The sequence below is a fragment of the Luteibacter sp. RCC_6_2 genome, from assembly GCF_041360655.1.
GTDB lineage: Bacteria > Pseudomonadota > Gammaproteobacteria > Xanthomonadales > Rhodanobacteraceae > Luteibacter.
Map to the genome: position 1 here is coordinate 1 of NZ_JBFUPQ010000017.1, position 57475 is coordinate 57475.

Annotated in this window: 47 protein-coding genes and 1 pseudogene; 22 read left to right on the top strand and 26 right to left on the bottom strand. The window is 66.2% G+C overall.

Annotated features, from left to right (window positions below):
- The first annotated feature begins 101 nt into the window (after positions 1-101).
- Positions 102-1232 carry a glutamate 5-kinase gene (gene proB / locus AB6730_RS16580; RefSeq protein ID WP_371024709.1) on the top strand — a complete coding sequence of 377 codons (1131 nt, stop codon included), beginning with the start codon at positions 102-104 and terminating at the stop codon, positions 1230-1232.
- Positions 1233-1243: 11 nt separating this feature from the next.
- Positions 1244-2509, top strand: coding sequence for a glutamate-5-semialdehyde dehydrogenase (locus AB6730_RS16585; RefSeq protein ID WP_371024710.1), 1266 nt, complete (start codon positions 1244-1246; stop codon positions 2507-2509).
- Between the two features lie 121 nt (positions 2510-2630).
- On the opposite strand, the gene AB6730_RS16590 is transcribed toward AB6730_RS16585, so the two are convergent.
- The 10 genes and pseudogenes from AB6730_RS16590 to AB6730_RS16635 all read right to left on the bottom strand — a co-directional run.
- Positions 2631-3332: a hypothetical protein gene (locus AB6730_RS16590; RefSeq protein ID WP_371024711.1), complete on the bottom strand. Its 702-nt coding sequence runs from the start codon at positions 3330-3332 to the stop codon at positions 2631-2633.
- Positions 3329-4606, bottom strand: a complete 1278-nt coding sequence (kynU, locus tag AB6730_RS16595) for a kynureninase (RefSeq protein WP_371024712.1) — start codon at positions 4604-4606, stop codon at positions 3329-3331. Before kynU ends, AB6730_RS16590 begins: the two co-directional genes overlap by 4 nt.
- A gap of 16 nt (positions 4607-4622) precedes the next feature.
- Entirely contained in the window at positions 4623-5120 is a 498-nt protein-coding gene (locus tag AB6730_RS16600) for a hypothetical protein (protein ID WP_371024713.1), read from the bottom strand.
- A gap of 96 nt (positions 5121-5216) precedes the next feature.
- The gene (locus tag AB6730_RS16605) at positions 5217-6242 is read right to left on the bottom strand and encodes an amidohydrolase family protein (RefSeq protein ID WP_371024714.1); all 1026 of its coding nucleotides are present in this window, start codon (positions 6240-6242) and stop codon (positions 5217-5219) included.
- A 111-nt stretch (positions 6243-6353) separates the two neighbouring features.
- Complete coding sequence (locus AB6730_RS16610; protein ID WP_371024715.1) at positions 6354-8423, bottom strand: FUSC family protein; 2070 nt, start codon at positions 8421-8423, stop codon at positions 6354-6356.
- A gap of 67 nt (positions 8424-8490) precedes the next feature.
- Positions 8491-9057 (bottom strand): elongation factor P-like protein YeiP, encoded by a 567-nt coding sequence (gene yeiP, locus AB6730_RS16615; RefSeq protein WP_371024716.1) that lies wholly within the window; start codon positions 9055-9057, stop codon positions 8491-8493.
- Positions 9058-9077: 20 nt separating this feature from the next.
- On the bottom strand, positions 9078-9845 hold the full coding sequence (locus AB6730_RS16620) for an SDR family NAD(P)-dependent oxidoreductase (RefSeq protein WP_371024717.1): 768 nt from the start codon (positions 9843-9845) through the stop codon (positions 9078-9080).
- A 93-nt stretch (positions 9846-9938) separates the two neighbouring features.
- A complete protein-coding gene (locus AB6730_RS16625; RefSeq protein WP_371024718.1) occupies positions 9939-10508 on the bottom strand; it encodes an N-acetyltransferase family protein in 570 nt (189 codons plus the stop codon).
- Positions 10505-11002, bottom strand: a complete 498-nt coding sequence (locus AB6730_RS16630) for a GNAT family N-acetyltransferase (protein ID WP_371024780.1) — start codon at positions 11000-11002, stop codon at positions 10505-10507. The genes AB6730_RS16625 and AB6730_RS16630 overlap by 4 nt, the downstream gene beginning before the upstream one ends.
- Positions 10991-11476, bottom strand: a pseudogene (locus AB6730_RS16635) (GNAT family N-acetyltransferase); the annotation flags it as partial. The gene AB6730_RS16630 and the pseudogene AB6730_RS16635, both read right to left, overlap by 12 nt.
- A gap of 193 nt (positions 11477-11669) precedes the next feature.
- On the opposite strand from AB6730_RS16635, the gene AB6730_RS16640 reads away from it, so the two are divergent.
- From AB6730_RS16640 to AB6730_RS16650, 3 genes are read left to right on the top strand one after another with little or no spacing between them, the layout of a single operon-like run.
- Positions 11670-12845 (top strand): hypothetical protein, encoded by a 1176-nt coding sequence (locus tag AB6730_RS16640; RefSeq protein ID WP_371024719.1) that lies wholly within the window; start codon positions 11670-11672, stop codon positions 12843-12845.
- Between the two features lie 52 nt (positions 12846-12897).
- Complete coding sequence (locus AB6730_RS16645; RefSeq protein ID WP_371024720.1) at positions 12898-13998, top strand: hypothetical protein; 1101 nt, start codon at positions 12898-12900, stop codon at positions 13996-13998.
- A 50-nt stretch (positions 13999-14048) separates the two neighbouring features.
- On the top strand, positions 14049-19247 hold the full coding sequence (locus tag AB6730_RS16650) for an RHS repeat domain-containing protein (RefSeq protein WP_371024721.1): 5199 nt from the start codon (positions 14049-14051) through the stop codon (positions 19245-19247).
- On the opposite strand, the gene AB6730_RS16655 is transcribed toward AB6730_RS16650, so the two are convergent.
- Entirely contained in the window at positions 19248-20156 is a 909-nt protein-coding gene (locus tag AB6730_RS16655; protein ID WP_371024722.1) for a hydroxymethylglutaryl-CoA lyase, read from the bottom strand. It lies immediately after the preceding gene.
- An 11-nt stretch (positions 20157-20167) separates the two neighbouring features.
- On the bottom strand, positions 20168-22162 hold the full coding sequence (locus tag AB6730_RS16660) for a biotin carboxylase N-terminal domain-containing protein (RefSeq protein ID WP_371024723.1): 1995 nt from the start codon (positions 22160-22162) through the stop codon (positions 20168-20170).
- A 188-nt stretch (positions 22163-22350) separates the two neighbouring features.
- Here AB6730_RS16660 and AB6730_RS16665 point away from each other — a divergent pair, with 188 nt between their 5' ends.
- Positions 22351-22833 (top strand): peptidylprolyl isomerase, encoded by a 483-nt coding sequence (locus tag AB6730_RS16665; RefSeq protein WP_371024724.1) that lies wholly within the window; start codon positions 22351-22353, stop codon positions 22831-22833.
- Between the two features lie 44 nt (positions 22834-22877).
- Here AB6730_RS16665 and AB6730_RS16670 read toward each other — a convergent pair whose 3' ends face one another.
- Both AB6730_RS16670 and AB6730_RS16675 read right to left on the bottom strand, forming a co-directional pair.
- Entirely contained in the window at positions 22878-23945 is a 1068-nt protein-coding gene (locus tag AB6730_RS16670; RefSeq protein WP_371024725.1) for a phospholipase A, read from the bottom strand.
- 139 nt (positions 23946-24084) lie between these two features.
- Positions 24085-24636 (bottom strand): EF-hand domain-containing protein, encoded by a 552-nt coding sequence (locus AB6730_RS16675; RefSeq protein WP_371024726.1) that lies wholly within the window; start codon positions 24634-24636, stop codon positions 24085-24087.
- A 120-nt stretch (positions 24637-24756) separates the two neighbouring features.
- Here AB6730_RS16675 and AB6730_RS16680 point away from each other — a divergent pair, with 120 nt between their 5' ends.
- A complete protein-coding gene (locus AB6730_RS16680) occupies positions 24757-26025 on the top strand; it encodes a winged helix-turn-helix domain-containing protein (protein ID WP_371024727.1) in 1269 nt (422 codons plus the stop codon).
- Here AB6730_RS16680 and AB6730_RS16685 read toward each other — a convergent pair whose 3' ends face one another.
- Entirely contained in the window at positions 26026-26496 is a 471-nt protein-coding gene (locus AB6730_RS16685) for a hypothetical protein (protein ID WP_371024728.1), read from the bottom strand.
- A gap of 338 nt (positions 26497-26834) precedes the next feature.
- Here AB6730_RS16685 and AB6730_RS16690 point away from each other — a divergent pair, with 338 nt between their 5' ends.
- The 4 genes from AB6730_RS16690 to AB6730_RS16705 all read left to right on the top strand — a co-directional run bounded on the left by AB6730_RS16690 (position 26835) and on the right by AB6730_RS16705 (position 29645).
- The gene (locus tag AB6730_RS16690) at positions 26835-27044 is read left to right on the top strand and encodes a cold-shock protein (RefSeq protein WP_371024729.1); all 210 of its coding nucleotides are present in this window, start codon (positions 26835-26837) and stop codon (positions 27042-27044) included.
- Between the two features lie 1111 nt (positions 27045-28155).
- The gene (locus AB6730_RS16695; protein ID WP_089973954.1) at positions 28156-28359 is read left to right on the top strand and encodes a cold-shock protein; all 204 of its coding nucleotides are present in this window, start codon (positions 28156-28158) and stop codon (positions 28357-28359) included.
- Between the two features lie 99 nt (positions 28360-28458).
- The gene (locus AB6730_RS16700) at positions 28459-29325 is read left to right on the top strand and encodes a pirin family protein (RefSeq protein ID WP_371024730.1); all 867 of its coding nucleotides are present in this window, start codon (positions 28459-28461) and stop codon (positions 29323-29325) included.
- Between the two features lie 14 nt (positions 29326-29339).
- Entirely contained in the window at positions 29340-29645 is a 306-nt protein-coding gene (locus AB6730_RS16705) for an Mpo1-like protein (protein WP_371024731.1), read from the top strand.
- Positions 29646-29672: 27 nt separating this feature from the next.
- Here AB6730_RS16705 and cqsA read toward each other — a convergent pair whose 3' ends face one another.
- From cqsA to AB6730_RS16725, 4 genes are all read right to left on the bottom strand, one after another.
- On the bottom strand, positions 29673-30938 hold the full coding sequence (gene cqsA / locus AB6730_RS16710; RefSeq protein WP_371024732.1) for an alpha-hydroxyketone-type quorum-sensing autoinducer synthase: 1266 nt from the start codon (positions 30936-30938) through the stop codon (positions 29673-29675).
- A gap of 270 nt (positions 30939-31208) precedes the next feature.
- Positions 31209-32246 (bottom strand): response regulator, encoded by a 1038-nt coding sequence (locus tag AB6730_RS16715; protein WP_371024733.1) that lies wholly within the window; start codon positions 32244-32246, stop codon positions 31209-31211.
- Positions 32246-33622, bottom strand: coding sequence for a sensor histidine kinase (locus AB6730_RS16720; RefSeq protein ID WP_371024734.1), 1377 nt, complete (start codon positions 33620-33622; stop codon positions 32246-32248). Before AB6730_RS16720 ends, AB6730_RS16715 begins: the two co-directional genes overlap by 1 nt.
- A 46-nt stretch (positions 33623-33668) precedes the next feature.
- Entirely contained in the window at positions 33669-34058 is a 390-nt protein-coding gene (locus AB6730_RS16725) for a cytochrome C (RefSeq protein ID WP_371024735.1), read from the bottom strand.
- Positions 34059-34123: 65 nt separating this feature from the next.
- On the opposite strand from AB6730_RS16725, the gene AB6730_RS16730 reads away from it, so the two are divergent.
- Positions 34124-34939 carry a ThiF family adenylyltransferase gene (locus AB6730_RS16730; protein ID WP_371024736.1) on the top strand — a complete coding sequence of 272 codons (816 nt, stop codon included), beginning with the start codon at positions 34124-34126 and terminating at the stop codon, positions 34937-34939.
- A gap of 4 nt (positions 34940-34943) precedes the next feature.
- Here the strand turns inward: AB6730_RS16730 and AB6730_RS16735 are convergent, their stop codons facing one another.
- Complete coding sequence (locus AB6730_RS16735) at positions 34944-36062, bottom strand: PLP-dependent aminotransferase family protein (protein ID WP_371024737.1); 1119 nt, start codon at positions 36060-36062, stop codon at positions 34944-34946.
- Here AB6730_RS16735 and AB6730_RS16740 point away from each other — a divergent pair.
- The 4 genes from AB6730_RS16740 to AB6730_RS16755 all read left to right on the top strand — a co-directional run bounded on the left by AB6730_RS16740 (position 36061) and on the right by AB6730_RS16755 (position 40503).
- On the top strand, positions 36061-36312 hold the full coding sequence (locus AB6730_RS16740; RefSeq protein ID WP_371024738.1) for a GIY-YIG nuclease family protein: 252 nt from the start codon (positions 36061-36063) through the stop codon (positions 36310-36312). The genes AB6730_RS16735 and AB6730_RS16740 overlap by 2 nt on opposite strands.
- A gap of 95 nt (positions 36313-36407) precedes the next feature.
- The gene (locus AB6730_RS16745) at positions 36408-37268 is read left to right on the top strand and encodes a 2OG-Fe(II) oxygenase (RefSeq protein ID WP_371024739.1); all 861 of its coding nucleotides are present in this window, start codon (positions 36408-36410) and stop codon (positions 37266-37268) included.
- Between the two features lie 74 nt (positions 37269-37342).
- On the top strand, positions 37343-39595 hold the full coding sequence (locus tag AB6730_RS16750) for a M1 family metallopeptidase (RefSeq protein WP_371024740.1): 2253 nt from the start codon (positions 37343-37345) through the stop codon (positions 39593-39595).
- Positions 39592-40503 carry a hypothetical protein gene (locus AB6730_RS16755; protein WP_371024741.1) on the top strand — a complete coding sequence of 304 codons (912 nt, stop codon included), beginning with the start codon at positions 39592-39594 and terminating at the stop codon, positions 40501-40503. Before AB6730_RS16750 ends, AB6730_RS16755 begins: the two co-directional genes overlap by 4 nt.
- An 8-nt stretch (positions 40504-40511) precedes the next feature.
- On the opposite strand, the gene AB6730_RS16760 is transcribed toward AB6730_RS16755, so the two are convergent.
- The 3 genes from AB6730_RS16760 to AB6730_RS16770 all read right to left on the bottom strand — a co-directional run bounded on the left by AB6730_RS16760 (position 40512) and on the right by AB6730_RS16770 (position 41972).
- Positions 40512-41048, bottom strand: a complete 537-nt coding sequence (locus AB6730_RS16760) for a GNAT family N-acetyltransferase (protein WP_306847975.1) — start codon at positions 41046-41048, stop codon at positions 40512-40514.
- Positions 41049-41069: 21 nt separating this feature from the next.
- Positions 41070-41531 (bottom strand): SET domain-containing protein-lysine N-methyltransferase, encoded by a 462-nt coding sequence (locus AB6730_RS16765; protein WP_371024742.1) that lies wholly within the window; start codon positions 41529-41531, stop codon positions 41070-41072.
- Positions 41532-41636: 105 nt separating this feature from the next.
- Positions 41637-41972, bottom strand: a complete 336-nt coding sequence (locus AB6730_RS16770; RefSeq protein WP_371024743.1) for a ComEA family DNA-binding protein — start codon at positions 41970-41972, stop codon at positions 41637-41639.
- A 195-nt stretch (positions 41973-42167) separates the two neighbouring features.
- Between AB6730_RS16770 and AB6730_RS16775 the strand changes: the two genes are divergently transcribed.
- The 4 genes from AB6730_RS16775 (at position 42168) to AB6730_RS16790 (ending at position 46672) form a co-directional block, all read left to right on the top strand.
- On the top strand, positions 42168-43610 hold the full coding sequence (locus tag AB6730_RS16775; protein WP_371024744.1) for a M20 family metallopeptidase: 1443 nt from the start codon (positions 42168-42170) through the stop codon (positions 43608-43610).
- Positions 43607-44323, top strand: a complete 717-nt coding sequence (locus AB6730_RS16780; protein ID WP_371024745.1) for a YggS family pyridoxal phosphate-dependent enzyme — start codon at positions 43607-43609, stop codon at positions 44321-44323. The genes AB6730_RS16775 and AB6730_RS16780 overlap by 4 nt, the downstream gene beginning before the upstream one ends.
- Positions 44324-44580: 257 nt before the next feature.
- On the top strand, positions 44581-45282 hold the full coding sequence (locus AB6730_RS16785) for a C40 family peptidase (RefSeq protein ID WP_371024746.1): 702 nt from the start codon (positions 44581-44583) through the stop codon (positions 45280-45282).
- A gap of 646 nt (positions 45283-45928) precedes the next feature.
- The gene (locus AB6730_RS16790) at positions 45929-46672 is read left to right on the top strand and encodes a pseudouridine synthase (RefSeq protein ID WP_371024747.1); all 744 of its coding nucleotides are present in this window, start codon (positions 45929-45931) and stop codon (positions 46670-46672) included.
- Positions 46673-46820: 148 nt separating this feature from the next.
- Here the strand turns inward: AB6730_RS16790 and kbl are convergent, their stop codons facing one another.
- The 3 genes from kbl to tdh form a co-directional block, all read right to left on the bottom strand.
- Positions 46821-48020: a glycine C-acetyltransferase gene (kbl, locus tag AB6730_RS16795; RefSeq protein WP_371024748.1), complete on the bottom strand. Its 1200-nt coding sequence runs from the start codon at positions 48018-48020 to the stop codon at positions 46821-46823.
- An 80-nt stretch (positions 48021-48100) separates the two neighbouring features.
- Positions 48101-51688, bottom strand: a complete 3588-nt coding sequence (locus AB6730_RS16800) for a DUF748 domain-containing protein (protein WP_371024749.1) — start codon at positions 51686-51688, stop codon at positions 48101-48103.
- 82 nt (positions 51689-51770) lie between these two features.
- A complete protein-coding gene (tdh, locus tag AB6730_RS16805; protein ID WP_371024781.1) occupies positions 51771-52793 on the bottom strand; it encodes an L-threonine 3-dehydrogenase in 1023 nt (340 codons plus the stop codon).
- Between the two features lie 174 nt (positions 52794-52967).
- Between tdh and AB6730_RS16810 the strand changes: the two genes are divergently transcribed.
- Positions 52968-55121 carry a S46 family peptidase gene (locus AB6730_RS16810; protein ID WP_371024750.1) on the top strand — a complete coding sequence of 718 codons (2154 nt, stop codon included), beginning with the start codon at positions 52968-52970 and terminating at the stop codon, positions 55119-55121.
- Between the two features lie 177 nt (positions 55122-55298).
- Positions 55299-57461 carry a S46 family peptidase gene (locus AB6730_RS16815; RefSeq protein WP_371024751.1) on the top strand — a complete coding sequence of 721 codons (2163 nt, stop codon included), beginning with the start codon at positions 55299-55301 and terminating at the stop codon, positions 57459-57461.
- Positions 57462-57475: the final 14 nt, after the last annotated feature.

The following is a 57475-nucleotide window of genomic DNA, read 5'->3' on the forward strand; positions in this document are numbered from 1 at the left end:
CGGCACTGCCGTCCATCGGCTTGCCGCACTCCGCTCTCACCTCCAAGCCTAGCCCTTCGGAAAGACACAAGCCGACCCTGTCGGCGATAACAAGGGTGCGAATGATGACCAGGTCGACCGGCTTCACCGAACAAGCGCTGCCTGCCTGGCGCCGTGCCGTCCTCAAGGTCGGCAGCAGCCTTTTGACCGCGCCGGGTGGCGCGCTCACCGGTACCCATGCCGAGGCACTGGCGGCCTTCGTCGCCCGCAGCCGCGAAGCCGGCCGTGAAGTCGTCATCGTCTCCTCGGGTGCGGTGGCGGCGGGACGCGGCCTCGCCACGCCCGAGCGCGGTGCGGGACTGGCCGGAAGGCAGGCGTTGGCCGCACTGGGCCAGACGCGGCTGATCGCGCTCTGGCAAGGATTCTTCGCCGACCCCGTCGCCCAGGTCCTGCTCACCCACGACGACCTGCGCAACCGCCGTCGCTACCTCAACGCACGCTCCACGTTGCGGGAGCTCCTCGCCCTCGGCACGATCCCGGTCATCAACGAGAACGACACCGTCGCCGTCGACGAACTCAAGCTCGGCGACAACGACAACCTCGCCGCCATCGTCGCCGCGCTCGTCGACGCCGACCTCTTGCTGGTCGCTTCCGACATCGGCGGCTTGTACACGGCCAATCCCCGCACCGATCCGGACGCGCGGGCTGTCGACGACGTCGCCGAGGTCACGCCCGGCCACATGGCCAGCGCGGGTGGCGCGGGCAGTGCGGCGGGTACCGGGGGCATGCGGACGAAGCTGGAGGCGGCGATCAAGGCCGCGGCGGCCGGTATCGAGACCATCCTGTTCGATGGCCGCGATGCCGCCTGCGTGGGCCGCCTGGCCTCGGGCGTGCTCACGGGGACCCGCCTGCGCGCCCCACGGAGCCGCCTTGCCGCGCGCAAATACTGGTTGCGGCATACCCCCGCCGGAGGCCGCATCGTCGTGGATGAGGGGGCGGCGAATGCGCTTCGCTCGCGTGGTGCGTCGTTGTTGCCGGGCGGTGTCGTCGGCGCCGAAGGTGAGTTCGCGCGAGGCGACGTCGTCGAGATCGGTGACGGCCACACCGTGTTCGCGCGAGGCGTCTCGCAATATGCCGCCGGCGATGTCCGCCGCATCGCCCGGCGCCATACGCGGGAGATCGATGGCGTGCTCGGCTACAGTTACGGCGAGAGCGTCGTGCACCGCGACGATCTCGTCGTCTTTCCCGAATGAGCGAGGTCGCCATGCCATCCTCCCTGCGTGAACGCGCCATCGCCTGCCGGGACGCCGCCGCCGTGGTGGCCGGCCTGGACACGGTGGCGAAGCGGCGCCTGCTCCACCGCATGGCCGATGCGTTGGCCGCCGACGCGGCCGTCGTCATCGCGGCGAATCGGTGTGACATGGACGCGGCGCTGGCGAACGCGACGAGCGGCGCGATGCTCGATCGCCTGCGCCTGGACGAAGACCGTGTCGACGTCATCGTCGGGGCCATCCGCGAGGTGGCCACGTTGCCCGATCCCGTCGGGGTGATCACCCGTCGCGAAACGCGGCCCAACGGTATCGTCGTCGAACGCGAGCGCATCCCGTTGGGCGTGATCGCCATGATCTACGAAGCCCGCCCCAACGTCACCGCCGATGCCGCCGCCCTGTGCCTCATGGCGGGCAACGCGGTGATCCTGCGTGGCGGATCGGATGCCATGCACTCGAACGTGGCGATCGCCAACGCCTTGTGCCGCGCATTGCGCGAGGAGGGCATACCCGAGTCCGCATTGACCCTGCTGGACGATCCACGCCGCGAAACGATGGTGGAACTCCTCCAACTCACCGACATCGTCGACCTGGCCATTCCGCGTGGTGGCGAAGGGCTGATCCGCTTCGTCGCCGAGCATGCCCGCGTACCCGTCATCAAGCACTACAAGGGTGTCTGCCATCTCTACGTCGACGTGGATGCCGACCAGGAGCTCGCGTTGCACCTGCTCCTGGATGGAAAGACGACCCGTCCGGGCGTATGCAACGCGCTGGAGACGATGCTGGTTCATCGCGATGTCGCCGCGACCTTCCTGCCGCGCGCCATCGCACGCTTGCGTGAGCGCGGTGTCGACGTACGGGGCGACGACGGTGTCCGTGCCGTGGTGGCCGATGTCGCCACCGCCAGCGAAGACGACTACGCCGCCGAATTCCTCGACCTGATCATCGCGGTCCGTGTCGTCGACGACATCGAGCAGGCGATCGCCCATATCCGTCGCTACGGCTCCGACCACACCGAGGTGATCGCGACACGCGACCAGACCACTGCGGAACGCTTCGTGCATTCGCTCCGCTCGGCGGTCGTCATGGTCAACGCGTCTTCGCGCTTCAGTGACGGTGGCGAACTCGGTCTCGGGACGGAGATCGGTATCTCCACCACGCGTTTGCACGCCTATGGCCCGATGGGCGCCGAGTCGCTTACCGTCGAACGATTCGTGGTGCGCGGGGAAGGGCAGGTCAGGCACCACTCGTCGTTGCAGTGATGGCCGGCGCTTGGTGCCCTGGTGGGAGCCGACCCTGCCGGCGATGGGTGCTTGCCGCAACCTGGCCCGCTTCCGCGGGATCGCCGACAAGGTCGGCTCCCACCAACGCCCCTCGACGCGATCACCGCGGTCGGCCAAGCTCCGCGCCGATGCGCTCCGACACATCCATCATCGCGTACCACGCGCGCTCGATCGCGTCCGCCAGCGCATCGCGGTCCAATGCCACCGTTTCCGCGCGCCCACCTTCATCGGGCGTGTATTCGATCAGTACGCGCTGGCCGTCGATCCATGCCTGTTCCCCCGCGAGGAACAAGGGGTCCTCGAAGCTGCCCATGCCGGCCTCCAACGGCATGGCGAACGCCGTGCGCGTATCGCGCGGAGCGCCGCGCAGGAGTGCCATGGCGCGTGGGAATGAGCCATCCTCATCGTCCAGTTCCAGATTGACACGGTCGAGCCGTGGGCCTGCGAACAGCTCCACCGATCCCATGAAGATGGCATGCGTGGCATAGCCGTCCAGCCGGACGCGCGGCTGCTTCAGGACCTCGCGAAGCGCGGTGACATAGCGATCGCAGGTTTCCGGATGTTCGCTCAGCCATCGGCTGCTGACGTCGTCGATAGCTGTTTCATAGCCATTGGCCTTCGCCTTGATGCCGGGGTGGCTGAGACCGGCCGGGCGTTCCGGCAGGGACACGGGAAGGCCGCCGGCCTTCAGTCCGAGCAGGACCCGGCCCGGCACGACACGCAGCCAGTGCGTGACGCCCTGTACAGCGAAACCAGGGCCGCGTTCGCTGTACGGCGAAGGATAGACATCGCGTTCGCTCATGCCTGAGACCGCCATGCTTCGATGGCTTCCACGGCCCCGAGGCAATCGCTGTAGCGGTTGTAGAGTGGGGTGGGCGAGAGGCGGATGACGTCGGGCTCGCGCCAGTCGCCGATGACGCCCTGCCGCTCGAGATACTCGAACAACGAACGTCCGGCATCGCGTCCGGCGCGCACGCGCACCGACAACTGCGCACCACGTTGCGCCGGATCGTTCGGGGTGACGATGTCCAACGCGTCGTCGAGGCGTGCGCGGATCAGCCAGTCGAGGTAGGCGGTGAGCCGGCGGCTTTTCTCGACCAGGCGCGGCATGCCCGCACGGCCGAACACCTCCAGCGAGGCGCGCAGCGGCGCGAGCGCCAGGATCGGCGGATTGGACAGTTGCCAGCCGTCCGCACCCGGGGTGGGAATGAATTGCGGGCCCATCTTGAACCGCGTGTGCTTGTCGTGTCCCCACCAGCCCGCGAAGCGCGGCACGTCGGCATGGGCATGCCGATCGTGGACGAAACAGCCGGCGACCCCACCGGGGCCTGCGTTGAGGTACTTGTACGTGCACCACACCGCGAAGTCCGCGCCGCTGTCGTGCAGCGCCAATGGCAGGTTGCCGGCGGCGTGGGCGAGATCGAATCCGACCACGCAGCCTTGCGCGTGACCGAGGCGCACGATGCGCGCGAGGTCGAAGACCTGCCCGGTGCGGTACTGCACGCCGGGCAACACGATCAAGGCGATCCGATGGCCATGTTCGGCGATGGCTCGTTCGATCGCGGCCATCGACAGCGTGCCGCCGGCGCCATCGGCCTCGAGTTCGATCAGGTCGGTGGACGGATCGAAACCGTGGAAGCGCACCTGTGACTCCAGGGCGTAACGGTCGGTGGGGAAGGCCCCGGCTTCCATCAGGATCGCCGGGCGCTCGGCCGTGGGACGGTAGAAGCTGACCAGCATGAGATGCAGGTTCACGCCCAGGGAATTCATCGCGACCACTTCATGTGGTTGCGCACCGACCACCTCGGCCATCGCGTCACGCACGTACTCGTGGTAGTGCATCCACGGCGAACGCCCACGAAAATGAGCCTCGACCGCAAGCTCCGACCAGTCCGCCAATTCCGCTTCGATCGCGGCGCGCACGCCCTTCGGTTGCAAGCCGAGGGAATTGCCGCAGAAATACAGCGTGTCGCGTCCGTCGTGCCGCGGAATGTGGAAGTCGGCGCGGAAGTCGCGCAGCGGGTCGGCGGCGTCCTGGGCTTCGGCCCACGCGCGCGTCGCTTCGAAATCGATCATGGAAGGAATCCTGGGGTCAGGAAGGCATGCGGGCGGCCACGTCGGCGCAGCCCTTGTCGAATGCCGCGTTGAATTTCGCATCGCCGGCAGGGCGGACGCAGCGCAACTGGATCGCGTAGCCCTTGCTGTAGAAGTAGCGTTCGAAGTAGTCGAGCTTCACCGTTCCTTCCTTCGCCGTGTAGACGTTCTCGGTCGGTGAGCTCGCCTTGCCCGGCGCGTACTCGGGCAACGCCGTGGCATGGCTGCGCAGGTTGCCGGAGAACTGCTGGAAACCGTTGAGGTTGGGTACCTTCTGCACGGCGATCGAGACGCGGGCGAGGGTCGCGTCGGCGGCGCTCGAACCAGGCACCTGGAATACCTGGGTTTCCTTCTCGCCTTCGGACTGCATGATCGGGACCCAGCCATCGGGCACGGGGAAGCGGATGTCGCCGCCGGCCATGGAAACGTCGGTCGCGCCGAGGGCGGGGCTCGCCAGCATGGCGACGATCAGGAGGGCACGCAAAGGGCGGTTCACGATGAGGGGTCCCTGGAGATGGCGGCGCGGCCGCGTTAACAGCGGCATTCTGGCACAGCGGGCGTGGACGGATGGCGTACGCGGCTGTGCGCCAGGTCACGCCACGGCGGCTATCGCCTGGAAGCGTGTCTTGGGCACGCCGAGCCATTCCAGCGCGGTGCCGTGGAACAGGCGGGCGCGTGCGGCATCGTCGAGGCCCAGGGCTTCGATTCCGCTGCCGGGCTCCTGTTCGCCCAGCGGGAAGGGATAGTCCGTGCCGAGCATCACCCGGTCCGTGCCGGCGGTCTGCAGCAGGTAGCGCAGCGCGGCGTCGTCGTGCACGCAGGAGTCGAAGTAGAGGCGCGACATGTACTCGCGCGGGTTGCGTGCGTTGTCGGTGGCGACGAGGTCCGGCCGCATGCGGAAACCGTGCTCGATGCGGCCGATGGAATACGGGAAACTGCCACCACCGTGGGCCAGCATGATCTTCAGCTCGGGCAAGCGCTCCAGTACGCCGCCGAAGATCAGCGCACAGGCTGCCCGCGATTGCTCGGCGGGCATGCCGACGAGCCATGGCAGCCAGTACTTGGGCATCGAATCGGTGCCCATCATGTCCCAGGGATGGACCAGGATCGCCGCGCCCAGGTCGGCCGCCGCTTCGAAGAAGGGAAAGAGCTCGGGCGCATCGAGGTTCCACTCGTTGCAGTGCGAGCCGATCTGCACGCCTTGCAGGCCCAGTTCGTCGATACAGCGTTCCAGTTCGCGGATGGCCAGGGCGGGAGACTGCAAGGGCACCGTGCCGATGCCGGCGTAGTGGCGGGGATGCGCCTCGCACACGGCGGCCATGGCATCGTTGAGATGCGTATGCAGTTCGAGTGCCTGGTGACCCTTGGCCCAGTAGCAGAACATCACCGGCACGGTGGAGACGACCTGCACGCCCACGCCGAAGCGTGCGTAGTCGGCGATGCGGTGCTCCGGGTCGAACGCCGAATCCCACACTTCACGGAAAAACTTGCCGTCCTTGTAGATCCGGTGGTGGCCCCCGGAATGGGTCATCACCGGAAAGCGGTCGTCCCCGTGGCGGGCGGCCAGATCGGGCCAGTCGCGGGGCAGGATGTGCGCGTGGGTATCGATCTTGAGCATGGCCCGAGTGTAGCGCCGGGGGCGTTACAGGGCCTCTCGCGGTGCAGCAAGCGACGCCGGCGGACGATGCCCGATGGACGTTGGCCTTTGTGGGAGCCGCCTCAGCGGCGATCAGGCCGGAGCGGTACTCCGCCGGTTGACCACGTGCGCGATCGTGTCGACGTTGTCCGTCAGTCGATCGGTCAGACGCGCCACGGCATCGGCCAGTTCGCGTTCCGTCACCCGCGACAGCGCCTCCACCAGCCTGCGCTGGTGCTCGCGCAGGCCCGGCGGCATGGCGATGGCTTCCACCCGGGTCAGCGCCTCCGCCTGCGCGCGCAGGGCCACGGAGGCTTCGTGGATGAAGGGGCCGACATGGGCCCACGCCTCCGGTACCTCGTCGGCGTCGATCAACGCCTCGAGGCTCATCGCCGTGCGGGCGAGGCGGTTCCCGTTGGCGTAGAGCGTTTCCGCCAGTTCCAGCAGTACCGCGGGCGTGCCGGGTTCGGCGCGCATGCGGTCCAGCGATGCCTGGGCGTTGGTGCGCGCGGTGCGCGTGCCCATGCGCACTTCGTGACGGGCGCCGCGGCCGGCGGGCCCGACCAGCGCGTCGAGGTAATCCGCGTAGGCGCAGAGCATTTCCGAAAGGGCGCTTCGCGCGCGATGCCGTTCCCACGAAGGCCAGAGTACGTAGGCGATCAGGGCCAGGCCGCTGCCCAACGCCGTGTTGAGCACGCGGTCGGACATCGCCGAGAACGGGTCCACTCCCTCGAAGGAGAGGAGCACGACCACCGTACCCGTGAGCGCCGCGACGGCGATGCCGTAATGGGCGCCGGCGAGATAACGGAAGGCCACGCAAAGCACGCCCATCACCGCGATGTGGGCCCAGGCCACGTCGGGGGTGAGGCGGAGCACGAACGTGGTCAGCATGAGGCCGAGTACCGTGCCCACCACGCGCAGCAGACCGAAATTGAAGGTGGCGGCGAAGTCCGGACGGAGCACGATGGCGGCCGTCATCGGCAGCCAGTAACCGTGCGGCAAGGCGTAATAGCGCGATACCGCGAAGGCCAGGGTGAGCACGACGGCGCAGCGCACGGCATGGCGGAAGGCCACGGACCCGCGGGTCAGGTTGGCACGCAGGGTGGATAGCGCCGAGGCACTGCGCAAGGTGTCCGGCAGCGCCGTTTCGGCGCGTTGGGCACGTTCCTCACCGCGCGATCCGGCCCAGTTCGTGTTACGGACCACGGCGGCGAGCTGGCCCGAGAGTGCCTGGATATGGACACCGAGGCCCATGCCGGTGGAACCGGCGAGCAAGGCCCGTTCACTCGCCTGCAGGGTGGCCAGCGCGCGTTCCGCGCGTTGCGGGGGCTCGGCGGCGTCCAGCGCGTCGGCGGTCGCGAGCAGCACCCGCGCCGTGTCGTTGCGGAACATTTCCCCCATGCCGTCGCGGCGTGTTTCCAGTTCCGCCATGGCGATCAGTTCCAGGCGGATGCGCTCGGCCAGTTCCAGCAGCACGCGGAAGGCTTCCATCGCGCGGCCGCGCGCATGGTGACGGCCGAGCAGGGTGCTCTGCAATGCGTTCATGGCGTCGGTCAGTCCCGGTGCCTCGCCGTCCTTCTGCGGTTTGCGGGCGAGGTCGGCGAGACCGCGGTAGACGGTGGCCAGGGCGAGCCGTTCGGGACGGTAGCGTTGCAACGGCCAGGCCGCGATCGAGAACACGGCCAGCAGCATGCCGCCGGCGAAGATGAGGCTGCCGCCGGCCATCGATCCGGCGAGATCCTTGGGCGTGGCCGCGGTGATCACGAGCAGCAGCATGCTGGTCATGCCCACGCGGGCGATGTCCGGACCGAACACGACGAGCATGCCGCCAAAGAACCCGCACACCGCGCAGGCGACGCACATCGGCAGGACCCAGTCGCCGATGAGGAATCCGACCAGGGAGGCGGCACCAGCCGCCAGCGCGGCGAGGAAAAGGCGGCTCAGGCGTTGCTGGTACGGGCCGGGCTGGTCCGAGAACATCGTGTCGAGGGCGCCGGCCGCGATGCCGATGCCGACCTGTGGATAGCCCAGCCACATGCCGAGGGCCAGCGGCAACACCACCGCGGCGGTGTTGCGCAGGGCGACCCGCAGGGGAACGTCGGGCCGTTTCGTGCGGATCAGCGTGTCGATGACGCTGGCACGAAGCGAGTAGCCGTTGCTCATGGCGTCTCTTGCTGGCGGGCGGCGTCGCGGGACGGCATCGCGACGTCGCGATGCCGTCCCGCGACGATCACGAGGCGCGGCCCGCGAACTCGCCAGTGAGCGTGTTCACCGTGACCTTCTCGCCGGTGGTGATGTATTCCGGCACCTGCACCTCGATGCCGGTCTGCAGCGTGGCCGGTTTGGTGCGCTTGGTGGCGCTGGCACCCTTCAGTTCCGGCGCGGTATCGGTGACGGTGAGCACGACGGAGGTGGGCACCTGGAGGCCGACCGGCGCATCGTCGATCACCTGCACGAAGTATCCTTCCAGGTCCTCGACGACGTAGCCCGCGTTGTCGCCGACCACCTCGGCCCCGAGGACGTATTGCGTATAGTCTTCGTCGTCCATGAAGACGAACGCATCGCCGTCCATGTACGAGAACTTCGCCTGACGCCGGCTGAGCTCGACTTCCTTGAGGTCGTCGTCGGCCCGCAGGCTGAGGTCGAACTTGCGGTTGCCCGGGATCGAATAGAGGGTGAAGCGGAACGTGACGTTCCCGCCCCGCGCGGTGGGCGCGCTGCGTTCGATATCACGTACCTGGTAGACGGTGCCGTCATTCTCGACGACGTTACCTTTCTTTACTTCGGATGCTTTCATGTCGTTCGACTTGGCGTGGGTTATTTCGGGGCGAGGCGCACGGCGCCGTCGAGGCGGATCGTCTCGCCGTTGAGGTAACGGCTGGTGAGGATGAAGGCGACGGTGTCGGCGAACTCTTCCGGCCTGCCCAGGCGCGAGGGGAAGGGGATCGACGCGGACAGCGATTCCTGCACCTGCGGCGGCATGCCGTCGACCATCGGCGTCCAGAAGATGCCGGGTGCGATCGTGTTGACGCGGATGCCGAAGCGCGCCAGTTCGCGTGCCATCGGCAGGGTCATGCCCACCACGCCGCCCTTGGAGGCGGAGTAGGCGGCCTGGCCGATCTGTCCTTCGTACGCCGCGACCGAGGCCGTGTTGACGATCACGCCGCGCTCGCCATCTTCGCCGGCCGCATTGGCCTGCATGAGTTGCGCGGCGGCCTTGGCGACGTTGAAGCTGCCGACGAGATTGACCATCACGGTGCCACTGAACGTGGACAGCGGCATGGGGCCTTCCTTGCCGAGGACGCGTCCGGCGCCGAGGATGCCCGCGCAGTTCACGACCACGTTCAGCCCTCCCATCGCTTCGCGGGCCGCGCCGACGTTCGTCGCCACGCCTTCCTCGGAAGTGACGTCGGTGCGCTGGAACGTGGCGAGAGGGCCCAGGGCGGAGGCCGCGGCCTGACCCTTTTCCTCGTTGACGTCGAATAACGCCACCTTCGCGCCGGCGGCGACGAGACGTCGGGCGACGGCGTGACCCAGACCGGATGCGCCGCCGGTGATGACGGCCCTGACCTGTTCGAGCTGCATGAAGACTCCGCTGGTGCGACTGGCAAAGAGGCACATCTTAGCCGAGGGGGAGGCCGATGGCTTTGTGCGGAGGCACACGAACCCGCGACGCGGTCAGGACCCGGCAAGGAACGCATGCAGTGCGTTCGATTCCGCCAGTTCGGCGAAGGGAACGACAGGGGGTGGGGGCGTGGCCGGTTCGGCCAGGAACAGGCTCCATACGCCCACATCCCACCACCGGCCGAGTTTGTAGCCGGCTTTGGGCCAGACGCCGGCCGACGCGAAGCCCATGGATTCATGCATCGCCACGCTGGGGTCGCCGGGAAGCGTGATCACCCCCACCGCCTGATTGATGCCTTGCAGGCGCATGGTCCCGAGCAACGCGCCGTAGAGACGGCGGGCGATGCCACGGCGGCGGGCTTTCTCGTGCACGTAGATGGACGTCTCGGCGATCCAGTCGTAGGCGGCGCGTTCACGGAAGCGGCCCGCATAGGCATAGGCGATCACGTCGCCGTGTTCTTCCCAGACCAGCCAGGGATGATTCACCAGCTTGCCGCGGATGCGCCCGCGCATGGCTTCTTCACCGGGAAGTTCGGTCTCGAACGTGATCGCGCTGTTCTCCACGACAGGCGCGTAGATGGCGTGGCAGGCGGCGGCGTCGGCCTCGGTGGCGATGCGGATCACAGCGGTTTTTCCATGAAGATGCTGGCGGGATGGGCGTGATGATCGCCGAAAGGCGGGCAGCGCCGGTAGCCGGAACGTTCGTAAAGCTCGATCGATTCGGTCTGCGCCGTGCCGGTCTCCAGTTTCACCTTCCTGCCGCCGGCCGCGCGTACCTGGGCCTCGAGGGCTTCCAGCATCTGCTTGCCGAGTCCCATGCCACGGCAGGCGGGTACGACGTACATGTACTTCAGTTCGACGTAGTCGCCATGGTCCACGCCGGCGCCGCAGGCCAGGGGGATGCCATCGACGCGCGCCGTCATGAAGGTCACGTGGGGCTGCCGCAGGCTTTCCACACCCACGTGCTGGGGCAGCGGCTGCTGGTAGAGGTCGGAGAGGTAGCCGTGCAGTTGTTCGATCAGGGGCAATACGTCGGCGCGGCCCGGATCGTCGATCGCGAACAGCAGGACAGGCGGCTCGGGCGCGACGATGAGGTCTCCGTCGTTGAGGTGGCGCATGAAAAAACGGTCGCAGCTGAAATGCCCGGTGCCGCCCATGGGCGCGTCGATCCGTGCGAACCCGTGGCGCAGGTAAAGCGCCTGCGCGGCATCCATGCCGGTCAACGTTTCCAGGTAGATGCGTTGGAAACCGGCTCGGCGGGCGGCATCGAGGCAGCGGCGCATGAGTCGTGATGCCGCCCCGATACCGCGTGCCGCCGGCAGGAAGTACATCTTGCGCAGTTCGCAGGTGTTTTCGTCGCCACCTTCCAGCGGGGCGATACCCGCTCCGCCAATGGCCCGGCCGTCCTTCTCGACGACGAAATAGGCGTGGCGCGGTCGCGCGTAGGCGGCGGACAGGCCGTCCACTTCGGGATCGTGGATGGCGAAACCGGGGCCATCGGCACCGAATTCCGGCATGACGTGGCGAATCACGGCGGCCATATCGGCATCGTCGCGGGGCTCGATGGGACGAATGAGGTAGTCGGTGCGCATGCCCCGATCCTGCCACGGAAAGCCCCGTTGCGGAATCAGGGAAAATTCATCGCCGGCACGGAGGACACGGTTTCCCTTGCCGATACGAACTAGCGAATTATCGCCGTGGTTATCCATGGCCTATTGCCGATCCCATCCGGGCCAAGGGAGACTCGGTTGGGCCATCACACACTCGCACGCCAGGAGGCTCAGAGTGAACAACATCAAGCGTACGACAAGGACCGAGACTACGCATACCGAATCCACGGTGGTCGAAACGGTGGATGAGGACGAATCGGGAACGTTGCGCCAGGAACCGGTACCCCATAAACGCATCCACCCCGCGACGGCCTGGCACCATCTTCAGACCTTCTTCATCGAATACCCGCCTGCCGCCGGCACCGCGATTCCGCAGGTGAAGGTATTCGCCAATGACCGGCAACAGGTACGGATTCGGATGGTCCTGTCGCCGCGGGATGCCAACGGTGCCTATGTCGCCGTTCCTGTCGATGAGTTGCGCGGCATGCTGAGACTGGTGGACTACAACACCGGCCTGCCGCTTCCTTCGGGATGGACCGTCGAAAGAGCCGCCAACGGCTACACGCACGACACGTCGGTCATTTCGAGTGCGGATGGGAAATCCGATGCGGATTACCCGCCCCACGATAACCGGGCGCAATCGGGTGCACTGGCGAACGACCAGGTCGCCGTCGATCTCTTCGTCCGCACGAAGGTGGCCAATTCAGCCGTGAGGATCGCCGCATCCATTCTTCCTCCGGGAGGCTCCCAGCCCATCCAGACCCGGCCCGGCGCCGCAGGCAATCAGTTCGACAGTTCGGTGAACGTCGATGCGCGTCCGCCCCTGTATCTGTCCCTGGACAATTTCCGGGTGCGCGAGGGTTATTACAACCACGACCATCTCAGCTGGTTCACCGTGACCAATCGATTCATCACCGTCGAATATCAAAGCAGAAGAATCAGGTTGCTCAGGGTCGAAAACGCCGCCGGGGTTGCATGGGGTGCGGGTATCAACATATACGGCGATAACGGCGACTTCGATGCGAATGGTTGGGAATACGAAGGCATGTTCACCATTTGCGCCAAGTCGCCCACGCTGACCTACTATTTCGACATTCCAAATTACTTCGATAACCACGCGTACGTTTACGACAAGCTGGGTGGAGTCCAGGACTATGAAGCCGGGGCCATCCTCTTCCTTCTGCATTACTTCGATGAAAACCAACATTTCCGCTGGTCCACGAACTGGGGCGACCCATCGGACGTGCTCAGCCGGAACGTCATTTTTGTCGACGAGTACGGGAATAATCACAAGATGCGGATAGGCGTGCCGAGGCTGGGCCTGCAATTCCAGGTGCTCGGAACATGGTAGTCGGGTTATCCGCTGTTACAACGGCTCACTCTCGCATGCCAGGAGGTTCAGGGTGAACAACAAGATAATCACGGAACGCACCGAAACCCCACATTCGGAAACGCATGTCGAAACGACGGAGCCGGTCTGGGAAATCACGACGTTCAAGCTCGTCCGTGTCTCGGCCAGTGACAAGGCGTATACGAACGGTGTCCAGCAGATCAAGTTCAAGATCGAGCTCGCATTCAACGACAAGCTGACGGGCAAGCCGGGTGTGCCGACCGAAACGGAACTGGCCAGCCTGACCATCGCGTTCACCGATGAAAGTCGTCGCCTGCCTCCCGATACGGGCACGGCGACGGGATGGATGACGAGCCCGGGCGTGGCCAGCGCGGAGGACACGACCTATGACAAGGGTTACCTTGCTCATCCCGCTGGGACGGGCCACCTGAAAGCCGCCTATCCCGGACCGGCATCCTCGCCGCACGCCAGCGTGTTCCGTTATTTCCATGTCGCCAATCGGGGAGGCGCCGCCCAGCGAATGTCATTGTGTGCATACGTCGAATGTGACGATGGCTGGAAGTACCTGACAAACGGCAAGCGCTTCGACGATGAAGGTGTCGAGCATGTCGCGGACCATGATTCAAGGGAGGATGTCGAGGGCGTGACGCCGGAGACCTGGGCGATCGATAGCTATCCGTGGGAGCGCGATATTCTCTCCGGCGACGAAGGGGGCAGCGAGTCCCGAAGCCAGCCCGACTACAACCCCGACTCCGTCCATCGTTATACGTTGTCGTTCAGGGACCCGCGCGGGATCGTGATCGGTATCCGGTCGATGGTGGTGTCGCCCGGGGGCATGATCCAGTGGCATGACAAGGTGCAGGGCGAGCACCGTGCGTGTTTCACGGGGTATGCGCAGCCGGGAAGCACCAGGTTGATCTGGGATGGCGCCGTACCCGTGGGGATGACGGCGTTGCCCACGCTACCGTCCGCGGACGAGAAACAAGGCGTCATCGTCCTTGTCGGGCGACAGGACATAGCCTACGAAAGCGGCAAGCCGAATGGCCCCCTCACCTTGACCACGACCGATTGGTACGGCAATACGAATACCTTGAAGGTGCGGTTCAAGGGCACGCTCGGTGAGGGACGATGGACCTTGGTCCTTTATCGATAAATCGCTTGCTGGGACCAGCAAGTATCGATGTGCAGCGCATGGAGGCGTGTATGACGGACGACAGCAAGGCGCTAATCCCGCAAGCGGCGCCGCCGCCAGGCCCCGGCGTGCAGGGGTTTCATCCTGCCGAAACCGGCGGCATCCACTCGAACGCCTACAACTTCCTGAGCGCGGTGAACACGGGTGTCGATCCGCGCACGGGGATGTACTCGTGCACGGTCAGCCTGCCGGGTGTGGCGGCGAACAAGCTCTGCGGCCCGACGGTAGGGCTGGGCCTGGGCTTCAGTGCGCTCGATGCGGTGGACGCGGGTTTCGGCATCGGTTGGTCACTGGCGAGCACACGCTACGACACGCGGCGCAAGCGGCTGTCACTGTCCAGTGGCGAGTCGTTCCGGGTGGATACCTTCGTCAACGACAGGGCGACGTTCAAGGACCGCAAGCTGCGCGCGTTCGACCTGATCCGGGAAGGCTTCGACGGCGACTACCGGATCGTGCACAAGTCGGGGATGTCGGAGCGTCTGCGCACCGACGCGGGAAGCGACGGCGTGGCCGTGCTGCGCGAAGTACGTTCACCGGAAGGCCATGCCGTGACGTTGGAGCAGGGCGCGACGAACGGGATCGTAAAACTGCGCAAGGTGATCGATGGCGCCGGGCGGGTGCTCCTGGCCGTGGATTACGACCAGGACGGTGCCACGGTGGTGCGCCTCCATCCGGAGACGGCGCAGGCCGCGGCCTTCAGCTTTCGCTTCACCAACGGCCGGCTGTCGGAACTGGCCTTGCCGGACGGTTATGGCGATGGCTGGTTGTTCGGCTACGAAGCGACGGCCACGGGCCTGCTTCTGCTCTCGCACACCATGCCGCCCACGGGCGGCCGGGAAGAGGTCGTCTACCAACAGGACGGCCATGCGCTACCGGGCAACGGTAACCAGCCCCTGAGCCACATGCCGGTGGTCGTGGCATGGCGTCGCGACCCGGGCCACGGGCAGCCGGTGATGGAAACACGCTATACGTACTCGACCCGCAACTATTTCGGCCATGGGGCGCTGGCGAACTGGCTGGACGACGAGGACAACCTGTACCGGTTGGTGATGCCGGAGGGGCAGCGTTACGAATACAGCTCCACGGAAACGCAGTACGACGGCATCCAGGCCGTGCGCACGGTGGAACGGACCTTCAACCGGTTCCACCTGCTGACGCGGGAACGTGCCTCGCAGGCCGGTTGCGTGACCGAGACGGTGACGGTGTACGACGAGGACCCGACCATCTCGTTCGCCAGCCAGGTGCCATGGTGCCAGCTGCCGGTCGAGGTGAGGACGCGGTACTACCGCGAAGACGAGCCCGGACGGGTTCGCGAGGATGTGGAAGCGCGCGGTTACGATGACGACGGAAATTGCATCGTCCATACCGACCCGATGGGTGCGCGTGAATACTTCTCTTATTACCCCGCCAGCGGTGACGGAGATGATTGTCCCGCCGACCCATTGGGTTTCGTGCGTTGCCTCAAGGAGAAACGCCTGCAACCGCCGGCCGGCACCGAGGGCGGCATCAAGGTAACCCGGTATGCCTATGAGGTAATCCCCGCCCTGGACGGTCAGGGGCAAGGACACTTGCTATCCGTCTACGAGGGCATCCATCGGGAAGTCGACGGGCGCGTCCTCGCCGAACCGCTGAGCGAGACCCGGCAGGCGTTCGTCGCCGATGGTGGCGCGCACCATGGAAGGCTTCTGCGGGTGGTGTCGACCGTGCATGGCGTGGACGCTGCGACCGATTACGCCTATGTCAGCGGAAGCGCGAAAAATGCCGATGCGAACGCCGTCGATGAGGCGGTGCTGTTCATGACGACGACCGTGACCGCCGGCACGGGCAACGACGATGCACTTTCCTTGACGACCCGTAGCGCGCGATCGCTGCTCAGTGGCACGATCGTGATGGAGGAAAGCCCGGACGGTTCCGTGATGCGCCATGCGCACGATGCGCTCGGTCGAAAGATCAGGCAAACGGTGGCGGAAGGCACGGCGTTCGCGGCGGCGAGCGAGGTTCGTTACGCGCTCTCGCATGCCGGAAGCTGGCACGAGGAAACGAGCGTGACGGGCGTGCGCACGCGTACCGAGCTGGATGGCTTCGGTCGTGCGATCCGCCGGGTGGCGATGAACTGGCTGGACGACGGTATCGCGCGGGAGATCTCGCGTACGAGCTTCAATGCGTTCGGACAAACGCTATCCGAGACCACGACGGACCACGCGGTGCCGTTGGCTTCCGGTGCATCGGGCGAGTTGTCCCTGACGACGCGCCACGCCTACGACGCGTGGGGAAATCTCGAGATGTCGATCGCACCGGATGGCGTCGTCGCCCATGTCCGGGTGGACCCCATCGGGCGAACCGAAGACCGCTGGAGCGAAGCGGCAGGCTCCGGCACGCGTGAATCGAGCGAGCACTCGCACGTGGCATTCGGCATCCATGGCCGGCCCTTGCGGACCGAGAGGCGGGACACGCAAGGCGCACCCCGCTCGTGGCGAAGCTACACGTACGACGGATGGGGACATTGCCTTTCCGACACGGAATCCGCGCCTGGCCTGCCGGACAAGGTGACCCGTTATCGCTACGACGACTTCGACAGGACAACGGAGATCACCTCGCCCGACGGTTCGGTCGTGTATCGGACGTACGTCGCACACACCGACGACGAGCTCGTCGAAGCGACAGGCGTTCGCCATATACCGGCTGGCGAGGCGACGGAAGTGACAGTCGAGCTCGGCCGGCAGGCATTCGACGGTCTCGACAGGCGCACGCTGTTTCGCAGCGGCTCGCGCGAAACAAGGTACGTCTACCGGACGACCCGCTCGGGCGAACCGGATGAGATCCACCTGCCTTCGGAGGACATACTCTTCTGCACCTATGAAAAGCACTTGGGTCACCGCCTGACGGCGATGACGGATCGGGCGAGGACGGTGGAATGCCTTTTCGACTACCACCCTGTGCTGGGTCAGCTGCAGTGCGCGGAAAATACGCTTGGCCAGCACGACATCGAGTACCTGCCCAGCGGACGTGTGCGGGCCGAGCGCTTTCGCTTCGGCACGCACGATAAATACGCCACCTATGCCTATACCCTGCTTGGCCTGCCAGCGACGTATACCTTTGTCGACGGCGAGACGAGCAGCCTCCGGTATGACGAACATGGGCGGTTGGCGAGGGTCGAGAACGACACGCTGGAAATTGAGTTCGCTTACGACGCCTTCTCGCGCACGCGAAGAATCAAGACCGAATCCACCGATGGCGGGCGTTCCATGGACATGTCGCTGACCTACGACGACGGTGGCCGTGAAATCGAGCGTGTGCTTGTCTCGTGGAGTGGCGTGGCCACGCGAACACAGACGCTGGCCCAAACGTATTGGGCCGATGGGAAACTCCGTACGCGGACATGGCTTGCGGACGAGGATTCGCGCACGGAATCGTATGACTACGACATTCGTGGGCGTCTGCGGGAATATGCCTGCACGGGTAGCCATGCGCCCCTCGATCCATGGGGTCTGGCGATCGCCGGGCAGCGGTTCACGTTCGATGCGTTGGACAACATGCTCACGCTGGAGACGTCGTACGCGGATGTGAACACCCTGCCCAGGAAAAGCAGTTTCCACTATGCGCCGAACGATCCCACCCAACTCATCCGGATCGAACGCGTGCAAGGCGCCAGCGAAGAGATCGTTCCGTTGGAATACGACGCTTGCGGGAACCTGAAGTACGACGACGCCCAGCGACGGATGGAATACGATGCGATGGGACGGCTGGTCCGCTGGACGCGTGGGAGCGCTTGGCAGGATTATCGTTACGACCCGCTGGACCGTGTGGGCGCGGTCGGCGGATCGGACCCGACACGGTTTCGTTATTACCGGGGCGGGCAGGTGGCCTGGGAGAGCGACGGCGTGACGTCGTCATCGTTCCACACCTTCGGCGGCGCGTGCCTGGCGCAATCCACGTCCGATTCCGTGGGGACGCATACGGTCCTGCTGGGTAGCGATGCGCAGGGCTCGGTCGTCAGTGAAGCAGGGGCCACGCTGGCGTCACCCGCCTACGGTGTCTACGGGTACCGCCCGGAAGAGGCGGGAAGCAGCGATATCGCCTACGCGGGTGAGTTGAAGGAACGTGACGTGGGCTGGTACCTGCTGGGTAGCTACCGGGTCTACGACCCCCGCCTGATGCGCTTCCACAGTCCCGATGCGGCCAGTCCGTTCGGGCACGGTGGACTCAATGCCTATGCCTATGTGTCCGGCGATCCGGTCAACCGCGTCGATCCGAGCGGCGAGGGCTGGCTGGACTGGGTGCTCGTCGGCATCGGCGCGATCGCCACGGCGGTCGGCGTGGTCGCCTCGATGGGTACGCTCGCTCCCGCCGCGGCCGCGTTATGGGCCGGCGCGGCGGTGACCTTCACCCAGGCGGCGGTCGTGGTTTCGACCGGCGTCGGCGTGTTGTCGGTCGCGACGGGTGCCGCGTCCGTCGCGCTCAATGAAACCGGACACGAATCCGAAGGCAGCGTGCTGGGTTGGATGTCCATGGGCTATGGCATCGGTTCTGCGGCCGTGGGCGCCGCGCCGGCGGTTGCCGCGTCGCGTGTCGGCCGTGCGGTGGCTTCCGGAGCCGGCAGGGTACGCGGTGGTTACAAGGCGGTCAGCGAACTGCCCTGGCGGTTACGCAATGCGGGAGGGAGCCCCAGCAAGGTGAGCAAGATCGGGTCGCGAGGGAATCCCGCCGCACCGAGGGGGCGGGTCAATCCCGCCTTTGCCGGGGAGGCTGCAGAGGACGCCGTACCACCATCGAACCGCTGGGCCGGGATGACGGGTACGGACAGGGTGAATCAGGCCGCGCAGGGGTTGAGCCGGGGCCAACCCGTGCCCGAGGGCCTCGTTACCCAACGCATGGGGGAAGTATTTCCGGATGGCATCGGCAATCGTTGGAGCCATGTGCAGACATTGCTCGATGCCAGGGGAACACCTCCGCCGGCTCGGTTCAACCGGCTCACGCAAGCCGACCTCGCGGGAAGCGGGTTCACGGATGACGAGCTCGCCGGCGCGATCGAAGGCATGCGTATTCCCGCGAACAATGCGTTCGCACAAGGGCAACTGGCGGAGTCAGTCGGGCTGTTTCGACGATTCATGCTGACCGGAGAGATGAGTGCCCTCCACCAGTCGAGCGAGGCCCTTCGCCTGGCTCGTGATGGAACGCGAACGCATATGACCCTGCCGCCGCGTCGTTGACTATCCTTCCGCACCCGCATGGCGCGCCCGCGTCACCCTGCTGGCCGTCGCCTTGCCCAGCCGTGCGGCGAGCCACGCACCGGTTTCGACGAGCTTGTCCAGGTCGACACCCGTCGTCATGCCCATGCCGTGGAGCATGTACACGACATCCTCGCTGGCGACGTTGCCCGTGGCGCCCTTGGCGTACGGGCAACCGCCCGTGCCGGAGACCGCACTGTCGATCACGCGTACCCCTTCTTCCAGGCACGACAGGATGTTCGCCAACGCTTGCCCGTAGGTGTCGTGAAAATGGACGGCCAGGGCATTCATCGGCACCTCGCCGGCCACGGCGCGCAGCATGTCGCGTGCCTTCGTGGGCGTGCCGACGCCGATGGTGTCGCCCAGTGAAATCTCATGGCAGCCCAACTCGTGCAGGCGGCGCGAGACGCGCACGACGTCGGCCATGGGTACCTCGCCCTGGTAAGGGCAGCCGAGCACGGTCGACACGTAGCCACGCACCGCCACGCCATCGGCACGCGCGCGTTCGAGCACAGGCATGAAGCGGTCGATGGACTCGTCGATCGAAACATTGATGTTGGCGCGGTTGAACGCTTCCGACGCGGCGGTGAACACGGCCACCTCGGTAGCCCCGACCTCGCGGGCGCGCTCGTAGCCTTGCAGGTTCGGCACGAGCACGGGATAGACCACGCCGGACGCCTTGCGGATGCCAAGGAACACCTCCGCTGCATCGGCCAGTTGCGGCACCCATTTCGGGCTGACGAAGCTGGTCGCCTCGATCGTGCCGAGGCCGGTGGCCGAAAGGCGATCGATCAGTTCGATCTTCATGGCGGCGGACAGCATCGCCTTTTCGTTCTGCAAGCCGTCGCGCGGGCCGACTTCGACGATGCGGACGTGGTTCGATGCGTTCATGGGGCTTTCCATCAGGCCGTTTCGGTGAAGCGGACGAGGACCGCGTCGGCGTCGACGAAGTCGCCTTGCGCGGCGGAGACGGACTCGATCGTGCCGGCACGGGGCGACTTCAAGGCCAGCTCCATCTTCATCGCTTCCATCACCAGCAACTCCTGGCCTTCCTCGACCACGTCGCCCGCCGTGGCGCGGACCAGCACGATGCGTCCTGGCATCGGGGCGACGAGGTGGCGAGCGCCCGCGGAAGCCTCGCCAGCCCACGCGTAGGCGGGGGCGCGTTCGAACGTCCAGCGACGGCCCTCGTCGTCGTGCAGGCGGATGCGTGTCCCTTCCATCGACAGCGGGACACGCCGTGACTGGTCGTCGAACCGCGCGGACAAGACGCCATTGCCCAGGCGCGCGCCTGCCACGATGCACGAACGATCCCCTTGGTGGAGGACGTAGTGGCCGTCGTGTCCATGCGCGTCGATCTCGTGGCGGCATTCGCCTTCCATCAGGGCGACCACGCGTTTTCCGGGATGGCCCAGGCGCCATGCATCGGCGTTGGCCCAGGGCGAATGCGGGTCGCCCGCGGCAGCGGCCGGCGCGGCCTCGTCGGCGAGCAGGATGGCCGTGGCGGCGGCGAAACGATCGAGGTCGCCCGCCTGCGTGGCGCCGGTCAGGAATTCGTCGAGATGGCGGTCGAGGTAGCCGGTGTCGATGCGGCCTTCCACTACCACGGGGTGCCGGGCAAGGCGCTCGAGGAAGGCCACGTTCGATTTCGGCCCGGTGATGTCGGTCTGGGCGAGCGCGTCGCGCAGGCGTTCGAGCGCCTTCGTACGATCGCTGTCGTGGACGATGAGCTTGGCGATCATCGGGTCGTAGAAAATCGTCACCGTGTCGCCGGCGACCACGCCGGCATCCAGGCGCACATGTCTCGATGGCTGGGGCAATGTCAGCGCGGCAAGGCGACCGGAGCCCGGCAGGAAGTTCGCTTCGGGGTCCTCGGCGTACAGGCGCACCTCGATCGCGTGGCCGCTGGCCCTGACGTCCTCCTGGCGGAGTGGCAGTCGTTCGCCATGCGCCACGCGCAGCTGCCATTCGACGAGGTCGAGGCCGAGGGTCTCCTCGGTGACCGGATGCTCGACTTGAAGGCGCGTGTTCATCTCCATGAAGAAGAATTCGCCATCCTGGCCGACGATGAATTCGACGGTGCCCGCGCCCACGTAATCCACCGCCCGCGCCGCGGCGACCGCCGCCGCGCCCATCCGTGCACGGCGCACCTCGTCGAGGAAGGGCGAAGGCGTCTCTTCGAGCACCTTCTGGTAGCGTCGTTGCGCGGAGCACTCGCGTTCGTTGAGGTGGATGATGTTGCCGTGCGTGTCGCCGAACACCTGGAACTCGATGTGCCGCGGATGCTCGACATACCGTTCGAGGATCACGCGCGTATCGCCGAAGGCATTCGCCGCTTCGCGCTGCGCCGAGGCGAGCGCCTCCGCGAAGCCGGCCGCGTCGCGCACGATGCGCATGCCCTTGCCGCCGCCGCCCGCGGCGGCCTTGATCATGAGCGGAAACCCGGTCCTGGCGGCCTCCGCGGCCAAGTGCGCCGGCTCCTGGTCTTCCCCGTGGTAACCCGGCACCAGCGGCACGGCGTGTTTCTCCATCAGCGCCTTCGCGGCGGCCTTGGAGCCCATCGCATCGATGCTTTCGGGGCGAGGACCGATGAAGACGATGCCGGCGGCGGCGCAGGCCCTGGCGAAATCCGTGTTCTCGGAAAGGAAGCCGTAGCCGGGATGGATGGCCTGGGCGCCGCTACGCCGCGCCACCTCCAGGATGGCTTCGCCGCGCAGGTAGGATTCCGCCGGCCGGGGTCCGCCGATCGGCCAGGCTTCGTCCGCCAGGCGCACGTGCTGGGCATCGGCGTCAGCCGTGGAATACACGGCCACGGTCCGGATGCCCAGGCGGCGGCAGGTCCGGATCACGCGGCAGGCGATCTCGCCACGATTGGCGATCAGAATGCAGTCGAACATGCGGCTCCCGTCGGGGTTCGGAGGGGGATGGGAAAGGCGGGAAAGCTAGCAGATCGCGGTGTCGTGGCGGGTTGCGCCGCAGCATCCGGGGCGCCGCGGATTTGCAGTACGCGGACGGGTCGCCTAGCCTTGGAGGTCCCGGAGGGCATCCACGTCTTCCCTCATCCCCTCCAGAGCGAGAATTTTTCATGCAGATCGCCAATCGACACGCCGTTTCCTTCCATTACACGTTGACCGACGACCAGGGTAACGTCATCGACAGCTCGGACGGTCGTGAGCCGCTGGCCTACATCCATGGCGAAGGCCATATCGTGCCGGGCCTGGAGAAGGCACTGGAAGGCCGCTCGGCCGGCGACCAGTTCAAGGTCGACGTGGCCCCGGAAGAGGGCTACGGCGTGCGCCACGCGGAACTGATCCAGGTGGTGCCGCGCGCGGCGTTCCAGGGCGTGGAAGACCTCCAGCCGGGCATGCAGTTCCAGGGCCGCAACGACCAGGGCAGCATCAACGTGACCGTGAGCAAGATCGAGGGCGACAACGTCACCGTCGACGGTAACCACCCGCTTGCCGGCCAGACGCTGCACTTCGCCGTCGAGATCACCAACGTCCGCGAGGCCAGCGAGGAAGAGTTGTCGCACGGCCACGTCCACGGCGAAGGTGGCCACCACCACTGATCGTCCGTCGAGCAGCCTGTGGGGTTGCCCCCACAGGCGCCGGATCAATACCAGTCGAGCAACGACACGCCGAGGCCCAGGTAAGTGGCCCGGTGGTTGTAGTCGATCAGGCTCTCGCCGTAGCCGTTGAATATCTCGAGGTAGCCGCGCAGGTTGCCCGCCACCGGGAAGCTCCACGTCCCACGCAGCGACCCGTGTGAGCGGTCGCCGCCACGGAACGAATGACGCGCGGTCAGGCCGAATTCCTGTCGGCCCACCTCATGCACCACCTGGATCTCGCCCCGGCCCATGTAGTCCTGGATGTCGGGGTTGTCGTCGTCCTTGCGATCTTCCGGAATGCGCCACCAGGGGCGCAGCATGATCGTCCAGCCCTCGCGCTCCAGGCCGATGTCCGCGACCACGCGATTCCAGCTGCGCGAGAGCGGATCGGCACGCCCGTTGGACTGGTGGTTGATGCCGATGCCGGCAAGGCGGCCGGTCCAGCCCAGCACCTGGTAGTTCGTATTGAAGACCAGCAGGGCTTCCGGCTCGTAGTTCGTCTCGCGGAAGGGCCGCGAATTGTCGGAGTTGTAGACCTGCCACCGCGACGACTGCGTATAACCGACCCAGACATCGCCGTTGTCGTCGAAGAGGTTTTCCGCGACCTTGGTCTTCAGGCTGATCTGGAACTTGGCCTCGACGCTCTGCAGGTCCTGCGGTGTCGTGACCGTGTGGTCCGGCGCGGGGCTGTGAGGCGTGGTGTTCTGCTTCGTGGTACCGAAGAACGGCAGCGCGTAGGTAGGCTTGTAGCCGCGCAGGTTGAAGGTGCCGAGCTTGGATTCGGGTGAGAGTTCCCAGCGGCTGTCGAGCAGCGAAAGCGGTCTGGCGAGGTTGCCCGAATTACGCGTGGCCAGGTCGACGCTGACCGATTCCCCGCTGCGGTCTTCCTTCTTGACCGCCTGTGGCAGCTGGTCGCGACCCACGGCCTTGTCGTAGCAGAGCAGGCGCTGCGAATCGGTTTCGATGCCGGCGCAGGCGCGGATGTCGATGGGGCTCGGGTTCTGTGCGAGCGCGAGGCCCGTGTGCAGGCACGCGTAGGCGCCGATGGCGCCGGCGGCGCGGAATGGCTTCATGTTGGTGTGACTCCCTGCAAGCCGGGCTAGCACCGGCGAGGGAGGAGTGTAGCGGGCGTGGCCGTGTGAAGAACGTGCAGCGTTACTCGTCGCGGGAGCCGGCTCCGGGTTTCCAGCCCGGAGCCGGATGCGAGAGGGTTCACTGCCCGCTGGCTCCCGACTTGCTCACCCAGCGTTGGTACTCGGCCTTTGAGATTTTTCCATCGCGGTTGCTATCCGCGTACTGGAAATCATTGGCCAGAAGGGGATAGGCGGACGCCTGCTCCGCGCTGATCGAGCCCTTGCCACCGGCGAGCGTGGCGAAATCCGGCGCGGGTCCCGCCGGCTTCGCCGGCGCGGGGCCGCTGTTCACGGTGACCTGCCCCTGCGGAGTGGGCATGGTCGTGCCGGACGTGGTCCCTTCGGCGCCCGGAGCGGGTGGCGGTAATGGCGCGTTCGCAGGAGGGGGCGGCGGCGGTGCGCTGGTCGCCTGCGGGGGCATGCCCGGATCGGGCGGTGCCTGTGTCGTCGGCGGCATGTTATCGGCCGGTGGCGCGGGCGGTACCGCTCCCGGCGGTGGGGGTGGCGGAGGCGTGGCTTCGCCCGGCGGCGGAGGCGGGACCCGTCCCGACGGTGGGGCGTCCTGGGCGAACGCCGCGCCTGCCAGCAGCAGCGATGCGCCGAAGGCGACGGCGCGAACTTGCTTCTTCATCGAAAGCCTCCTTTCGTCAGCGTGGTGGGGACACACCGAGACGCGTCAGCGCACGGCTATCGTTGCCCACGCTAGCAAGGGGCGATTTAATGGCGACCCAATTGCGATAAGGCCTCCACCGTGTCGTCACGCGTATCCGACGGCGCCTCCACGGGCGACGTGCTCCGCCTTTCATCCCGCTCCGCCCAACTCCTGCACCTCGCCGCGCAAGGCTTGCTGAAGCGGGGTACCCGCAAGGCACGCAAGCCGGACATCGCGGCGATCATCGCGCGGATGGGACTGTTGCAGATCGACACGATCAACGTCGTCGCACGTAGCCCTTACATGGTCCTGTTCTCGCGCCTCGGTGGCTACCGCAACGAATGGCTCGACGAAACTTTGGCCGAAGGCCTCATCGCCGAATGCTGGGCCCACGAGGCGTGTTTCGTGCCCTCCGGCGAATTCCGCTACCACCGCGACTACCGCTCGGGGCGCGCGGGCCACTGGGCGCACAAGAGCGCCGAGCGTACCCGTGCCGAGGCGCGCACCGACATGGATGCGCTGCTGGAGCGGATTCGCCGGGAGGGTCCCCTGCGTGCCGCGGATTTCGAACGTGACGGTCCGGCGAGCAAGGGTTGGTGGGGCTGGAAACCGGAGAAACGCTGGCTGGAGGCATGGTTCGCCCTGGGCCGGCTCATGGTGACGCGGAGGGAGCGCTTCCAGCGGGTCTACGACCTCGCCGAGCGGGTGACCGCGCGCTGGCCCGAGCCTCCGCCCCCCGGCATCCTGGATGAGCCGGCCGTGCGCCGGCATTTCATCGTCGAAAGCGTGCGTGCGCTCGGCATCGCGAAGGCACGCTGGATAGCGGATTACTTCCGTCTGCGTCCGCGCGTGACGGACGAGGAACTGCTGCCGATGCTGGCCGACGGATCACTGATACGGATAGATGTCGACGGCTGGGACGAGCCGGCCTACGTGCATCGCACGCATGCGTCGTTGCTCGACGAGGCGGCACGGGGAAGCCTGCGGGCGACGCGGACCACGTTGCTGTCCCCGTTCGATCCCGTCGTATGGGACCGTGCGCGTGCGCTGGACCTGTTCGGTTTCGAATACACGATCGAGTGCTATACGCCCGCGCCGAAGCGCAAATACGGCTATTACGTACTTCCCATCCTGCATCGTGGCCGGCTGGTCGGGCGCGTGGATGCGAAAGCCCACCGCCAGGGCGGCTTGTTCCAGGTCCTGGGCATGTGGCTGGAGCCAGATGTGGCTCTGTCGCCGGCGCTCGTGGACGGGCTGGCGTCGGCGATCGGCGAATGCGCCGCCTGGCACGGCACGCCCCGCGTCGTGGTGGAGCGAAGCCAGCCCCGGGGACTGGCCTCGCTCATCGGCAAGGCCTTGTCCGGCTGATCAGCGGGTGGAGGCGGGGGCGGGCACGTCCGTGCACGACTTGCCGTGCAGCGCTTCCTTGAGCTGGTTGGCCAGCGACGTGCAGCGGTTCGACAGCTGGTCGCGCATGTCGGCGTCCTGCGACTGGCGCAGCAGGCTGGTCCGCATGAGCTCGTAGCGGCTTTCGATCTGGTCGCGAGCATAGATGCCGGCGGCCAGGTGGCAGCTCTTGTAGCTGGCCAGGTACTCGTCGCAGGACGCGATGCCGGTGTTGTCGGGCAGGGGAGCCTGCTTGCTGCTGGTACCCGCGCGGCTGCCGCCACTCTTGGGGGCGGCGCTCGTGGAGGTGGTGGAGGTGGTGGTCTTCGTGCTGCCACCGGTCGTCGTGGTCGAGCTCACGGTGCGGGTGCTGGTGGGCTCCGGCTTGGTCTTGTGGTCCGAACAGGCGGCCAGCGCGAGGGCGCCTATCAGGAGCGGGGCAATACGGATCATGGAGCGGTTCATGGGTAGTCGGTCCCCTTGGCGAGCGTGGACGGATGGTAGCCAAAGTCGCACCGCTAGTGCGACGCGGGGCAAGGATGTCCCCAACCGGGGTGAAATCCACGTCAGCGATGGGCAGCCTGGGACAAATCCAGGGTGATCGCTATTTCCTTCAGGGACGAGTATAGTCGGCGGACTGTGTTTGCCGGGGTCATAGAGTTATGTTGACCCGATGCAGCTGATCACGTATCCGCAACATCGCTTCGCTCCTCGCGTTTCCTTGCACACCAGTAATGCAGCTACTTAAACAAGTGGCTGGTTTCATTCGTAAATCGTATTGGAGTGTTTCTATGTCGGATCGTGAGATCGGCACCGTAAAGTGGTTCAACGACGCCAAGGGCTTCGGCTTCATTTCCCGTGAGGCTGGTCCGGACGTGTTCGTCCACTTCCGCGCTATCCAGGGCAATGGCTTCAAGTCCCTTGCCGAAGGCCAGAAGGTCTCCTTCAAGGTCGTGAATGGCCAGAAGGGCCTGCAGGCTGAGGAAGTCCAGGCCGCTTAATCGGCCGGGGCAACCCAAGTTTTGCGAAAAGCCGGGCGGCAACGCCCGGCTTTTTTTGTGCCCGATGGAACCGACCCCGGTGGGAGCCGCTCCTTGTGGGAGCCGCTTCAGCGGCGATCCCGCGGCAGCGGGCCGGTTTCTTCTGCACGGCTCGGCTTCGCCCTCGCGTTGGGTTGGTGGGGCAGAGCCGTCGGCCGCCACCCTCGTCGCTCCGGTTGCACCGTCGCTCGGGAAAGGGTGCCGCTGCGCGGCCATGTTCTATGGCTGGCGCCCCGTTCAAGCCGCCTCCGGCGAGTCTCCCTCAACCGGGTGGGAAGCGGGCTGGCCCGCGATTCGCCACCCTGTTTCGAGCGAATGAGGCTGTGCACTGCCACCGAGCGAGCGGTGACAAGCCTCGCCCGATCACCGCAAGGCTTCCTTCACCAGCGAGAAGATCGAGGAATCGCGGGCCAGCCCGCTTCCCACCCGGGTGCGGCACCGGCAACCGGCAAATGGCTGGTGACTAGCGGCACGTGGCGCGGCGGGCTTTGCTCTTCCCACCCACCCGCCGCAGTGTCGAGAGAGCTGCCGGGCGCCACCCTTGGCGCGACATGAGGAGCCGAGGACGGACGGGCGGAAAAGGCCCGAAGGGGATCGGCCAGGACGGCCGATCGTTTTCGCTGAGGCAGGAGCCGAATCGAAAACCCCCGCCCGACCGTCCGAGCCCGAAGGGGCGCCAGCCATCGAACACGGCCGCGCAGCGGCTTTCCTTTCCCAAGGGACGGCGCCGCCTGTCGCGCCGAGGGTGGCGCCCGGCAGCTCCCCTCGCCGCACATAACGAATGCGAGGGCGAAGCCGAGCCCTGACACCGATCGATGGAAGCGAGAGCCCCAATCCCTGCTTCTTCACGCTTTTCTACGTGACCGACGTCAAAAAATCGTCCTCTGTAGGGGTTCCCCTACAGAACTTCTGAAAAATGTGGTTATTATCGGAGCCACTGTGTCTGCGCGGTCACGAGAGTGACCCGATGTAAGCGAGCAGTCCGACGCTCCATCGCTTCACCCGGTCCTGCATTCCCAGTAAGTCGCCGGCTCGCGAGCCGGTTTTCGAGTGTTGGATAGAGGTGTGTGTGATGGCAACAGGTACTGTGAAGTGGTTCAACGACGCCAAGGGCTTTGGCTTCATCACTCAGGATGAAGGTGGTCCGGATGTGTTCGTGCATTTCCGTTCCATCCAGGGCAACGGCTTCAAGTCGCTGCAGGAAGGCCAGAAGGTGGAATACACCGTGACCCAGGGCCAGAAGGGCCCGCAGGCGGATAACGTCGTCCCGAAGTGATTCGTTCGGGTTGGCATTGAGCCACCCGTCCTTGCATGACTTCCGCTCCTTCGGCGCAGCCGCGCCGGAGGAGCTTTTGCGTGCCCTGCGGAGCCACCCATGACCACCATTCCCATTGACGGCAAGCCGCGCGATCTCGGCGGCGGATTCGTCGTGCGGCGCATGCTTCCCCACCTGAAGGCGCGGCACGTCGGCCCCTTCGTATTCTTCGACCAGATGGGTCCCGTGGCGTTCGGCGACGACGCGGGACTCGATGTGCGCCCGCATCCGCATATCGGCCTCGCCACCGTCACCTGGTTGTTCGATGGCGTGATCCGCCATCGCGACAGCCTCGGCAGTGCCGTGGACATCCATCCCGGCGATGTGAACTGGATGACCGCCGGCCGCGGCATCGTGCATTCCGAGCGCACGCCACCGGACGCGCGGCATGGCGGCAACCTGCATGGCATCCAGGTATGGGTGGCCTTGCCGAAGTCGCATGAAGGGATCGATCCGGAATTTCATCACCACGCCGCGGCCGAGTTGCCGAAAGTGGAGCGTGACGGAGCCCGGCTCGTGGTCATTGCAGGCGATGCCTTCGGCGAGACGTCCCCGGTACGCGTGTTCGCTCCCATGTTCTTCGTCGAGGCGCGCCTCGAGAAGGGCGCCCGCCTGCGGATGCCGGAGCAGCATGCCGAATGGGGCGCCTACGTGGTCGAGGGTGCCGCCCGCTTCGGCGAAACCGACCTCGCCGCGCTGGACATGGCCGTGGCGTACGAGGGCGAGCCGCCGGTGCTGGAGGCGAAGGAGCGGTCGCTGGTGATGTTGTTCGGCGGCGCGCCACTCGATGGCGAGCGGCACCTGTGGTGGAATTTCGTGGCCAGTTCGAATGAACTGATCGAGGCGGCCAAGGCCGATTGGTCCGCGGGCCGCTTCCCGGTCGTGCCCGGCGACGAGTACGAACGGATTCCCCTGCCCACCTATTGAGCGGAGTACGGGACATGGCCAGGTTCACCAGTTTCCGTGAGTTCTACCCCTATTACCTCGGCGAGCACACCGACGTGCGTTGCCGCCGCCTGCATTTCGCCGGCAGTTGGGTCGTACTGGCGGCGCTGGTCATGCTCGTCGCCACCGGCCAGCTCCGCTGGCTGTTGCTGGCGCTGGTCGGTGGCTACGGTTTCGCCTGGATCGGGCACTTCGTGTTCGAGAAAAACCGGCCGGCGACCTTTCGCCATCCGTTCTACAGCCTCATGGGCGACTGGGTGATGTTCGTCGACATCTTGCGCGGGCGCGTATCGTTGCGCTGAGCTGGCCGGAGCCGGGCAGGGCGTCCATCAAGCGACCTCGGCGGGGGCTTCCTGCCGATGGCATTCACGCTGCGCGCGCCGCGCCGCGCTCCACGAATCGATCGCCATCTCGCCGCGGGCCGACCGGCACGCCTCGACCAGTCTTTCCACGTCCGTGTCGCTCATGCCCGCGTTGAGGGTCAAGCGCAGCAGCGAACGGCTGACCGTCGTCGCCGGCGCGCTGAACACCGAGCCGAACACGCCATGACGCTCCATGATGTCGCGCACGCGCCCGGTCAGGATTTCCTGCCCCGCCTCGAACGCGACGATCTGCTCGGTGCCGTCTCCGATGGGGTAGCCCAGGGCGGTCAGTTCATGGCGCACATGACGGGTGATCCCGCGCAGCCGGCGCCTGCGCCAGCCTTCGGCCTGGATGACCCGGTGCGCGGCCGAAAGGCCGGCCAGTTCATGGGGCAGCAGGGAGGAACTGAAAATCGCGGGTAGCGCCTCGCAGCCGAAATAGTCCTTGAAACGCGTCGTGCAGGCGATGAAACCCGCGCGCGAGCAGTAGGCCTTGGCCAGGCTCGCCGTGATGAAGTGCACGCGGTCGTTGAGGCCAAGGCTGGCCACGAGACCTTCACCGCGACGCCCGTGCGTGCCGAGCGAATGGGACTCGTCCACGACGAGGACGCAACCGTGCTCCCTGGCCACGCGCGCGATCTCGACCAGCGGGGCCACGCTTCCGTTGGTGCTGTAGACCGCATCGACGACGATCACGCCCTGGCCGTTACGCAATACCTGCCGTTCGAGGTGGGCGACGTCGTTGTGCAGCACGGACACCGCCTTGGCGCCCGCGCTGCGGACGCCTTCCCACAGCGACGCGTGGGCCAGCATGTCGACGTACACCGGCACGCGTTCCGTGGCGATGGACTGGATGAGGCCCACGTTGGCCGCGAAACCGGATTGGGCCAGGATGCCGTCCTCGCTGCCGACGGCTCGCGCCAACTCGGCCTCCACGCGGTGCAACGGCTGTCCGGCATCCTGCTGGAACAGGGCCGACATCATCATTCCCAGGCCTCCTTCGGCCAGGGACGTACGCTGTGCTTCGATGATCGTGGGGTGCCCGGCGATGGCGAGATAGTCGTTGCTCTGGAGCATGAGGTCACCGTCGTGCGGCTGTCGGCCCCTCAAAATGTGACGGCCACCCCAATCGACCGCCACGCGTTCGTTGTGAAATCGATCGACCCTTCGCTCGACGAAATCGGGAAGCGCGGGTGCCTTGGCAAGGCGGTGCAGGACGGAAACATTTTCCATGGTTCATCTCTCTCTAGGTGATGGATGGGCGAATTCCGGACCGCCCGGGAGGGCGGCATGCGTCGGCCTCGCCCGGGCAGACGCGAATTCGTTAGAGAGAGGCGTCCCACCGGGGCACCGCCGCGCGGCGCCCCTGCCTCATGCCATTACCAGAGAGACGTCGTTGGGACCGGGTGGTCCGAACGTGACGACGGATTTTCGGACCAAACGGCTACCGCGCGCCGGAAGCTCCGCCACGGGAAGGTGAACTCGTTTGGATTCAGGGCCCGGCTAGATGAAGCGCGGCCTGCTGTCGGCGGCCAGGCTCAGGTCCTGCTCGCGTAGCCATGTGCGGTATGACTTCACATGCTGCAGGCGGAATCGCTCCACGTCGTCGATGAGAGCGTAGTAGTACCACTGTTCGCCGGAAATGGCCGTTGCCGGGTACAGGTGCGCTTCGGGGTGGCTGACACCCTTGTGGTAGAAGCCGTCCCGTGAATTGAACCAGGGCAGGGCCTCGCCACTGCGCAGGGCTTCCAGGACCGTGGCCGGCGCCCCCAGATCTGCCGCAATTTCATAGTGCGTACGCAGGTCCTCGTCCGTCTGGACGAGGAGGAAACGGCCGATGCCCCACGCGTCGACCAGGAGCAGCCCGGTGGGATTGCAGTGCACGTAGCATTCCACCGGCTGGAACGTGGCCGTGACGCTCTGCAGGACTTCGCGGAAGGCCGGGTCGCGCAGGAAGCGGAAATTGCCCAGGGCCAGGGTCTCGGCGACGAAGGCGCTGGCGCGTTCGAAGTAGCGGTGCTGCAGTTCGGTGATGGCGGTCTGCAGTTTTTCGATCGCGAGGGGGTCGTTCTTCCGGATGAAGCGGTCGATCACCCCGGAGTTGAAGGCGTCGATGGCCGTCGCATCGTCGGCGCGGCCGGTTAGCAGGATCTTGCCGATATGCGGATTCGGCAAGCGCTTGCAGAAGGTGATGCCATCCATCTCGGGCATGGCCTGGTCGACCACCACCACGGAGATCTCGGCGAACCGCTCGGGGTCGTAGACCACCCGGTGGATCGAGTCGATGTCCAGGGCGACCAGTTCCTGCGTTTCCGAGGGACGGTCTTTCCAGCGGTACAGCCAGCCGCCGCCAGGCACGGGGCGGCTGCCGTTGTTGCCGAGCGTGGCCAGGGCGCTACGCGGGGAACTGAACGTGCGCACCCGCACCATCGGATCGAGCAGCAACGGGACGACGTCGAGGTATTCCTCGTGGTCGTCCACGAGCACCGTCGTGGTCGGAAAATGGAAGGGCTGGATATCGCCCTGTGAGTTCAGCGTCATCACTGCCGGTCCCCGGTCTCCGGATGCGGGAAGGTAAGGGTGAATTCAGTGAATTCACCCAGGTTGGTACGGCATGCGATGCCACCGCCCATATGCTCCATCGCCGCGCGACAAAAAGCGAGGCCTATGCCCAGCCCGGTGATGGTTCCGCTCCCGGCGCTGTCGCTCGAATAGGAATAGAAACGGTTGAAGATGCGGGGAAGCACGTCCGGCGGGATGCCGGGGCCGGTGTCCAGGACCCGGATCCGGTTGGCCTGTTCGTCCGGTTCGATAGTCACCGCGATCTCCCCCTTGCCGGCCCGGTCGATATGGAACAGCGCGTTACGCAGCAGATTGAAGAGCACATGGACCACCAGGGCTTCCTCCCCGAGCAGGCGAAAGTCGCCCGTGGGTGACAGGGTGATCCTTTCGCGCTCCGCGCGCGAGCCATAGGGAAATCGGCGCAGGGCCTGCTCCACGCATTCGCGTGCCCCCAGCGGGGTGAGCGGTACCTCGCCGATCGGCCGGGCGGAGAGCAGCAGCATGTCGATGATGGTGTTCGCGTAGGTGACCTCGCGCTCCATGACGCCGATGCTGCGCTCCAGCGCGTGCAGGTTCTGTGCGCGCACGTCGGGTACGGGCAGCCCCTGGCTCTCGGCCAGACGGTGGCTGCGGAGGAGGTCGGGCATGAAGCGGGCGACGGCGCGCGCGGCGATGCGCAGCGAACCCAGGGGGGTGCGCAGCTCATGGGCGATGTTGTTGGAGGCCGCCGTCAAGGCGTCGATTCTCGATTGTTCGGCCATGTTGGACGACACGGTACACGTGGCGCCGCCGACCATGCCGAACAGCAGGAGCGGGATGTACTCGAGCATGGTCTGGGTGTGCAGGTGCGCCTCCGGCGAGAGCGCGAACACCAGGGCGGCGATCAGGCTGCCCAGGGTGAAGACCACGAGGAAACTGGCGATGTCGAACAGCATCATCAGCAGCATCACGCAGGCGAGGTGGGTCATGAGCCATGCGGGCGTGGCGTTGCGCAAGGTCATGTAGCCGACGAAGAACGGCATCGCCACGGTCATCGCGAAGTACCAGTACGTCGGCAGGTGCGTGCGCAGGCGACGCGGCCACCATGGCAACAGGGCCAGCGGGATGAAGGTGGCGCTGCAAAGCAGCCGCATGGGCAGGTTTTCGTACGGCTGCGGGAACAGGTACGCCCATACCGGGTAGTACACGGCGAGGGAAAAACTGCCGACCACGCCGATCGCGACCATCTTCGGCTGCGAATAACGCGTGCGCAGGAACATCGTCGTTTCGAACCGGGCCATCGCGCGCAGCAGCAGCCACAACTGCATGCGGAAGAACTGCCGCGGGCGGGTCGAGTTGTCCGGGGGCGTGGACATGGGGGGCATGGCGTCCGTCAGTGGCTCGAGGGGCAAGCGAACGCGTTCATCGGTACTGCTGGTGGCAGGCCTGGCAGGCCTCGCCGATGGGAGCCAGCGCCCCGGCAAGGGCCTCACAGCTGTCAGGGGCATGGGCGAGGGCGCCGTCGAGCGCCGTGAGGAGCTTGTCCCCTCCGCCGTAGAAGGGTGCGTCCATGCCGGGGAAGGCCTCGCGAATGTCCCTGGCGCTTTCCCGCATGCGCGACAGGTGGGCCAGCGAGCCCTTGGCATCGCACTGTTTCGCCCGCACGTTGGCGCGCAGGACGCCCATGTGGTGCTGCATGACCGCCATCACCCCGAGATGGAACGGCGTTCCCTGGCGCAGCGCGGACAAGGCGAAGGTGGCACCCATCGCGCCGACCACGAGTCCGAGGATGACGAGTAGCAACGGGCGCATCGGTGATCCATGGCAGCACGAGGCCGCCAGCATAGCCGACGGTCCCATTCTTTCGATATGAGACAATGAACACGGATTTCCCGATCGAGACCCACGTGAGCACGGCCCAGGCAGAACGTTTCGCCGGCATCGAGCGCCTGTATGGCCGCGGCAGCCTCGACCGCCTCGCGCATGCGCATGTCTGCGTGATCGGCGTGGGTGGGGTGGGCTCATGGGCGGCCGAGGCCCTGGCCCGAAGCGGCATCGGCCGGCTCACCCTGATCGATGGCGACGACGTCTGCCTCTCGAACACGAACCGCCAACTGCATGCGCTGGACGGCCAGTATGGAAAACCCAAGGTGGGCGTCGTCGCCGAACGCGCGCATGCGATCAGCCCGACCATCCGTCTGGAAGCGGTGGAGCGTTTTCTCACCCCGTCGACCCTCGACGACCTGCTGGACCGCAATTACGACGTGGTGATCGACGCCTGCGACGCGCTGAAGGTCAAGCTCGAGACCATCGTCTGGTGTCGCCGGCGCAAGGTCCCGCTGGTCACCGTGGGCGCGGCGGGCGGACGTACCGATCCCACCCAGGTTCGCGTGCGCGATCTTTCGCGGACCGAGCACGACGCCATGCTCAGCATGATCCGGAAGAAGCTTCGCCAGGAATACGGATTCCCCCGCAACCCGGACCGCTTCTTCGGTGTTTCCGCAGTCTACTCGTTGCAGAACGTACGCTATCCGCAGCCCGACGGCAGTGTCTGTGGCGTGCGCCCGCCGGGTGGCGACGCGCTCAAGCTCGACTGCGGCGGCGGGCTGGGCGCGGCCACGCATGTGACCGGGGCGTTCGCTTTCGCGGCGGTAGGCAAGGCGCTCGAAAAACTGACCTCGGTGCGGGGCTGACCTTTCAGCGCCCGGCGGCGACGATCCGTAGTGCCTCTTCGAGCCGGTCCGGATCTTCCTCGGCGCCCATGGCGAGGCGGATGCCGGCAGCCCGCCGTCCCGTGTCGACGAAGTGTTCCGACGCGGCGACGTGGACGCCATGTGCGAGGAGGCGTTTCTCCATGGCGGGCGCGTCAGGCAGCGGAAGCCACGCGTGCAGGCCGGTCCCCGATGTGACCAGGTCGTCGCCGATGATCCGCCGGGCCATCCCGGCGCGTGACGCCATGGCGGCGGTCAGTTCGTCGAGCAGCGCCTCCGCCGTGCCGTCATCCATCCAGCGGGCGACGATGGAGGGCGTGAGCGCCGGCAGGCCGTCCTGTTCGAGCTGGATGCTGGCCGATGTAGCCGCCTGTGTCGCCGCGTCGGCGTGCAGCATCCAACCGACGCGCAGGCCCGGTCCGAGGATCTTGCCGATGCCACCGCAGTGCACCGTTCGATGGGGGGCGAGGCGGGCCAGTGGCGGCAGGTCCTCGCGCGCCGGCCGATGCAGCGGTGAGTAGACGTCGCCCTCGACGATGGTCAGGCCGAGGCGCTCCGCGACCTCCACGATATCCAGGCGCCGTTCCAGCGGCATCGTCGCCGTCGTCGGGTTCTGCAACGTGGGCTGGACATAAAGGGCACGCGCACCGGATCGCCTGGCCGCTTGTTCCACGGCGTCGGGCCTCATGCCATGCCGGTCCATCGCCACGTCGACGCAACGCGAACCGAGGTGCCGCGCCACGCGGCGGACGCCATGGTAGGTGTGCTCCTCGACGAGGAGGGCGGAATGCCTTCCGGCGGTGGATGCGGCCAGGGCGAGGGCGAGCGCATGCCGCGCACCGATCGTCAAGACGATGAGCCGGGGATCGACCGGACCGTGCCCTCCCACGCGCTCGAGCCAGCCTGCGATCGCTTTCCTGATCCACAGGGCACCGGCGGGATCGGGATATGCGAGCGACCCGGCATCCACCGGCGTGGTGGCCAGCGCGGCGCGAAGGCGGGTCACGACGCTTCCGCGAAGGGGAAGGTTCACGGCCAGGTTGTAACTGGGTTCCATGGTCGCATTGTAGGGCTGCCCGCCAGGGCTGCTAGGCTTCGCCGCCATGTGGTGTGTCTATCTGATCGAATGCCGGAACGGTGCGTGGTATGCGGGGATCACCAACGACCTCGACGCGCGCTATGCCGCCCATGTGGCGGGCAAGGGAGCGCGTTACACGCGGGCCAATCCGCCGGTCCGGCTGCTGGGCTTTCGTCCCTTCGCCGACCGCTCGGCCGCGTCGAAGGCCGAGTACGAGGTGAAGCGCCTGCCCAAGGCGAGGAAGCTGGCGTGGCTGAACGCCCGCGACGGCGCGTAGCTCCCCGGCGGGACACGGGGTACCCGTCGATGTGGGACTGGCATAGGATGGGCGTGACGAGAAACGGAATTCCACAGACGTAAGGAGGCCATGCCATGGAAGCTCGCCTGCACACGAAAATCACCCCCGATTGGCACCGATGGATCGGCGAGTCGCTCGCCGCCGGCCACGCTCCCGCCGACCTCCTCGGGATCATGAAACAGAACCGCTTCGACGAATGGGCGGCACGCGACGCGATCGCCGAAGCGCTGTTCGGCAACGCGGCGCCGCGACAGCCGGCGCAGGCCCCCGAGCCCGCCGCGTTCAGCAGCCGCCTCGACGATGGTCATGTCCTCTACGTGGGCGACCGCGGCATACGCGTGCTCGTGCGGGTGTCCCGCCCGACGATCGCCGTGCTCGATGGCGTGCTGGACCCGGTCGAATGCGACCAGCTGCGCAGCCTGGCCGCCACGCGCCTGGCGCGTTCGGAGGTGGTCAGCCCGGGCACGGGTATCGGCGTCGTGCAGGATATCCGGACGAGCGAAGGCGCCAACTTCGGGCGTTCGGAGAACGAGCTGATCGCTCGCGTGGATGCGCGCGCCGCCGCGATCATGCGAATGACCGAGGATCACGGCGAGGGACTGCAGGCCATGCGTTATGGCGTCGGCGCCCAATACGTGCCCCATTTCGATTTCTTCCCGCCGGACGATCCGGGCAGCCAGTCGCACCTGAAGAACGGCGGCCAGCGCGTATCGACCCTGATCATGTACCTCAACGACGTCGAGGCCGGTGGCGAAACCGTCTTCCCCCGGATCGACTTCAGCTACGTGCCGCGCAAGGGGCAGGCGCTGTATTTCGAGTACACGGCGCCCGACGGATCGCTCGATCCGTTGTCGCTGCACGGCGGGGCACCCGTGGTCCGCGGCGAGAAGTGGATCCTCACCAAGTGGATGCGTGAGCGGTCGTTTCCTGGTTGAACCGTGACCTCTGGCCTATATCCGGCCCACGCCATAGCCCGCAATCTCATCGGCTTAAAGGGGAGGGTCGATCGATGCGCCGACAGGCAGCCAGAGTCGTTCGTTTTGTCGCGCTTGGCGCACTCGCATGCGTTCCGGGCGCATGGGCACAGGAGCCTGCGCAAGCCCGGCCCGCCACGCCGGGCCCCGCCGCCGGCTCGACGGTCGCCGCACCGGCGGCCGTGGCGATCGAGCCGGCCGAGATTCCTTTCGCCTCGGCACATGCCGGTTTCGTGCGCACGCCCAGCGCACCCACGGCCTGGGGCGGGCCGCGCACCGGCAGCGAAGCGACGCTGTCCGACCGCGTCGTGTCCTACCGGATACAGGCTCGCCTCGATCCCGCGAAACACACCGTGGACGGCCAGCAGCAGCTGACCTGGCGCAATCGGAGCGACCGGCCCGTCGGCGCGGTGTTCCTGCACCTCTATCTCAACGCCTTCGAGGGCGAGGGAAGCACCTTCTTCACCGAACGGCGCGTACTCGCGGCCCACGGTGGATCGCGTGGCGTCGCCGACGTGAAAAAGGGCGAGTGGGGCTACATTGACCTGGGCAATGTGGAACAGGATGGCGCGGCGTTGAAGTGGCGCTACGTCCATCCGGATGGCGGCCCCGACACCGACCATACCGTGGTTCGCGTCGACCTGGCGCGGCCGGTCCCGGCGGGCGGAAGCGTCACGCTGGACATGAACTTCCATAGCCAGTTGCCACGCGTGATCGAGCGGACCGGCTACGTCGGCAAGTTCCACCTCGTCGGCCAGTGGTTTCCCAAGATCGGCGTGCTGGAACTGCCTGGTGAGCGAGGTGCCACCGAGCCGCGCTGGAACGTGCACGAATTCCATTTCAACAGCGAGTTCTACGCGGACTTCGGCGAATACGACGTTCGCATGACCGTGCCCCGCGATTACGTGGTGGCGGCCGTCGGCGAACAGCAGGGCGATCCCACGCCCGAAGGCAACGAACTGACCTGGCATTTCGCCCAGGCCGACGTCCATGATTTCGCCTGGATGGCCGCGCCCGGCTACAAGACGCTCGACGGTGAGTACACCGGTCCGGGCAGCCCGCGGGTGAAGGTCAAGGTGGTCTATCCACCCGAGTACGAGGCGAGCGCGAAGCCGGTGCTGAAGGCGACCATCGATTCGCTCGCTTATTTTTCGTCGACGCTGGGTCCTTATCCCTACAAGACGGTGACCGCCGTGGTGCCGCCGTTCAATGCGTCCGAAGCGGGTGGCATGGAGTACCCCACGTTCTTCACCGCGGATAGCTTCACCGAGGTGAAGCCGAAGACGCTCGATGAATACATCCTCGATTTCGTGACCATCCACGAGTTCGGCCATGGCTATTTCTATGGCTTGCTCGCCTCGAACGAATTCGAGGAGCCGATGCTCGACGAAGGCCTCAACGAATACTGGGACGACCGCATGCTGCGCGAACGCAAGCAGCGGGTGTACCTGACCAAGCCGTTCTGGCAGTTCTTCGGCGTGGAAGCGCCGATGGACGTGTTCGCGCTCGAACGGATGGTCGCGGCGCTGCCGCGTCCATCCGACCCGCTCGGGCAGAACGCGTGGGACCGTCTGTCCAGCGCCGACTACGGCACGGTGTATTCGCGCACCGCCACGGCCATGCACGATCTCGAGGAGCGCCTCGGCAAGGACGTGACGGAGAAGGCGTATCGCCAGTACTACGCGACATGGCATTTCCGTCACCCGTCGATCGCCGACCTCCAGGCGTCGATCGCCGAGGTTTCGGGGAAGCCCGACGTCGTCGCGCAGGTGTTCGACCAGTACGTCTATGGCACCGCGCGGATCGACGACCGCGTGAAAGAGATCGTCAGCGAGGAAGTGTTGCCGCTCGCGGGAACCACGATCAAGGACGGCCATCGGGTCGAACTGTCGTCCGAGCAGAACGACGAGGCGGTGTCGAAGCAGCGTGAGGCATGGAAAGACGCGCATCCCGATGCGGCCGAGGGTACCGGGCCGTTCCCGTGGAAGACGACGGTCACGGTGTGGCGGGACGGCGCGCGCGTTCCGCAAACGCTCAAGGTGTCGTTCGCGGACGGATCGGTCGAGACCGTGCACTGGGACGACGACCGTCGCTGGGCCCGTTTCGTCTTCACCAAGCCGGTGAAGGGCACGTCCGCCGAACTCGACCCCGACAGGAAGATCTACCTGGACGCGAACAAGCTCGACGACAGCCGTACCGTGGACGCCAACCACGCCGCCTCGAATCGTTGGGGCGCCGATTTCGCGGCCCTGCTGCAGGGCCTCTACGCTTTCCTGGTGACGCTATGAACGACCGTCAGAAACGCTCGGCCATCGCGGCCATCGGCCATGGCACGCTCGGCGGCCTGCAATGGCGGCTGGTGCTGTTGTGGATACTGATCACCCTTCTGCCGACCATGGTGGTCGCCTTGCCGCTGTGGAAGGTGCTCGATCGCCTACTCGGGTATTCGGTGCATGCCGATACGTGGGCAGCGCATTTCGACGGACTGATGTTCGCCGATGTCTTCTCCGCCTTGCGCGATGCCAATCGATGGACGGGCATGGCCTTCCTGGCGGGGGTCCTGCTGACGCTGGCGATATCGCCCTTCCTGACCGGCATGGCGGTGGCCGGTGGCCGCGCGAACCGGGCGCTCGGCTTCGGCGGCCTGCTTCAAGGCGGGGCGATGGAGTACGGGCGCATGCTTCGCCTGATGATCCTGTCCCTGGTTCCTTATGGTTTGTTCGTCCTGGTGGCGCAGGGTGCGTCCACGTTCGCGGAGCGCAAGGCCGATGCCGCGTTCCTGCCCTCGACCGCCGACTTGTACCAGCACGGTGCGCTCGCGGTGGGCTTGCTGTTCTTCGTGATCGCGCAGGTGATCGTCGAATCGGCTCGCGCGCAGTTCATCGCCGACGTCGGCTTGCGTTCGGCCTTCCGCGCGCTGGGCAGGGGATTCATGCAGTTCGTCCGCCGCCCCTTCGCGAGCGTTTTCGTCTACCTGGCGATCACCCTGGTGGGCGGCGTCCTGACGGTGCTCATCGCCGCGTGGCGGGGACATACCACCGGTGCGGGTAGCGGACTCCTGGTGGGCATCCTGATCGTCCAGCTCGGCGTGGCCGTCATGGCGTGGATGCGCACGTCACGCCTGCTGGCGCTGGCCGGGCTGGTGGCGGTCAATCCGCATCGGCGCCGCCGCACGGATTTCGCGCCGGCGTTGTAAGAGGCGCTTCAGCCGGCGCGGCGCACTTCGCGGTGCGGCGGGTAGTACGCGAACAGGTGCGTCGCGCCGCCGAGGAAATCGATGTTGTCGATGTGCTCGCCACCCAGGCGTTCGGCGACGTGGTCGGAGGCCTCGTTGCCGATGCGCACGAGGCTGATCACACGCTGGGCGTGCATCTGCTTCCAGGCGAAATCGAGGATGGCTTCACCCGCTTCGGTGGCGTAGCCGTGGTGGCGGTGCTCGGGCTTGAGCATCCAGCCCAGTTCGAGGTCGGGCCAGCCTTCGGGCTTCATCAGGCCGGCGCGGCCGATGAATTCGCCGGTGTCCTTCAACTCGATCGCCCACATGCCGCAACCGCGCAAGGCCCAATGACCTAGCAGCATGGCCATCGAGCGCCACGCGTTCATCCGGTCGAGGGGCTGCCCGTCACCGATCCAGCGCGTGCTTTCGGCGTCCGCGAGCATGGCCGCGTAATCGTCGAAATGGCGTTCGGTAAGGGCGGTGAGCCGCAGGCGCGGTGTTTCCAGAACGGGAATGTCTGCAATTGCCATCGAAGTGACCAAGTGTCAGCCGAGCAGTCGAGCCAGAGCGTGAGTGCTCAGCGCGAGGCTTTCCTGCCAGGACAAGCCGGTTATTTTCTCACCAGTGGCCGCGTCTTGGAAGCTTTCATCCTGCCCTGGAGCGAGGAGATGGCGGTAATCCACTGTAATTTCAGTGCCTTGCGGAAGGTCTTTCGCGGCGAAGATGAAGCCCAGGTGCCACAGGCCGGTGGGCTCGAAGCTATGGTTCACGTAGCACTCGTCCGGCCATTCGGGGGAAACGGTGTAGCGGTCCTCGAACCAGCGCGCGGCGGCGTGCAGGTCGGCGGACAGCGTCGGGGAGGCCATGATCTCGGCCCAGGCATGCGTGCGATCGATCTGGTCCGGGGCGGTGACGACACGCCCGGCGGCCACGAATTCGTCGACGAACAAACCCTTGCCGGCGCCTGGGATGGCGGAATCGGCGATACGGTAACGCGGCAGGATCATTGGATCATCAAGCCCCTGTTCCTGGCGGGGGCGCAAGTGCGCCGCCGGCATGGGGCGCGAGTGTAGCGCGTTCGGCCGGCGGCGGTAGTGGCCAGGAAGAGGGGTTCAGTCGTCCTCGGCGCCCGGCTTGGCCTTGGACGGCTTGGCCGCCTTGGTTTTCCTGGCCGCCTTGCCGTCGTCCACCTGGATGGCGTCGCGGTTGCGCTCGACCAGCGACGCGCCGATGCCTTTCACCTCGGCGAGCTGGTCGGCCGATTCGAAGGCGCCGTTCGCCTCACGCCAGGCGATGATCGCCTGGGCCTTGGCCAGCCCCACGCCGTCCAGCGACTGCGCGAGGGTCGGCGCGTCGGCGGTGTTGATGTTCACGGGCGACGAAGCGATGGCGAGCGGGGCGAGCAGCAGCAAGGCGAGCGCGGCGAGGGTGGCGAGATGACTGTTCACGTGGATTCTCCATGGTGGGCAGCGTCGGACGACGCAGGGGCACTCTGCGTCGTGCCAGGGTCGGCGCGAACTGGCGCGGCGATGAAATCCGGGTGAGGGGATGCCACCGCGCATGCCGTGGTTGTGCCGACGTCGCCGAAGGCGCCGCCGTCGTCGCTGTTACAATCGACCTTTGCCCAACGAGTCCGGTCCGCCATGGATACCTCCCGCATTTCTTCCTTCGTCAGCGGCCTCTGGGACGCGGAAATCGTCCCGCAACTGGTCGAGTACATCCGTATCCCGAACAAGTCGCCGATGTTCGACGCGCAGTGGCGGGAACACGGTTACATGGACCAGGCGGTGGCGTTGATGGAATCGTGGGCGCGCTCGAAGCTGCCCTCGCTCGAAGGCGCGTCGCTGGAAGTGATTCGCCTGGAAGGCCGTACGCCGCTGATCTACATCGACGTGCCCGCTCAGGGCGTGCAGGGCAAGGGCACGGATGAAACCGTCGTGCTCTACGGCCACCTCGACAAGCAGCCGGAGATGACGGGTTGGTCCGAAGGCCTCGGTCCGTGGACGCCCGTGCTCAAGGGCGACAAGCTCTACGGCCGCGGCGGCGCGGATGACGGCTACGCCATCTTCGGCTCGCTGGCGGCGCTGCTCGCGCTGCGCGACCAGGGCGTGCCGCATGCGCGCTGCGTGATCCTCATCGAGGCCTGCGAGGAATCCGGCAGCTACGACCTGCCGTACTACGTGGACCACCTGGCCGGCCGCATCGGCAATCCGGCGCTCGTGGTCTGCCTCGACTCGGGCTGCGGCAACTACGACCAGCTCTGGCTCACCACGTCGCTGCGCGGCATGACCGGTGGCAACCTGACGGTGCAGGTGCTGGAGGAGGGTGTCCATTCCGGTGACGCCTCGGGCGTGGTGCCTTCGAGCTTCCGCATTCTTCGCGAGATCCTCAACCGCCTGGAGAATCCGCAGACGGGCGCGATCGTGCCGCCGGAACTCTATGTGGACATCCCGGCGCAGCGTCTGGAGCAGGCGCGGCGGTCGGCCGAAGTGCTGGGTACCGACGTGTACGACAAGTTCCCCTTCGTCGAAGGCATGAAGCCGGTGACCGACGACCTGGCCGAACTCGTGCTCAACCGCACATGGCGCCCCCAACTCGCCGTCACCGGCGCCGGCGGCCTGCCCGCGCTCGACAGCGCCGGCAACGTGCTGCGCCCGAAGACCTCGGTGAAGCTCAGCCTGCGCGTGCCGCCGACCCTCTCCGGCGCGGAAGCGGGCAAGTTCCTCAAGCAATTGCTCGAGAAAGACCCGCCGTATGGGGCGAAGGTCACCTTCGACCTGGAGAAGGACGGCAGCGGCTGGAACGCGCCGGCGCTGTCGCCGTGGCTCGAAGAAGCCGTCGCGAAGGCCTCGGAGCACTACTTCGGCGCGCCGGCGGCTTACATGGGCGAAGGCGGCAGCATCCCCTTCATGGGCATGCTTGGTGAGAAATTTCCGCAGGCGCAGTTCCTCATCACGGGCGTGCTCGGTCCGCACTCGAATGCCCACGGGCCGAACGAGTTCCTGCACATTCCGACGGGCAAGCGCGTGAGCATGGTCGTGGCCGACGTCGTGGCGCGCCATTTCCAGGAAGCGGCGAAGGCATGAGCGACGGCGCCGGCACGCTGGCCGCGCGTCTCGCGGCGGTGCGCGGGTCGATCGCCGCGGCCTGCCACGAGGCCGGCCGCGATCCGGCCGAGGTGACCCTGCTGCCTGTCAGCAAGACCTTCGGCGAGGACGTGGTGCGCGAGGCGGTAGGGTTGGGCCTGCGTCGTTTCGGCGAGAACAAGGTGCAGGAAATCCAGGCGAAGGCCGCCGGACTGGCGGACGAGCGGCTCGACTGGGTCGTGATAGGCCACCTGCAGACCAACAAGGCCAAGGCGGTGGCGAAGCTCGCCGCCGAGGTGCAGTCGCTGGATCGGCTGGACCTCGCCGTGGCGTTGGATAAAGCCCTGCAGGCGCGGGGCAGGGCGATCGACGTGCTCGTCCAGGTGAAAACCTCGCGGGAAGAAAGCAAGTTCGGACTGGCGCCGGAGGACCTTCCCGGATTCCTCGACGAGTTGAAGGCTTTTTCCTCGCTTCGGCTACGGGGGCTGATGACGCTCGCCGAAGCCTCGCCGGACGACGCCGTCGTCAGGGGCTGTTTTCGTACCCTGTATCGTCTTCGTGACAGGGCGCGTGACGCCGGTCATCCCGTCGACCGCCTGTCCATGGGCATGAGCGGCGATTTCGCGCTCGCGATTGCCGAGGGCAGCACCGAGGTACGCATAGGCAGCGCGATCTTCGGGGCAAGGTCCTACAAGCCCGCGATTGAGACCTGATGCACAAATTCGGTAACCGGCCCGCCGTGACGGCGCCGCCGGACCCTCACATAGGTGAAAGTAAGTCCTTATGTCCATTCAGGAATTAGCCCCGCAGACCGCAGTTTCCTGCGACTTCTCTGAATGTTTCCTAGGAATGACCGTTTTTAACCTTATGCGAACAACTTGTTGAATCCGGTTTGGTAACTTCACCCCTCGTTCACGGTCGTCTCACCTTCACGGCGGCTTAACTTCACGATGAATAGGCCTTTTCGCTCATGCATTTAAAGCGACTGACCGCTCTCGCGTTAGCCACGTTTTGTATCGCCGCCGTAACACCCGTCATCGCCGACACGGTCACCGTTCCGCAGGGCCTCGACCAGTCCGCCGCACTCCTCCTGACCGACCTGCCGGTGTTCGCCCCGGCCACCGCGCTCGCCCAGTCCGCCGTTCCCGATGCCTCCTCGCTGATCGCACCCGCGGCTCCCGCCGCCAGCCAGGTCGCCACCAACGATGACGCCTCCGCCGACGATGACGACGACAGCCTCGTCGCCGCCGCCACCGCCAAGCTGGCCGGCCACGTCGACGGTCATGCACGGGAGGCGCTTCTCGCCTTCGCGATGAAGCTGCGTGACATCCGCTATCACCGTGGTGGCCGTGCCCCGTCCACCGGTTTCGATTGCAGCGGCTTCGTCCGCTACGTGTTCATGCACAGCATCGGTCTCGACCTTCCGACCAATTCCGCCAGCCAGTTCCTCGCCGGCCTGAAGGTCAAGCGCAGCGAAATGAAGACGGGCGACCTGGTCTTCTTCCGCACACGCGGCAAAGCCGTGTCGCACGTAGGCATCTACATCGACAACGGTCAGTTCATCCATTCGCCGTCGGCGGGCAAGACCGTCCGTGTCGACAGCCTCAACGAGGCCTACTGGGCCAAGCACTTCGTCGGCGCCAAGCGCCCCGAAGGCATCGCAAAGATCTGACGGGCACCCTTCAACGCATATTTCCGAAACGGCATGCTCCGGCATGCCGTTTTTTTTGGCCTGCATTTGTGCCGGAATCTTCTGGTGGAAGCCGCCCCTGGTGGGGACCGCCCCTTGTGGGAGCCGCTTCAGCGGCGATCCCGCGGCAGCGGGCCAGTTTCTTCTGCATGGCTCGGCTTCGCCCTCGCGTTGGGATGTGCGAGCAGAGCCGTCGGCCGCCACCCTCGTCGCTCCGGTTCCACCGTCGCTCGGGAAAGGGTGCCGCTTGCGCGGCCATGTTCTATGGCTGGCGCCCCGTCGCGCCCGTCGCGCCGGGCGGGGTTTTCGATTCGGCTCCTGCCTCAGCGAAAACGGCCGGCCGTCCAGGCCGGCCCCCTGCGGGCCTTTTCGCCCGTCGCTCCTCGGTTCCACACCTCGCCACGAGGGTGGCGGCCGACGGCTCTTCCGGGCACGGAGGTGTCGTGTGGCAAGAGCAACGCCGCCACCGGGATGGACACCGCAGCTGCAAGCCGCCTCCCATGAGTCTCCCTCACCCGCTTCCCACCCGAGTTGCGGTGAGCATGCGGCAACTCCCTCGTCGCACATTCGCGATGAAGCTTCGCCCGCCAGCCACTATCCTTGGCGCATGCCCCGTCAGCCTCCTCGCATGCCGACATCGCGTCCGCGTCGCACCGCCACTCCCGTGTTCGGCCTCGCCCGTGTGCTTTCCAAGCGCGGTATCTGTTCGCGCAGCCAGGGTGAGCGGCTGGCGCGGGAAGGACGGGTGCGGGTGGATGGGCGGATCGTGCGCGATCCCGAATTCCCTATCGCGGGACACGAGCGGATCGAAATCGACGGTGGGACGGCACAGGCCGTGGCGCCCATTTACATCGCCATGAACAAGCCGCGCGGCATCGTCGTGTCGGCTGCGGACGAGCGGGGGCGGGACACCGTCTACTCACTGCTCGAAGGAGCGGGACTTCCCTGGCTGGGGCCGGTGGGAAGGCTCGACAAGGCGAGTGAGGGATTGCTGCTGCTGTCGAACGATACGGCATGGGCCGCCGGAATCACCGAGCCGGCGACGCATGTATCGAAGACGTATCACGTTCAGGTGGCGGGACAGCCGGATGCGGCGACGGTCGCCGCGATGTGCGAAGGCGTGGTCGATGCGGGTGATACCTTGCGTGCGGCTTCTGCGTCACTGTTGCGCCAGGGCGAGCGCAATGCGTGGCTGGAGGTCACCCTCGACGAGGGGCGCAACCGGCATATCCGGCGCTTGCTGGCGGCGCTGGGGTTCGACGTGTTGCGGCTGGTGCGTGTCGCCATCGGCGATCTTGTCCTGGGGGACTTGGCCAAGGGGCAGTGGCGGCATCTTGGCGATGCGGAAGTGGCGGGGTTGCGGAGGGGGTGAGGCGATCGCGGCCGAGGCCGCTTCCCACCCACGATCCACCCTTCCACCCACCAATCCATGCATGCCTACTTTCGGGCATGCCTAGCTTCGGGTGGGAAGCGGCCTCGGCCGCGATCGAGCTTGCCTCACCCTCCCGAACAGCCAAGCCTCAGCCCTTCAGCACACCCAGCTTCCGGCCCACCTTGGTGAACGCCGCGATGGCCTTGTCCAGGTGCTCGCGCCTATGCGCGGCGCTCATCTGCGTGCGGATGCGCGCCTTGCCCTGTGGCACCACGGGGAAGAAGAAACCGGTGACGTAGATGCCTTCGTCGAGCAGTTCCGCCGCCATGGCCTGCGCCTGCTTCGCGTCGTAGATCATCACCGGGACGATCGGGTGCTGTCCGGGACGGATGTCGAAGCCGGCCTCGGTCATCTTTTCGCGGAAATAGCGGGTGTTCTCCTTCACCCGTTCACGCAGGTCGCCGGCGGCGGCGAGCATGTCGAACACCTTGCTGCCCGCGGCCACGACGTGCGGCGGTAGCGAGTTGGAGAACAGGTAAGGACGGGAACGCTGGCGCAGCAGTTCGATCACTTCGCGACGGCCCGTGGTGAATCCACCGAGGGCGCCGCCGAGGGCCTTGCCGAGGGTGCCGGTGATGATGTCGATCTTGTCGAGTACGCCGTGCAGTTCGGCAGAGCCGCGGCCGGTATCGCCGAGGAAGCCCGTGCAGTGGCATTCGTCGATGTGGACCAGAGCGTTGTACTTGCGCGCGAGGGCGGTGATCTCGGCGAGGGGCGCGACGAAGCCATCCATCGAGAACGCGCCGTCGGTGGTGATGAGCTTGGTCCGGGCGCCCGCGGCATCGGCCGCCTGCAACTGGGCTTCGAGATCGGCCATGTCGCAGTTGGCGTAGCGGAAGCGTTTGGCCTTGCACAGGCGGATGCCGTCGATGATCGAGGCGTGGTTCAGCGCATCGGAGATGATCGCGTCTTCCTCGCCCAGCAGCGGCTCGAACAGCCCACCGTTGGCGTCGAAGCAGGCGGCATAGAGGATCGTGTCCTCCTTGCCGAAGAACTCGGCGATCTTGCGCTCCAGCTCCTTGTGCAGGTCCTGGGTGCCGCAGATGAAGCGCACGCTGGCCATGCCGAAACCGTGCGTGTCCAGCGCGTCCTTGGCCGCCTGGATCACCTCGGGATGGTCGGCCAGCCCCAGGTAGTTGTTCGCACAGAAATTGAGAACCTTCCGTCCGCCTTCCAGCTCGATCTCCGCCGATTGCGGGGAGACGATGATGCGCTCGTTCTTGAACAAGCCCTGCTCGCGGATGGCGTCGAGTTCGCTGGCGAAACGGGTTTGGCCGGGGTAGGTCATGGCGGAGGTTTCCGGGGACGGAGGAATCTCCCGATTGTGAGGCCTTTGCACGAATGAGAAAACCTCGATCCCGGATGGCCTCAGTGCAGGCCGAAATCCACCCGGGTCGTCTTGCCGCCATCATCGATGCCCTTGGCGTCCGTCTTGGGCGCCACGACGAAGACCCGCTTGTCGTCCGCCTTGCCCTGCAGCCATTGGCGGACCGCATTGGCCCGGCGTTCCGCCAGGTGGCGCAGGGCGTCGGCGTCGACCGGCATGTTGGTTTCCATCAACGTGCGCATTTCCTCCGGCGGCTGCGACTTGGTCAGCCCGATCATGTTCTTCGGCTTGGGGAACGAGGCATGGCGGTAGGCCCGTTCCAGGTATTTTTCCTGCTCGGCGGCGGTCGGCGGCGTGGTGTCGTCTTCCTTGTCGGCGACCTGCTCCTGGTGGACCAGGTCGTCGACCATGACGGTGCGGAGGCCGGATTCGTCCTTGGACGGATCGATGCGGCCGACGATGTCCAGGCTGATCGACGGTTTATCGGCCAGGACCTTGACGATCTCGGCCAGCTTCGCCTGCGCGGCCGCGTCGAGCACGGCGGAACCCGGGGCGAACTCCACGTAACCGAGGTCCTCGCGGCCACCACCCGCGGAGGCGAGCAGGCGGAACGGCGAGGTCACCGCTTTCACGATCAGGTTGCCGATGGCGCGCCAGACGAGACCGCCCACGCTGAAATGCGGATCGTCCAGCGATCCGGACACGGGCACGCGCACGTCGATGCGGCCCTGGGAGTCCTTCAGCAGCGCCACCGCCAGCTTCACCGGCAGATGGCTGATCCCGGGACCTTCGATCCGGTCGCCGAAGGTCAACTGGTCGATGAAGATATGGTTGTCGGCGGTCAGCTTGCGCTGGTCGAGCAGGTAGTGCACGTCGACGTTGAGCCGCCCCTTGGTGATCGGGTAACCAGCGTATTTGCCGGAGTACGGCGAGAGGTTGGCGAGTTGGATGCCTTCCGCCTTGGCCGTGATGTCGAGGGAGGCCACCGGCGCCAGCGGATTGATCGTGCCGGCGATGTCCACCGGCGCGTTGTCGTCGAGCTGCCCCTGCAGGGTCAGATCCGCGGGCGGTGAGCCACCATCCGTACCGAAGGCGCCGATCCTGCCGGTCAGCTGCGTCACGTCCGCCGTGTAGTTGGGCTTGATGAAGTTATCGGTGTAGTTGAGGTGACCCTTGGTCAGGGTGACCTGGCCGATGCGGATGTCCGCCGCCGGCGCGGCCGGCGTGGCGGCAGAAGGCTCGGCCGCCGGTATGGCCGGCGCGGGCGTGGCCTGCGCCTGGGTGACCGACACCGCCCCGGGTGCCTCGGGATTGGCGACGACGTCCTGGAGGTTCAGCCGTCCGTTCGCGTTGATGATGACGCGGGCATAGAAGTCGTCCAGCGCCAGGCCGCCGATGGCGACGTGGGGCGCTGCTTCGCCCATGCGGATGACCATGTTGCTCGCGCTGAGCGAGGTCCAGCGCAGGAAGTCGGCGTCGGTCAGCTTGTCCAGCACACGCACGCGACCCAACGTGGCCTGGCCGCGATAGGCGATCCGGGCGGGGGCGCTGCCGCGATCGTTGTAGCGAACCTGTCCGTCGAGGCTGAGCAGGCCGCTGTCCACGCGGACGTTCAACGGTACGCTGACCAGCGATTGCAGTGGAGCCACGTCGAGCCGCGTGGTCTTCACCCGCAGGTCCGCATCGAGGGGCTGGGGTTTTACCTTGCCGGTGACCGCGAACGTGCCCTTGCCGAGATTGCCTTTCAGGTCCAGGGCGAGGGGACGGCTCATGTCGTTGGACAGGCCGTCGATACCGAACGACGTCGCCTGCATCAGGATCGCATTGCGCTTGCCCGCCGCCTTGGCGTCGCGCAGCGTGACCGATCCGTCGCTCAGGCCGAGGTGGGCGATGCTCCAGCGCCAGGCGGCGGACGGAGCGGCTGGTTTGGTTGTCGCCGCGGGCGACTTCACGATACCGGCAAGGTCGAGGTTGCCGTTGGCGAGGCGCCGCAGGTCGAGCGTCAAGCCGTCGAGCGTGAGCTGGTCCAGGCGTGCCTCGCTGGTGGAGAGATCGACCAGCGCGATGGACGCCGCCATCGACTTCCAGGTCACCGGTGAAGCACGGCCGTTGCGCGGCACGAGCTGGAAGCCGTCCAGCTTTGCCTTGGCATGGGCGATGCGGACGATGGCGGCGTCGTGCCAGTCCAGCGCCAGGTCGCCGTTGGCGGCGACGTCGCCACCGGTGATGTCGGCATCCAGCAGCGGCGGTGTCAGCGGCATCAGTGCCGCGAGCGACACGTTCGCCAGCGACAACGTGCCCGCATAGCGGGCCGCGGCGAGGTCCAGCTTGCCTTGCGTGGCGACCGTGCCGCCGGCCATGCGCGCGGCGACATCGAGCAAGGCCACGGGTGCGGCTACCGTGCTGAGCCCGCGCAGGCTGCCTTGCACGCCGTCGAGCACCAGGCGTGCCGGTGCCGGCGCCGCGAGATCCGCGTATTCGATACGCGCATTCTTGAGCGTGATCGTGTCGATGCGCACATCCGTCGCCGGCGAGTCCTTCGCCGGGGTGGGCGAGGGTGCCGTCAACGCGTCGATATTGCTGCGACCGCCGGGAAGACGCGCGTAGCGCACGTCGAGACCGTCGAGGGCCACGGTGCCGAGGCGGTAGCGGGAAGTCAGCGGTTCGAGTGCCGTAAGCGCCATGTCGCCGTGGCCGAGCGCGACCAGCGAGGCACCACCCTTGTCGTTCACCTGCAGGCTGTCGACGATCAGGCGGCCGCTCAACACCACGCGCGGCTTATCCTCGTTCATCGTGAAACGGAGGTCGAGCAGGCCGGACAGTTTTCCGGCCGGCACGGCGACAGGCAGCGGGGTCGGCACGAAACCGAGGTAGCGGGGCAGGTCCAGCTGGTCGAGCCGGAAGCTGACCATGGACTCGCGGCTGCTGGCGAACGGCTTGGTCTGCCCCTGCACGCGCAGCGGGCTACCGTCCACGTTCATCGCCAGCAGTGGCTGCACGAAGATGTCCGTCGCGCTGGGCAGGCTGGCGATGAAGGGAATGCCGATGTCGATGTGATCGAGGCGGTGGGTGGCATCGAGCACGCGGTCGTCGAAATCGACTTGCCCGCCGTGCACGGCGATGTTGGATAGCGCGAACCGGGCCGGGCCCGTGTCGGGGGCGGAGGGGTCCGTCGCGAAGCGATCGAGGATGTCCGAGAAATTGAAACGTTGCGGCGCGCTGCGTTGCAGGTGGATATGGGGTTCGTCGATGCGCAGTTCGTCGAGGATCGGGGCGGCACGGAACAACGAGGCCCACGAAGCGTTCGCGGTCAATCGCGCGATATCGACGAAGGGCGACTTGCCGTCGCGCTCGCCGATGTGCAGCCGCTCGGCGGTCAACTTCAAGGTGAACGGGTTGAGGCTGATCGAGCCGAGGGTGACCGGCCGGCCCAGCGCCACGCTGGCGCGCGACTCGACCTGCGAGCGGATCAGTGGCGGCGCGGCGAAGAAACCGAGCAAGCCGAAAACGACGAGGGCGATCAACACGCCGACGGTGATGCGCCGGGTCCGGCGTGATCGATAGACGGTGCGGGCGCGTTCGTGCCCCTTCCGCCAGTACTGCTTGCCCCGCGTCTTGAGTGTTTCCATACCGCCGCTCCTTCACCCCATGGCCCCCGGGGGCAGTGTACCCGGCGGGGGCGCTGGTGGGAGCGCGGTCAGGCGATGCGGATCACGTCCAGGAGCAGACGACCTTGCCGCAGTTGCCCGCGTCCATCAGGTCGAAGCCTTTCTGGAAGTCGTCGATCGCGATCTGGTGCGTAAGCACCTTCTGCAGCGGAAAGCCGGTCAGCACCATCTGGGTCATCTTGTACCAGGTCTCGTACATGCGGCGTCCGTAGATGCCCTGCAGGGTGAGGCCCTTGAAGATCACCTTGTCCCAGTCGATGCCCGCGCCGCGCGGCATGATGCCGAGCATGGCGATCTTGCCGCCGTGGTACATGCAGTCGAGCATGTCGCCGAAGGCGCGCGGATTGCCGCTCATCTCCAGGCCCACGTCGAAACCCTCGATGTGCAGGTCCTTCACCGTGTCCTTGAGCGACTGCTTGGATACGTTGACGACGCGGGTGGCACCCATGTCGGCGGCCAGCTTCAGGCGGTAATCGTTGACGTCGGTGACCACGACGTTGCGGGCGCCGACGTGCTTGGCGATGCCGGCGGCGATGATGCCGATCGGGCCGGCGCCGGTGATGAGCACGTCCTCACCGATCAGGTCGAACTCCAGCGCGCAATGCGCAGCGTTGCCGTAGGGATCGAAGAACGCGGCCAGTTCCGACGGAATCTGGTCGGGAATCGGCCACAGGTTCGAGGCCGGCATGGTCATGTACTCGGCGAAGGCGCCGTTACGGTTCACGCCGATGCCGAAGGTGTTCGGGCACAGGTGCTGACGCCCCGCGCGGCAGTTGCGGCAATGGCCGCAGACGATGTGGCCTTCCGCCGAGACGCGGTCGCCGACCTTGTACCCGGTGACGCCAGGGCCGATCTCCGCGATGCGGCCGACGAACTCGTGGCCGATGGTGAGGCCGGGCGTGATCGTGCGCTGGGACCATTCGTCCCACTTGTAGATGTGCAGGTCGGTACCGCAGATGGCGGTCTTCTCGATCTTGATCAGGACTTCGTTCGGGCCGACTTGCGGCACCGGAACTTCTTCCATCCAGATACCTTGCTCGGGCTTGCGCTTGACCAGCGCCTTCATCGTCTGCTGCATGGGGCTCGTGGGTTCCGTGCGGGGAAGGCCCGCGGCGGCGGACCCAAACCGGCATTATAAGCCGCACCGGCCCCGGATCGTGGTGCGCCGCGCCATTGCCAGTGGCCCCTCGGGCCCTCTATGGTCGGGACGCTCTGCACGACCCACAGGGGACAACGAAACATGCGAATCCGCTCGATGATGCTGGGAGCCGCCATGGCGCTGGCGCTGGACGCGAAAGCCGACGAGGGCATGTGGCTGCCCTCGCAACTGCCGGGAATTGCGAAGAACCTCAAGGAGGCCGGCTTCCGTGGCGATCCGACGGACCTCGCCGACCTGACCCGTGCGCCGCTCAACGCGGTGGTCAAGGTGGGCGGCGGGACGGGCGCCTTCGTGTCGGCCGAGGGCCTGGTCGTCACCAACCACCACGTGGCCTTCGGCGTCATCCAGTACAACTCGAAGCCGGAGCGCGACCTCATCGCCAATGGCTACGTGGCACCGGATCGCGCCGGCGAATTGCCGGCCAACCCCGACTACCGCCTGCGCGTCACGGTCGGATTCGACAAGGTCACCGATCGCATCCTGGCGCAGGCCAGGGGCAAGACGGGCAGGGCCTATTACGACGCCGTCGATGCCGCGAGCAAGGCGCTGGTGGCCGAATGCGAGAAGGAAGAGGGCATCAAGTGCAGCGTCGCCAACATGTTCTACGGGCGCGACTTCTACCTCGTGAAACAACTGGAACTGCGTGACATCCGCCTGGTCTACGCGCCGCCCCGCGCGATCGGCAACTACGGCGACGAGATCGACAACTTCGTCTGGCCGCGCCACGCGGGCGACTTCACCATCCTGCGCGCGTACGTCGGGCGCGACGGCAAGCCGGCCGATTATTCGACGGACAACGTGCCTTACCATCCGCCCTCGCACCTCAAGCTCGCCACCGACGGTGTCGCCGAAGGCGACTTCGTGATGCTCGCCGGCTATCCCGGCATCACCTATCGCCATCGCACGGCGGCCGAATTCGCGGATCAGGTGGAATGGCGGCTGCCGACGTCGGTAGCCGTGCTGAAGGCGCTCCAGGACGTGATCGAAGCCCAAGGCAAGGCCGACAAGGACGCCGGTATCCGCTATGCCTCGCAGCTTCAAACGCTGAAGAACGGGATCAAGCGTTTCAGCGGCGAACTCGAAGGCTTGCAGCGTAGCGACGCCGTCGCCGTTCGCCGCGACGATGAAGCCGCGATGTCGTCGTGGCTCGCGGCGCAGCCCGACGGGAAGGCGCTGAAGCCGGAGATCGACCAGGTCATGGCCCTGATCGCCCAGGGCAAGGACGTGCGCGAGCGTGACCTGCTGGTCGGGCTGCTTTCCACGCAGACCCAACTCATGCGTGGCGCGCTCGCGGTGGACCGTCTTTCCGTGGAGCGGCCGAAGGCGGACGCGGCGCGCGAGACGGGCTACCAGAAACGCGACGAGGAATTGATCCAGAGCCAGCTGAAGCAGGTGCAGCGTCGTTACGATCCGCGCGTGGAAAAGGCGCTGGTGACGTCGCTGATGCTTCGTTACCAGCGACTGCCCGATGCGCAGCGGCTTCCCGAAATGGACAAGGTGTTCGGCCGCACGCCGGCCGAACTCGCGCAGGCGCTGGATCGCATCTATGCGGCGACGAAGTTCGGTGACGAAGCCGAGCGCCTGCGACTGTTCACCGCCGCTCCGGCGGAGATCGAAAAGAGTGGCGATGCCTTGTTGGTGGCGGCACGCACCCTGCGTCCCGCCTTGCTGCGCATCGAGGACGAACGCAAGGTCCGCGAAGGCGATCTGCTGCGCCTGCGTCCCGCCTATATGCAGGCCCTGATCGCCTACCGCGAGAAACAGGGCAAGGCGGTGTATCCCGATGCCAATTCGACCCTGCGCGTCAGCTACGGCAAGGTCACCCCCTTGATGGCCCGCGACGCGGTGACCTATGCCCCGTTGACCACCGTCGCCGGCATCGTCGAGAAGAACACCGGCAAGGAGCCCTTCGATGCGCCGAAGCCGTTGCTCGACGCCATCCGGAAGGGCGATTTCGCCGGATACGCCGATCCGAAGTCGGGTGCCATGCCGGTCGACTTCCTGAGCAACCTCGACACCACGGGCGGCAACTCGGGTTCGCCGGTGCTGAACGCGAAGGGCGAACTGGTCGGCCTCAACTTCGACAGCAACTGGGAAGCGGTCAGCGCCAGCTGGATGTACGACCCGCGCTACAAGCGCGCTATCCACGTCGACATGCGCTACATGCGCTGGCTGATCGACAAGGTCTATCCGTCGCCCGCCCTGCTACGCGAACTGGGCGTGTCCGGAAAATAGGAGGGGTGACCTCCGGCACGTACGTGCCGGAGCAGGATTCGCCAGCATTGGCGTTACTTTATAACATTTGTCCGATGGAAGCCGACCCCATCGGCGTTTCCACTACCCGGTGGGAGCCGACTCTGTCGGCGATTCCAGTCGCCCCAACGCACCCCGGAAACACCAAGGAGATCCACCATGCGTCGAGCCTTACTGGCTACCGCCCTCGCGGCAGGCCTCGTCCCCGCCGCCCACGCCGTCGAAGGCATGTGGCAGCCGGCCCAATTGCCGAAGATCGCCGCCATGCTGAAACAGCACGGCCTGAAGCTCGATCCCGCCACGCTCACCGACCTCACCGCCTATCCCATGGGCGCCATCGTGAGCCTCGGCGGCTGCACGGCGTCCTTCGTTTCACCCGATGGCCTGGTCGTCACCAACCACCATTGCGGCTACGGCGCGCTGCAGTACAACTCCACGAAGGAAAAGAACCTCATCGAGCAGGGCTTCCTCGCGAAGACCTTCGCGGAGGAACTGCCCGGTTCGCCCGACATGCGCGTCTTCGTCACCGAGGAAATCCGCGACGTCACCGGAGACGTGACCGCGAAGCTCACCCCGGCGATGACCGGCCAGCAACGCCACGACGCCATCGACCTCGCCAAGAAAACGCTGGTGAAGGGTTGTGAAACCGATGGATATCGCTGCGATGTCTACACCTTCCATGGTGGCTACAGCTACCAGCTGATCAAGCAACTCGAGATCAAGGACGTGCGCCTGGTCTACGCACCACCCGAGTCCATCGGCAAGTTCGGCGGCGACGTCGACAACTGGATGTGGCCACGCCACACCGGCGACTTCAGCTACCTGCGCGCCTATGTGTCGAAGGATGGCAAGTCGGCCACGTATGCCAAGGACAACGTGCCCTACCATCCCAAGCACGTCATCAAGCTCAACCCACAAGGCGTGGAAGAAGGCGACTATGTGATGGTCGTGGGTTATCCGGGCAGGACGAACCGGTACCGTCTCGCCCAGGAGGTGAGCAGCGCGATCGACTGGCAATACCCGACCCAGATCAAGCTCTACCAGGAGCAACTGGACACCATCGCCGCGAACGGCAAGGCCAATCCCGACGTCACGGTGAAATACGCCAGCCTCGTCGCCGGCCTGAACAATTACCTGAAGAACTTCGGCGGCCAGCTCGAAGGCCTGCGCCGCGCCGATGCGGTCGCGGTGAAGCAGAAGCAGGAAGCCGATCTCGACGCGTGGTTGAAGAAGCAGGGTGGTGCGGAGAACCAGGCACTCGTCGCCGACATCGCCGAACTCAAGGCCAGGCTCGCCACCTACCAGGCCACCCGCGAGCGCGATGTCGACCTCGCCCTCATCTCGCGCACCCAACTCTTCGCCAGCGGCGTACGTCTTGCCCGTCTCGCCGACGAACGCACCAAGCCGGACATGGAGCGTGAGGCCGGCTACCAGCAGCGCGACGAAGTGCGCATCGAGGGCGCGCTGAAACAGATGGAGCGCCGCTACGACGCGAAGACCGACCAGGACCTGCTGGTCAACGCGCTCGTCCACTATGTGGACTTGCCGAAGGACCAGCGCCTGCCGGCGCTCGACACCTGGCTCGCCGGCGCATCCACGCGCGCGGCCATCCAGGGCAAGGTGTCGACGCTCTACAAGGGCAGCAAGCTCGGCGACACGGCCGAGCGCATGAAGTGGTTCAAGGCCGACAAGAAGGCGATCGCCGCGAGCGACGACAGCATGTTGAAGCTGGCCAACGCGGTGCTGCCCGAGTTGAAGAAGATCGAAAGCGAAGAAGACGCCCGCGATGGTGAACTGGCCCGGCTGCGTCCCCGCTACATGCAGGCGATCATCGCGTGGAAGGAATCACAGGGCCTGCCGGTGTACCCGGATGCGAACAGCTCGCTGCGGGTGACCTTCGGCAACGTGCAAGGCGTCGCCCCGCGTGACGGCGTGAGCTATGCGCCCTTCACCACGGCCGAGGGCATCGTCCAGAAGAACACCGGTGAAGAACCGTTCAACGCACCCAAGGCCGAGATCGATGCGATCAAGGCGAAGGCCTTCGATGGTTATGCGTCGAAGAAGCTCGGCACGCTGCCGGTCGACTTCCTTGCCGACCTCGACATCACCGGTGGTAACTCGGGTTCGCCTTCGCTCGACGCGCAAGGCCGTCTCGTCGGCCTCGCCTTCGACGGCAACTGGGAGTCGGTCAGTGGCGACTGGCTGTTCAACCCGAAGCTCAACCGCTCGATCCAGGTCGACGTACGCTATATGTTGTGGGTGATGCACCATCTCGACCATGCCGACAATCTCCTGAAGGAGATGGACGTTCCGGCGAAATAACCGGCAGTCGCGGG

Excerpts from the sequence above, each read along its gene's own strand:
- AB6730_RS16620 (WP_371024717.1), bottom strand. The coding sequence starts at position 9,845 with ATGCAGCTCGAACAGGTCAGGGCCGTCATCACCGGCGGCGCATCCGGT.
- AB6730_RS16685 (WP_371024728.1), bottom strand. The coding sequence starts at position 26,496 with ATGATCCGTATTGCCCCGCTCCTGATAGGCGCCCTCGCGCTGGCCGCC.
- AB6730_RS16800 (WP_371024749.1), bottom strand. The coding sequence starts at position 51,688 with ATGGAAACACTCAAGACGCGGGGCAAGCAGTACTGGCGGAAGGGGCAC.
- AB6730_RS16765 (WP_371024742.1), bottom strand. The coding sequence starts at position 41,531 with ATGATCCTGCCGCGTTACCGTATCGCCGATTCCGCCATCCCAGGCGCC.
- AB6730_RS16585 (WP_371024710.1), top strand. The coding sequence starts at position 1,244 with ATGCCATCCTCCCTGCGTGAACGCGCCATCGCCTGCCGGGACGCCGCC.
- AB6730_RS16790 (WP_371024747.1), top strand. The coding sequence starts at position 45,929 with ATGCCGACATCGCGTCCGCGTCGCACCGCCACTCCCGTGTTCGGCCTC.
- AB6730_RS16655 (WP_371024722.1), bottom strand. The coding sequence starts at position 20,156 with ATGAACGCATCGAACCACGTCCGCATCGTCGAAGTCGGCCCGCGCGAC.
- AB6730_RS16725 (WP_371024735.1), bottom strand. The coding sequence starts at position 34,058 with ATGCGCCCGTTGCTACTCGTCATCCTCGGACTCGTGGTCGGCGCGATG.
- AB6730_RS16705 (WP_371024731.1), top strand. The coding sequence starts at position 29,340 with ATGGCCAGGTTCACCAGTTTCCGTGAGTTCTACCCCTATTACCTCGGC.
- AB6730_RS16675 (WP_371024726.1), bottom strand. The coding sequence starts at position 24,636 with ATGAAGAAGCAAGTTCGCGCCGTCGCCTTCGGCGCATCGCTGCTGCTG.
- AB6730_RS16780 (WP_371024745.1), top strand. The coding sequence starts at position 43,607 with ATGAGCGACGGCGCCGGCACGCTGGCCGCGCGTCTCGCGGCGGTGCGC.
- AB6730_RS16670 (WP_371024725.1), bottom strand. The coding sequence starts at position 23,945 with ATGAAGCCATTCCGCGCCGCCGGCGCCATCGGCGCCTACGCGTGCCTG.
- yeiP (WP_371024716.1), bottom strand. The coding sequence starts at position 9,057 with ATGAAAGCATCCGAAGTAAAGAAAGGTAACGTCGTCGAGAATGACGGC.
- AB6730_RS16590 (WP_371024711.1), bottom strand. The coding sequence starts at position 3,332 with ATGAGCGAACGCGATGTCTATCCTTCGCCGTACAGCGAACGCGGCCCT.
- AB6730_RS16610 (WP_371024715.1), bottom strand. The coding sequence starts at position 8,423 with ATGAGCAACGGCTACTCGCTTCGTGCCAGCGTCATCGACACGCTGATC.
- AB6730_RS16775 (WP_371024744.1), top strand. The coding sequence starts at position 42,168 with ATGGATACCTCCCGCATTTCTTCCTTCGTCAGCGGCCTCTGGGACGCG.
- AB6730_RS16665 (WP_371024724.1), top strand. The coding sequence starts at position 22,351 with ATGCAGATCGCCAATCGACACGCCGTTTCCTTCCATTACACGTTGACC.
- AB6730_RS16730 (WP_371024736.1), top strand. The coding sequence starts at position 34,124 with ATGAACACGGATTTCCCGATCGAGACCCACGTGAGCACGGCCCAGGCA.
- AB6730_RS16735 (WP_371024737.1), bottom strand. The coding sequence starts at position 36,062 with ATGGCGGCGAAGCCTAGCAGCCCTGGCGGGCAGCCCTACAATGCGACC.
- AB6730_RS16650 (WP_371024721.1), top strand. The coding sequence starts at position 14,049 with ATGACGGACGACAGCAAGGCGCTAATCCCGCAAGCGGCGCCGCCGCCA.
- tdh (WP_371024781.1), bottom strand. The coding sequence starts at position 52,793 with ATGAAGGCGCTGGTCAAGCGCAAGCCCGAGCAAGGTATCTGGATGGAA.
- AB6730_RS16720 (WP_371024734.1), bottom strand. The coding sequence starts at position 33,622 with ATGTCCACGCCCCCGGACAACTCGACCCGCCCGCGGCAGTTCTTCCGC.
- kynU (WP_371024712.1), bottom strand. The coding sequence starts at position 4,606 with ATGATCGATTTCGAAGCGACGCGCGCGTGGGCCGAAGCCCAGGACGCC.
- AB6730_RS16715 (WP_371024733.1), bottom strand. The coding sequence starts at position 32,246 with ATGACGCTGAACTCACAGGGCGATATCCAGCCCTTCCATTTTCCGACC.
- AB6730_RS16660 (WP_371024723.1), bottom strand. The coding sequence starts at position 22,162 with ATGTTCGACTGCATTCTGATCGCCAATCGTGGCGAGATCGCCTGCCGC.
- AB6730_RS16755 (WP_371024741.1), top strand. The coding sequence starts at position 39,592 with ATGAACGACCGTCAGAAACGCTCGGCCATCGCGGCCATCGGCCATGGC.
- AB6730_RS16750 (WP_371024740.1), top strand. The coding sequence starts at position 37,343 with ATGCGCCGACAGGCAGCCAGAGTCGTTCGTTTTGTCGCGCTTGGCGCA.
- AB6730_RS16810 (WP_371024750.1), top strand. The coding sequence starts at position 52,968 with ATGCGAATCCGCTCGATGATGCTGGGAGCCGCCATGGCGCTGGCGCTG.
- AB6730_RS16700 (WP_371024730.1), top strand. The coding sequence starts at position 28,459 with ATGACCACCATTCCCATTGACGGCAAGCCGCGCGATCTCGGCGGCGGA.
- kbl (WP_371024748.1), bottom strand. The coding sequence starts at position 48,020 with ATGACCTACCCCGGCCAAACCCGTTTCGCCAGCGAACTCGACGCCATC.
- AB6730_RS16815 (WP_371024751.1), top strand. The coding sequence starts at position 55,299 with ATGCGTCGAGCCTTACTGGCTACCGCCCTCGCGGCAGGCCTCGTCCCC.
- AB6730_RS16630 (WP_371024780.1), bottom strand. The coding sequence starts at position 11,002 with ATGCGCCACCTCAACGACGGAGACCTCATCGTCGCGCCCGAGCCGCCT.
- AB6730_RS16605 (WP_371024714.1), bottom strand. The coding sequence starts at position 6,242 with ATGCTCAAGATCGATACCCACGCGCACATCCTGCCCCGCGACTGGCCC.
- AB6730_RS16785 (WP_371024746.1), top strand. The coding sequence starts at position 44,581 with ATGCATTTAAAGCGACTGACCGCTCTCGCGTTAGCCACGTTTTGTATC.
- cqsA (WP_371024732.1), bottom strand. The coding sequence starts at position 30,938 with ATGGAAAATGTTTCCGTCCTGCACCGCCTTGCCAAGGCACCCGCGCTT.
- AB6730_RS16690 (WP_371024729.1), top strand. The coding sequence starts at position 26,835 with ATGTCGGATCGTGAGATCGGCACCGTAAAGTGGTTCAACGACGCCAAG.
- AB6730_RS16740 (WP_371024738.1), top strand. The coding sequence starts at position 36,061 with ATGTGGTGTGTCTATCTGATCGAATGCCGGAACGGTGCGTGGTATGCG.
- AB6730_RS16695 (WP_089973954.1), top strand. The coding sequence starts at position 28,156 with ATGGCAACAGGTACTGTGAAGTGGTTCAACGACGCCAAGGGCTTTGGC.
- AB6730_RS16745 (WP_371024739.1), top strand. The coding sequence starts at position 36,408 with ATGGAAGCTCGCCTGCACACGAAAATCACCCCCGATTGGCACCGATGG.
- proB (WP_371024709.1), top strand. The coding sequence starts at position 102 with ATGATGACCAGGTCGACCGGCTTCACCGAACAAGCGCTGCCTGCCTGG.